Genomic DNA, 57,671 nt, shown 5'->3' with positions numbered 1-57,671 from the left:
GTTGGTACGCAAGTGACCGCGAATACCACCGTCTGGGTTCATGTTTGGTACGACGTAAAGCACCGCTTTTTCAAGCAATGCACGCGCAACCGTGTCGTTTTCATCTAACAGACGTTGGATCATACCTTCCATGAACCATTCTGCCATCGTCTCACCTGGGTGCTGACGTGCAATCATCCAGATTTTCTTTTTACCTTCTTCTGGCTCACCGAAAGTAAGCAAGCTCATGTCGTTGCCGTCTAATGTGTGGCCTAGTGTTTCAAGTTGGCAGTGGTGCGCGCTTTGTGCCATGTGTAACAAGTCTAAATGACGATCGTACGTGTATGGCGCAAAGTACGCGAAGTAAATTGAGCTGCGCTCAGGGATTACAGTGAAAGTCAGCGTGTCGCCATCGAACTCTGCCGGTACTCGGAACCATTCTTCACGATCGTAAGACGCAACCACATCGTAACCTTGCCATCCTTCTGGATAAGCCGATTTAGCCAAATCAAGCAATTTGATGGTGTGTGATTGCTCGGCTTCTGTCTCAAGACGGAAGTGGAACCACTGGTAGAATTCCGACATATTGTCGTTAGGAATTTTGAGTTGGATGTCGTTTTTGTCGTCCGCTTTCACTACGTGAATGCTGCCGCTATCGAAGTTGCTGAATACTTTCATTTTATGACTCACCTTTTAAATCTGAGCTTGAAAGACAGAGGCTAACACAAGGCTTCATCGCGCCCCAATGACTTTCACTGCAAACTGTCTCGTTTGTGGCTAAAGTCTTCAGTTTAGTCAAGCTTATCCGCTTTGCCTGCTGGTCCCGCGAGTTTTGCTAGCCACTTATCCCAGATAAACGGCGTTTTCTCGTTATCTTCTGCTTCCTCTTTTCGACGTACCGCGTTGCGCACTATCATAGCCCCGGTCCAGCGAAGCGGTTCTGGTGGGAAATACCCCAACGGTCCTTTGGCTAAACCACTGTTCGTCCACTCGTTATCGATTCCCAATATCAATGAAGATAAGATCTTTCCGCCCATTCGAGTCTGCGCTACACCATTGCCTGAATAACCAAATCCGTAAAAGATATTGCTCTGTTTATCTAGCTCGCCGAAAAAAGGGAAACCAGTAGCAGAACGATCAGAGCCCCCCGTCCATGAATAAGCAAACTCCTCTCCTCTCAAATGAGGAAACAACTTATCGAACGACTTGCGCAGTAGACCTTGGTAGCGTGTTGGCTTGTTAAACATTGCGTCGACTTGGTTATTGAAAGAAAACTGATTGCCGCCTTTCCCCAACATCAAACGGCCATCTGGCGTATCTCGGTAATAGTGGACGAAGATACGTGAATCCAACACGCTAGAACCTGCCTGCCAACCAGATAGAGGTAGTGCGTCACCAAGCGGCTTGGTGATCACCATGTCGGAAGAGACCACCACGATACTGTTTTTGAACTGTTTAAACTGCTCCACCATCCATGCATTTAATGCCAATACCACCTGCTGCGCTTGAACATTTCCTTTAGGTGTACAGACAGTGGCAGGTTTTCCATAATCTAGACGCGTCATCGGCGTGTTCTCATAAACTTCTACACCCAGATCAATAGCAACACGGCGTAACCCCCTCACTAATAATGCAGGTTGAGCGCTGGCTGCAACTGGAGAGTGAAAGCCTTCTATATGTCGAGGTGAACCCGCATTGGCACGCAGTTCCTCCACCGAGCAACGACGCCAACTGTTCACTTCTAATCGCTTTAACTCGTCCACAACTGGCTGCATTCCCCCAGTTTGAGCCTGATTGGTTGCAGTGTAATAAACCCCTTTCAACGATAAGTGCGCATCAATGTTGTGCTGCTGACAAAAGTCGTCAATCTCTAGCACTGCTTGCTCCGACTCTTTTACTAACCAAGCAGCATGTTCTTCACCGAATAACCGTTTCAATGTCGGAAACTTGGTAGACCAAGTCAGCATACAACCGCCGTTTGCGCCCGATGCACCACTGCCACAAAGGCCTTTTTCAATCACGACTACCTTTTTTTCCGGAGATTGCTGCTTAATCATAATCGCGGTCCAAAGTCCGGTGTATCCGCCACCAACAATCGCAACGTCAGTATTAATGTTCTGCTGTAACGGTTGTGGCGTTTCTGGTTGCTCAGCTTCAATTGCCTGCTTGAACCAATATGAATGATGTGTCATCGGGTATCCTCGTTAGTGCGTTACATCCATTTCCGCAAACACTTTACAAACGATGATGACAATCAACGAGCAAGAAAATCTAACGCTGAGCGATAGAAAATGTTGCACTGAGAGTGTGCGAATTTTCGCTTCCAACAAAAACAAAATGGGGAGCTCGTGGCTCCCCAAAACAAACAGCAAAAATATTAGTGGTAAACAATTCGAGTCCGTCTTACTGGTTAATATTTACCGGTATCACGCATGCGGTACTCGTATTGAACATTGAGAATAGGCTGGTAAACAACTTGCCCGTCACTTTGCAAGAACTCATTTACCATGACTTTTGAGTCAGTGATAGAAAACGATTGGCGATCAACATACGTTGTAAGGCTCGTAAACTCATCACGGAGTTGTCCAGATGATTTATTTTGGTAGCTTTGGATCATGTCTCGGCCCATTTCATAAGCCGCTTGTTTGCTATCCATTACGTCGCCATGGATAGTTTCGGTATCGTTTGTCCACTGATAACCACCAGCAAGAGCCATAGAAGGTGCAGCAATCAGAGCAATCGTACTTGCTAAAGTTGTTAAGCGTTTCATAAACCTCTCCTTACTTACCTTTACATCGGGCCAAAATTGGCTCGATACTTATAAGGTACGTATAGAGACCTAAAACACGTCAAAACAATTTCAAATAATGTTCAATTTTCGTTCAACTTATTTCACATTAACTTAGCAACTCAACGTCATATTCAGCCTACATTCGCATTTTCTTTCTTTTGAACAATGGGTTTCAACCTGACACTTCCTTACCAAACCATACAATACCTAAGGTCAATTTTCTCTTAGAATTCCAGCAAAAGAACAGTGTTCAAAACCTTACACAAACGTCGGACACAGCAAAAACCACCTCTTTTCAGTCGTGCTTTGCATTCCTCCTTTTCGGGTTCTTCGCTGCTCGTCCGTCGGTTCTTAATTGTCGCTATTGAGCACAAGTTAATCTGGAGTGAAAATGACCGCGAACAAATCCATTTTTTACCATAGCAAATCGATTTACTCAGATGATTATGCTGATGTCTACAAGCCAATTTGGACCTACAGAGCTAAGTTCATCTTACGTGCGCTTTATTACAAACGTGCATTTAAGCACCTTTCAGACAATATTGAATCGTCATTGTTAGAGTTGCTTTGTACACGTACGCATCGGTTTTTAGAGAAACCGTTTCGTCCGTATATCATCAAAAACAACTCAGCGTTCGATCGTTCTAACTTGGTAGTTGATCACTATAAAACTATTTCAGAACTGTTTTCTAAACAAACAATCGAAGAAATCTACACAGACTCGAAAGGCCTAACATTAGCCTCTTTTGAAATTGACGAAATACTGTACTCGGTGAGATTAGTATACGAAGCACGTTATCAAAAAGAAGGCGACATGAGCCTAGTGCTGCACAGCGCTGAAGATGGCAACTTCTACACGCTCTCTTTTACGCTAGGTCACATCGAATCTGGACGCAGCATTATGATTGGCGGCTTACAAGGACCGCGAAGCAGTGAAGAAAACAACGCGAAAATTAAAAAGCTAACTCGTAAGCTTTACGGACAGAGACCAAAAAGCTTGATGGTGAGCTTGCTCACTTTGCTCGCACAAATTTGGGAAGTAAATACGATTCTAGCGGTGAAAACGCAGTCCCATACTTACGCAGCTAAACGTTACAGCAAAGGGCGAATAAAAACGGATTACGATGCACTCTGGCAAGAATTGGGCGGCACCGAATACAATCGTCATTTTTACTCAATTGATGTAAATGCACCCCGTCGAGATATCGAAGGCATGTCGCGCTCTAAGCGTTCGATGTATCGTCGCCGTTATGAATGGCTAGACAACACCAAGGTCACTTTCGAACAAATATTAAAAGGCGAGCAAGCTAAAAGCTAAGGAGAAGCGTTCATGCGTTATTCATTCATTACTGCTTTAGTGCTGTCGGCTTTTTCTTTGTCAACCAATGCAGAAACCAGTGTGCACATCATAGGTACAAACATTGGCTATGGCGATGTGAACTACGATGCTCCGACAAGCAAAGAATCAGGCGACATGTTCTTAGGTGAAATATATTACCGCTACATGCCAACACATAACTTTGGTATCGAAGCAGGTTATAAAGGCGCGTTTGACGGTATCGGCTCGATACTCGTGAGTCCGATTTCAGAAGTCACCGATACGAGCTTCTCCGGACCTCGCTTGAGTGGCTATGCTAGCTATCCTCTGGGTTCAGGTTTCGAACTGTACGGCAAGGCAGGTGTCACTCTCTACACTCTCGAATACACTTATAAAGTGAACGGTCAGAGCAAGAACATCGAACACTCAAGTGTCGGAGGTGAAGCGGTTGGCGGTATCGGCTGGAGCTATAAACACTTTGGTTTGAATGCAGAATATGTGTACTCAAAAAACAGCGATTTTGACTCTAGCGGCGTGATGTTTGGTGCGCAACTGCGTTTTTAAACAAGGCTTACACGTTAATACAAAAGGCAGCGAGAGGCTCATTCGCTGCCTTTTTTCGTGAATATAGGTCAATACGCAAGCGCGAGAATGATCCCCGCCACGATAGAAGTAACGCCAAGCCCTCGGGTGAGATACCATTTCTCAGACAGAAACCAAATCCCCATAAACAATCCAAACACAATGCTGATTTGCCTTAGTGCTACGACCAAGCTCACGTTGTCGGTCATGGTCATCGCAAACAGAACCAAACCGTAGGTGGATGCCATCATTACCCCCGCCATGCTGGCTGTTTTGCGGATCTGCCACGCAGTCTTAATCTCATCTGGCTTGCCTGTAACCAAGCACCACACAAGGGCAGGAATACCAATTGCCCAAAACTGCACGCCCAAATAGAAGATTGCACTGTACTGATCATTCAAGATCTCAGATGCTTGTCCTGTGAGTAAACTCAGCGCTTCTTTATCAACCACGGAGTAACCCGTTGTACCTATTGCGGCAATTAATGCCCAGAACACACCGACATTCAAATAAGAGCTCAGCGTCATCTGACGAAAGTTCGTCAGTGGTACCAGCATACAACCAAGGGTTATCAGCAAGAATCCAAGCCACTGCTGACTGGATAATTCATGCCCTAATGCCACACTGATTGCGCCGACCATCATCACAGGCAGTGCGCGAGCAATTGGATAAACCACCCCCACATCAGCGTGCTTATAAGCGACAATCAAACCGACCAAATAAACCATTTGTGAAATGCCGCTAATGAACAGCAATCCCCAAAATTCACTCGGTAATGATGTCCAGCCAATGGTCGCCAAATACCAAATCAAATAAGGGGTAAGAATGGCACAGGCAGAGAAGCTGGCCGCCATAGTAAACGCGAGTCCAGAGCCTGAGTTGCTTTTACCAAGGATATTCCAGCCCGCATGGAGAACAGCAGAAAAAACGACGAGACCAATCGCCAACAAATCCATTTCAATGTTCCTGTCTGAATAAAGTAAAGGCTCCGAGATGGAGCCTTAGATAATGAGAAAATCCACTTAACGATTGAGTTCCGCCAGAGATTCAATGCTGATGGCATCGTGTCGCCAATACTCGATATCGCAATCAATCAACTCACCGTGCTGGTTATAGTTGATGCGCTCCACCACCATCGCGGGAGTGCCAGCTGTCGCGCGCAGTGCCTGAGCCATTTCACCCAACAAAGTGCTCGTTGAAATGCGGTAGCGAATCTTTTGATACGTCACGCCATAATGCTCGCGGTAAATGTCCGTCAGTGAATTTGATAAATCGTAGTCCAACAGGTTCGGAAACAGCTCTGGACGAATGTAGTTTGTTACGAATACCACAGGTCTGTCTTCAAGGTATCGCACACGGTCGACTCGATACACATCCGAGAAAGGCTGCAAGTCTAGCAAACGCGCGGCTTGTTTGTTTGCCAACGTTCCTTTTGCTGCAACCAACTCCGTTTTTGGCACACGATTTTGCGCTTTCGCCATGTTCGGGAAGTTCAGCGTTTGCGTTGGGTCGTAACGCAATGGCTCAGGTGAGATAAACCAACCTCGGCGATCTTCGCGATAGATTCGACCTTCCGCTTCTAGCAGTGATAAAGCTTCACGCAGAGTGACGCGTGTAGTATCGAACGACTCCGCCAACTTACGCTCTGCTGGCAGTTTTTGACGCGGCGATAGCATGCCCGCTTCAATCTGTTCAACAATCGAATCTTTAATTTTTACGTATTGCACGAAGTGTCCTTATCTTTTGCGCCAAGCTTGTGTGCGATTTTCTAACAATTTACCCAAAGTCATCTGAACAATCTTCGCAATTGCGGCAGCCATCATAATCATCACGGCCATTGCCGCTGCAGCGCCAGTTTGACCTGCATCGTCCATATTCAGAATCGAGACCGAAGCCGGAATCGTATCGGTTGAGTAAAGGAATACTACCGCAGAAGTGGTGGTCAATGCATTAACAAACAAGTAAGTCGCAATGTCCAAAATCGCAGGTAAACACACAGGTAATGTCACTTTAAAGAACAACTTGTATTGAGGAAGCTTCACCGATGCCGCCGTGGCTTCAATCTCTGATGGCAACTGCTTTAGCGCTGTCAGGGCTGTCATGTGACCCACAGTGTAGTAATGCACTACCGTGTTAATCACCAAGAATGCCATGGTGCCATAAAGCACGTTCAGAGGATTATTCGCATCATTGAAGTAAAAGATGTAACCCAAGCCAAGCACCATACCCGGAACTGCCATTGGCACCACGCTAAGCATTTGCATCACCTGACGAATTGGACCAAACGCACGCCCTTTCTCAATGCAGTAAGCACCGACAAAGATGATGGCTGTACCAATAACTGCCGTCCAACTTGCCAGCGTTAGCGAGTTGAAGAATGGGCTCCAACCGTAAGTGCTCATTTCGGCAAAGTTGTAGTTATTTAGCGTCAGCGCTTTGTTCCAAGGCCAGAACGTAACTAACGAGCCATACACTGCCATGCCAAGCACAGCCAACACTGCGATAGAAATGATACTGCAGTAAACCAAACAAATGCTGTCGCGCGCTTTGTTGGGTTCTGGCTGATATGGCACCGAACGTGTGTCGAATAAGCTCTTTTGTTTTTTCTGTACCCAGCGGTCTGCACCGAACGCCATTACCGCAGGGAATAACAACATAATGCTGGTTACCGCACCCATGGCAAAGTTTTGCTGTCCCACAACTTGTTTGAAGATGTCAGTCGCCAGAACGTTATAGCTGCCACCAATCACTTTCGGCACACCAAAGTCCGTGATAACCAGTGTAAAGACGACGATAAGCGTACTGATCAAACCGTATTTCGCCGCAGGTAACGTCACCATAAAGAAAGTTTTGATTGGTGAGGTTTTAAGTGCGCGGGCTGCTTCATACAAACGGGCATCTGAAGTGCGCAGCGAAGTGGTTAAGATCATCAATGCATGAGGGAAGGTCCAGAAAATCAAACCCATCGAGATACCAATCACGCCGTAAATCGAGTTTCCTAACAGCATCTCTTTGGCAATGCCTTGATTACCGAAAAGGAAGATCAAACTGATCGCTGGTAACAACGAAGGCGCGAGAATCGGCGCAGTACCTAGGATTTGAAACAAACCTTTAAACGGCATACAGGAACGAGTCAGCGCGTAGGCATAACCAAACGCAAGCACACCCACGACCGAGGTCACAATCACGCCCAAAGTGAAGGTGTTGCCTACCGATACCCATAAGCTTGAAGAGGAAAAGTACGTCGCAAAGTTTGCCAATCCAACAAATTCGCCATTGGCATTTTGCACACTCTTGGTCAACATTGCCCAAAGCGGCATTAAGATGAACAGCACCATCATGGTCGACAAACCAGCGAGCAAACCGAACAACACAAGGTTGTCGCGGCTAACACGTCCGAGTAAGGATTTTGCTTTGTCTTGTGTGGTCAGGCTATTCATCGTCATTGTCTTCGCATCCATGTTTACACCTACGCCGCTAGCGCTTTATCAACCGAGGGCACGGCGTAACCATGCAGCCCTTCTTCAGCAAACTGGATGTAACGTACATCGCCCGCTTTGATATTGAGTTTTTGAACCGTTTCCACGGGCACATCCACGACGATGGTTTTCGTTGAGCTGTCGTTTTGCAATACGCAATCAATGCGGAAAAACGCCCCCAAAAACTCGGTAGCCGTCACTCGCACAGGTAAAGAATTGGTGTAGTTTTCAACGAACTTGATGCTTTCAGGACGCACCGCAAGGTCGAAGCGGTCACCACGTTGGATCTTACGATTGGTCAAGCTTGGCGCTGGCATCAGAGTTTCGGCAATGCGCACTTGGGAGTCCGTTGCGACTGAGGTTTCAATAAAGTTCATGCTGCCGACAAACTCAGCAACAAAGCGCGTCGCTGGTTGTTGGTAGATCTCTTGAGGTGTGCCGACTTGCTCAATCACACCATGGTTCATTACCACGATACGATCCGCCATCGACAGCGCTTCGTCCTGATCGTGCGTAACCATGATGGTGGTGATGCCCAGCTTGCGTTGCAGCTTACAAATCTCGTCACGTAAGTGAACACGTACTTTTGCATCCAGCGCTGACAGCGGCTCATCCAATAACAGTAGACCCGGAGATAGCGCCAATGCACGAGCCAAAGCAACACGCTGCTGCTGACCACCAGAAAGTTGGTTAGGGAATTTCTCGCCAGAGGTTGGAAGACCAATGGTTTCTAACCAGTAATCCACTTTCTCTAACGCTTCTTTGGTCGACATACCTTGGTTCTTCAAACCCACTGCAATGTTCTCTTGCACAGTTAGGTTCGGAAACAGCGCGTAAGATTGGAATACGATGCCAAAGTCGCGCTTCTCTGGTGGTAGGAATGTGGTCTCTTGACCGTTTTGAAAAATCGCACCAGACGTTGGCAAGTCTAAACCTGCAATGGCACGTAGCAGAGTGGTTTTACCGCAGCCAGAAGGACCAAGAAAACAAACGAACTCGCCCTTTTCAATCGCTAGCGAGATTTTCTTTAACGCAGTGAACTGTCCGAATTGCTTCACTACATTTTCGATATTTAGGTAATGTTGGTTAGTTGACATAACACACGCTCCAAATGGTATATACCAACTTTAGTTTTGGAGTGTTACGTTCCAATGACAAGTTTATAGCCAGAAGATGACAAATAGATGAAGGGTGATGAGGTTTGTTCAAGTGGTAATTCGAGATTCCCGACTCACTCCTTCGTCGCTCTCGAGAATGACGTTGTGAGTGTAGATAGAAGCTCCTACTTTCTTAAGTCCGTCATTCCAGCGAACCTAGGTGAGACTAGGAATCTACTTTCAGCAAACTCTGAAATAACAGAGAAAACAAAAAACCCACCTCAACCGAGGTGGATTTCAACATTCAAATCAAAGCAAATTCAATTAAGATTTTGGCTCTGATTTCGCGTCAAACTTCTCAGACCAAGCCGCTAAGATCTCTGCACGCTTGCTGCCCATTTGCGCGAAGTCCATCTTCGCCATGTTCTCTTGAACGTTAGGGAAGTTAGAAACGGTCGCTTTCACGTCTTTATGTGCAACCACTGGATACATTTCTACGTAAAGCTCGTTTGCTGCTTTAGAGATTGACCAGTCGACAACACGTTTCGCTGCATCAGACTCTTTTACTAGACCAACGGCTTCTGATTCCCAGCCGATGCCTTTTGGTGTGATAACCGCTAGTGGTGCGCCTTGTGTTTTCAGCTTCGCGCCGCGGCTCGCCATCGAAATACCGATAGCCACTTCACCCATACCAGCTTGAACACATGGCTTAGAGCCAGAGTGCGTGTAGTGTGCAATGTTCTTGTCTAAGTCACGCATGTAGTTCCATGCCTGATCTTCACCCATGTTTTGTAGCCAAGCAGAAACCTGCATGTAGCCAGTGCCTGAAGACGCAGGGTTAGGCATTGCAATGTGACCTTTGTAAACCGGCTTCGTTAGGTCTTCCCAAGACGTTGGTTTCGGTAGGTTAAGTTGTTTCGCTACCGCTTCGTTGAAACAAACTGCGTTAAAGAACGCATCGTTACCGAACCAAGCTTGGTTTGATTGAGGGTCGTTTAGGTTCGCGTGCAGCTCTTCCAAACCTTTTGGTGTGTAAGGCTTAAGAAGACCTTCATCTTTAAGCAGTGCCATTGACGAGCCAGCAAGACCCCAAACCACTTCCGCTTGAGGGTTGTTCTTTTCGGCCAGCAATTTCGCCGTCATGATACCGGTGGAATCGCGAACCCACTTAATCTTGATATCTGGGTTATCTTTCTCAAACGCAGACTTGTATTTCGCAAGAATGTCAGTTTCGAAAGCGGTGTAAACCGTGACTTCCTGTGCTGCCATTGCATTCGTAGCTAGCAGAGAGACAAGTGCAGCCAGCGATCCTTTCATCAAACGGTTTTTCATCATTTTCTCCAGTTAATTTGGCTAAGTTTCATTTGGTCTGTACCAGTTGACGATATACACCCTACTGAGCCTTTGTGACGAAATCATGACCATTAAATGGCAGTTTTACGAAAATTTGCGATGAATAATCGTTCAATTGATCCGCCATTTTCTGGATATTAAAGTTTTATGAAATTGGAGATTCGCCTATTTACTGCCCTTTTCTTCCTCGCTAGAGTGAACTCGAAATTTGGTGTAGACCAATTAGCCTATTCTGATGGAAATCGAGATGAAAAACGAATACCTACTACTGACTCCAGGTCCTCTATCTACTTCTGAAACAGTACGTGAAGCCATGCTAAAAGACTGGTGTACTTGGGATGATGAATACAACAAAGACATTGTAGAAGTGATCCGCACTAAGCTTGTAAAACTGGCGACGGAGCAAGACGGCTACACCAGCGTACTAATGCAAGGTAGCGGCACCGCATCAGTAGAAGCGACAATTGGCAGCGCCATTGGCAAAGATGGAAAGTTGTTGGTTGTCGACAACGGTGCGTACGGTGCACGTATCGCTCAGATCGCTGATTACCTAAATATTCCATGCCATGTAGTTTCCCCAGGCGAAACATCACAGCCACACTTGAACGAGGTGGAAACTGCATTGGCATCGGATCCTGCGATCACACACGTGGCGATTGTTCACTGCGAGACAACCACTGGCATGCTGAATCCAATTGAGGCATTTGCTTCTGCGGCAAAAGCACACGGTAAAGTCGTGATTCTCGATGCCATGTCGAGCTTTGGTGGCATTCCTATCGATATCGCAGAGCTAGGCATCGATTTTATGATCAGCTCTGCAAACAAATGTATTCAAGGCGTACCGGGTTTTGGCTTTGTGATTGCGAAACAAACTGAGCTAGAAAAGTGCCAAGGTCAGGCGCGTTCTTTGAGCCTTGATCTTTACGACCAGTGGCACTGTATGGAAGTGAACCACGGCAAATGGCGTTTCACGTCTCCAACGCACACAGTTCGCGCTTTCTACCAAGCATTGCTAGAACTGGAACAAGAAGGCGGCATTGAGGCTCGTCATAACCGCTACCAAACTAACCAGAAAACACTGGTTGCAGGTATGCGCTCTTTGGGTTTCGAACCGCTACTGAGTGATGACCTTCACTCGCCAATCATCACCTCTTTCTACTCTCCAACTCACAGTGATTACCAATTCAAAGCGTTCTACACGCGTTTGAAAGAGCAAGGCTTCGTGATTTATCCGGGTAAAGTATCGAACGCAGATTGCTTCCGCATCGGCAACATTGGCGAAGTTTACCCAGCAGATATCGAGCGCTTAATCGGTGCGATTGAAAAAGCAATGTACTGGCAAGTTGCTTAAAGCAGCCTTCTGATTGAGAGAGCGTTATGACTCAGAATATCAAACCGACCCATTTCCGCAGCGAAGGTGATGTCAACACGACACCAGCGCGCCAAGCTTGGAATGCATCGATGGACGACGAACGCACGCAAGCTTTGTTGAAGCGTGATTCGGAGGTCTTTCTTCATCAAGCCATGTCAACGCCTTGCTTAGATACCTTGGAAGCAGCAGAAGGCATCTACATCCAAAACGCCACCGGCAAAAAGTACATGGACTTCCATGGCAATAACGTCCATCAGTTGGGCTACGGTCATCCGCATGTGATTAAACGTGTGCAAGAGCAAATTGCCAAACTGCCGTTTTCACCACGTCGTTTTACCAACGAGACCGCGATTGAGTGTGCCGAAAAACTTACCCAAATATGTGGCGGCGAATTGAATCGCGTGCTGTTTGCGCCGGGTGGCACATCTGCAGTGGGCATGGCACTTAAACTAGCGCGCCATATCACGGGCAACTACAAGGTGGTGTCTCTGTGGGATTCCTTCCACGGCGCATCATTGGATGCCATCTCAGTGGGCGGCGAAGCGTGTTTTCGTCAAGGAATGGGACCATTAATGGCAGGTGTTGAACGCATTCCACCAGCAGTGTCTTACCGAGGCGCTTTTCCAGTCGCGGACGGCAGCGACGTACATTACGCCGACTACCTTGAGTACGTGATTGAGAAAGAAGGTGGCGTGGGCGCGTTTATCGCAGAAGCGGTTCGCAACACGGATGTACAAGTGCCGAGCAAAGCCTACTGGAAACGCATCCGTGAAATCTGTGACAAACACAATGTCATGTTGATCATCGACGACATCCCTAACGGCATGGGTCGCAGCGGTGAATGGTTTACCTACCAAGCCTATGACATCGAGCCAGATATGCTCTGCATCGGTAAAGGTTTGGGCGGAGGCTTAGTGCCTATCGCAGCCATGGTGACCAAAGACAAATACAACACTGCTGAGCAAATCTCCATGGGTCATTACACTCATGAGAAAAGCCCTATCGGTTGTGCTGCAGCATTGGCAACCATGGAAGCCATTGAGCAAGACGGCTTGCTAGATAAAGCCAAAGCCGACAGCCAGTTCATGCGTGAAAAGCTGCTAGAGATGAAAGCCAAGTACCCAGTGATTGGCGATGTGCGTGGCATCGGCATGTTGTGGGGTATTGAGTTGGTCACTGACCAAGAGAGCAAAGCGCGCGCCTATGACGAAGCAGAAGCCGTGCTGTACCAATGCCTCAATAACGGCGTGAGCTTCAAGGTATCGCAAGGCAATGTGATTCAACTCAGCCCACCGCTGATCATCACTCGCGAACAACTGACAGAAGCGTTGGCGATCTTCGAAGAAGCCATCGCCAAAGTGTGTAAAGACTTTAACTACATTTAGGGTCGATAGACCTCAACAAAAACCAATTTATCCAGAGCGCGGTTCCAACGTGTAGGCAGCGCTCTGGCAAGCAAGAAAAAGGATTGAACATGAGCAACTCACCAATTCAAGCAGTGATCTTTGACTGGGCTGGCACTATCGTCGATTTCGGCTCTTTTGCGCCAACCAGCATCTTTGTGGAAGCGCTCAAACAAGGCTTTGATTTTGATATCGATCTTGAAGAAGCGCGGGAACCAATGGGGCTTGGTAAGTGGGATCACATCCAAGCTGTGGGTCGCATCCCTGCAGTTGATAAGCGTTGGAATGAGAAGTTTGGTCGCTCAATGACCAGCGAAGACATCGACGCTATCTACGCAGCATTCATGCCTCTGCAAAAAGCAAAAGTGGCTGACCACGCAGAGCCAATCCTTAATGCGATTGAAGTTGTGAACGGTCTGAAAGACAAAGGCATCAAGATCGGTTCTTGTTCTGGTTACCCTCGCGAAGTGATGGATGTGCTGATTCCTGTGGCTGCGGATTACGGCTACAAACCGGATTACGTAGTAGCAACGGATGACCTGCCGCAAGGTGGTCGCCCAGCACCATTTATGGCACTGAAAAACGTGATTGAGCTGAATGTAACGGACGTTAATGCGTGTATCAAAGTGGATGACGCCGCACCGGGCATCGATGAAGGTCACAACGCCGGTATGTGGACCGTTGGTTTGCTGCTTTCTGGTAACGAAGCAGGTCTAACGTTTGAAGAATACCAAGCTGCGGACGAAGCAACGCTTAATGCTGCTCGTGAAAAAGCGCGTGCAAAATTGCTCAAGAGCTCGCCGCACTACCTTATCGACACCATTGCTGACTTCCCTGAAGTGGTTGCAGATATCGAACGTCGCCTAGCGGCAGGTGAGCGTCCTTAGTCGACAATCACTATTCTCACGCATAAAAAAACCTCTCAGCATCGAGAGGTTTTTTGTATCGCGTTTGTCGCTAACCAAATCAAATTAGTTGATCGCAGTACTTGCTCGGCGTTTTAGCTTAAAGCCCATGTCCGTTACGTGCTCTACAGGCTCACCTTTAATGGCTTGCAGTAACTTGTCTGCGGCTTTCGTCCCCATACGTTCGTAATCGAATTCCGCACAGGTCAAACTTGGGTAGGCGTGCTCACCCATGGAAGAGCCTTCCAAACAGATAATCGCAATGTCGGTCGGGACTTTCAGCACTCGGCGGTGACACTCAAACAACGCGCCAATCGCAATCTCTTCATGGCTACATACCAGAGCATTCAAACTTGAATCGCGCAGCAATAACTTTGCCAACCCTTCCGCACCTAATTGTGACGATGGTGCTTCGTGCGTGGTTAAAAAATGGTCCGGTGCAAGGTAGTTCTCAATCATCGCGCTTTGCCAGCCGTGTAGCTTACGTTGCAAAGTGGAGTGATCCCCACGTGCCCCAATGAAGCCCACGTTCTTGAAGCCTTGCTCAATCACATGCTTGGTACAGGCTTTACCCACCTCAAAATGGTCAACACCGATATTGAGATAACTGGCTTTCGAACTTAGCTCAGCAATTTCCAATACTGGTGTGTTCGAGGCTTCCAAAAGCTGATTAGTACGTTGGCTGTGTTCATTACCAAACAGCACCACTCCGGCTGGACGGCTCTCAAGAAATGTCGAAAGCAGTTTCTCTTCTTGCTCTACCGAGTAGTCACTGTAACCAAGCAGCAACTGATAACCCGCTTTGTTCAACGCTTGTTGAAAGCTCGGTAAGAAAAGCGCGCACGCTTTTTCAAACAGGGAAGGAATGATAAGAGCGATGGAGTAACTTTCAGCAGACGCCAAAGCCCCTGCCGCTTTATTCGGGATATAGCCGAGCTCATCAACCACTTGTTGAATCTTTTCTCTCAGCTTGTCAGATACTAGCTCGGGCGTTCGTAATGCTCTCGACACCGTCATGGTGCCTACGCCGGCTTTTTTAGCGACGTCCGCCAAGGTGACATTGCCAGTACTTCTTCGTTTGCGAGGTTCGCTCATTGTTCTTATTTAGTGTTCTCTATTTTCTGCCGCGACATCTTACCACAGCGTTTTATTGGTTTTGATATTAGCGCATTAGAAGTCGATCACAAGCATATGAAACTCGGATGACTGATAAAAATGGTAGCGCTATCACAATTTATGATAGCGCTATCAGATAGCGCTACCATTTGTGATCATTCTCAGGTTTTTCTGACAAATTGATCGATAAAGTACCCATCAACAAAACAACAAACCGGAAAAATCCAATGCTACGTGAACTGATTACCTCTGATGTGATTCGCATCCATTCTGATGCTACTGACTGGAAAGATGCGGTGAGCAAATCCTGTGAAGCACTGATTGAAAATGGCGCGATTGAGCCAAGCTACGTGGACGCTATTTACCGCTCACACGAAGAGCTCGGTCCTTACTACGTGGTAGGTCCTGGTATGGCAATGCCACACGCTCGCCCTGAAGATGGCGTTAACCGTTTGTCTCTTGCCATCACGGTGATTCAAAACGGCGTGAACTTCGATTCTGAAGGTAACGATCCAGTAAAAATGCTGGTTACGCTAGCCGCGACAGACAGTAACTCGCACGTGGATGCGATTTCTAAACTGGCTGAGTTGTTTATGAATGAAGAGCATGTAGAAGCCATCTGCACCGCTCAAAACACACAAGATGTTCTCGCGATCATCGAAAAATACTAACTCCTGATGTGCCCTTAAAAAATGGGCATACACCCCTATAAAAAGAAAAGGTCTGAATTATGAAAATTATGGTTGTTTGCGGTCACGGTCTTGGTACTAGCCTAATGATGGAAATGAGCATCAAAGGCATCGTGAAAGAATTGAATGTAAACGCAGAAGTGGATCATATCGATCTAGGCTCTGCAAAAGGTACGGATTGTGGCATCTTCATCGGTACTAACGACATCGTTGAACAATTGAACGCACTTGGCGTTGAACCTCGCATCGTTGCGCTTGATAACATGGTCGACAAAGTGGCAATGAAAGAGCGTCTATCTGTGGCACTTCAAGAGCTTGGCGCTCTATAAGGTGGCGTTATGGAATTCTTCAGTTTCTTAATGAACGATGTCCTATCAGAGCCGGCGGTTCTGGTAGGTCTCATCGCCCTAATCGGCTTAATTGCCCAGAAAAAACCGGTCACCGAGTGTATTAAAGGCACGGTAAAAACCATTCTAGGTTTCATCGTGCTTGGCGCGGGTGCTGGTCTGGTTGTGACTTCTCTGGGTGACTTTGCGACGATTTTCCAACACGCATTTGGCATCACTGGCGTGGTTCCAAACAACGAAGCTATCGTCTCTATCGCGCAAGAAGCGTTTGGTAAAGAGATGGCGATGATCATGTTCTTCGGTATGTTAGTGAACATTCTGATCGCTCGCTTCACTCCATGGAAATTCATCTTCCTAACAGGTCACCACACGCTATTTATGTCGATGATGGTAGCGGCGATCCTTGCTTCTAGCGGCATGAAAGGTGTTCCACTGATCGCGCTTGGCTCTCTGGTTGTGGGCTCTGTGATGGTGTTCTTCCCTGCGATTGCTCACAAGTACATGAAGCAAGTAACAGGTTCTGACGACGTTGCGATTGGTCACTTCTCTACCCTTTCTTACGTACTAGCGGGCTTTATTGGCAGCAAGTTCGGTAACAAAGAACACTCTACTGAAGAGATGAACGTACCTAAGAGCTTGTTGTTCCTACGTGATACGCCAGTAGCAATCTCATTCACCATGGGCATCATCTTTATGGTGACGTGTATCTTCGCTGGCGGTGACTTTGTACGCGAAGTCAGTGGTGGTAAGCACTGGTTCATGTTCGCGCTGATGCAATCCATCACATTCGCCGGTGGTGTGTACGTTATCCTTCAAGGTGTACGTATGGTTATCGCAGAAATCGTTCCAGCGTTTAAAGGCATCTCAGACAAACTAGTACCAAACGCAAAACCTGCGCTTGATTGTCCGGTTGTATTCCCATACGCACCAAACGCAGTATTAGTTGGCTTCCTATCGAGCTTCGCGGCGGGTCTTGTAGGCATGTTCCTACTTTACGTGATGGGTCTTACTGTGATTATCCCAGGCGTCGTTCCGCACTTCTTTGTGGGTGCTGCTGCAGGTGTATTTGGTAACGCTACAGGTGGTCGTCGCGGTGCAATCTTGGGTGCTTTTGCACAAGGTCTACTGATTACCTTCCTACCAGTATTCCTAATGCCAGTGCTTGGTGACCTAGGCTTTGCTAACACAACCTTTAGTGACGCAGACTTCGGCGCTGTTGGTATCTTACTGGGTCTGATTGTTCGCTAAGTGGTTAGCTTAATATGATTAGCTGAGAACTGGCTTGATTGATGCGGGAATAGGCTCATCGGCATCGATCCTAAAGAACCTTTAGTCATAGCAAGCGACTGGCTTTATAAGAACCGGATCATGAAAGAAAACAAACGCCCCTCACGTGAGGGGCGTTTTTCTTTTTGGCACTATCTTAAGGAGGTTTGGTTTATTGAAACGTAGTTCCGTTAGATAGCAGCTTTCTTGTCGGCTCTTGCTCGGTGTATTCGACCGCATCATGTTCCGCGAGTTTATCGACTTCCGCCTGTCCACCCACGACAACCAAGACGTGTTGTTTCACCAGAGCGTCGACCACTTCAATGTTGTGCTGACGAAGAAGCGCTCTCACTTCGCTCTCTTTCCCTTCATGATACTTAACAAAGTAACGTGCAGGTTGCTGCTCGGCTTGATCTTGGCGTTCATCCACGAGAGGAAATCCTTGATTGTTTGCCAAGCTGCTTGAGCTCAGTCCGATTGCCAATAGTGCGGTAGCGCCTACCGCAGACAAAGAAAGTAAGGTCAACTTCTTCATAGCCACTCCTTATTGAAAGGTCAGAGTCCAACTGTTGATGGTGCCTGTGTCTCTTCTGGCACTGTCCACCGCTTTTAGTTCCCATGTACCTTGCGATTCAAAACCAGAAAAATCCGCTTGGAACGTATTTTTTATATCGTTAGCGCTGCCGCCGGTATTATTGTGAAGTACAACTTCTCCACCAGTCGGTGACGTTAAAGTCACTCGTAGATCACCGATGTAAGTGTGGCTAATATCAACGTCAATACTTACTGTGCCTGAATCACCAGAGCGATCGACTTCTACTGCACTGATTGCGCCAGAAGATTTATTATCTGGAATCGCGACAGGGCTGGTATTTGAGAAGCTAGAATCCGAAGAGCTACCACCATCAGGTCCATTACAGCCAGCGTCCAAGAACAGCTTCGCCGCTTCAGCATTAACTAGGCCGTGGCCAGTACGGTTGTCTCGACCAGCAACATCAATATCTGTTGCAGTTTTCACTAGGGCATTACGCACTTGCGCTGCTGTACAGGTTGGGTGGTAACTCCACACCAAGCCAGCTACGCCCGTTACGTGCGGTGTCGCCATTGATGTACCATTGTAGTATTCGTAATCTTCACCAGAGGTTGTTGCAACAGTAATTTCCTGACCAACATACCCCAACAGCTCTTGACCAAATGCACGATCAACCGTTACCGAAACCATACGATAAGCGTTGTTTGTGTCTACCAAGAATGGGTTTTGTAAACCAGGTAGTTCAGAGTTGCTGTATACGATTGCAGCTCGCGCACCCGCATTGTAACAAGCCTGAACCGCATCCACTTCAGGGTAGTTTCCTGAAGACTGGTTGCCGATACGCTCAGTCAAACAAATTTTGCCCGACATATCACCACAGTTAACGTTACCGCCAGATACATCACAGCTATCTAGCGTTGCCGTTACTGAACCCGCGATTGGATCCGGAACATACGAAGAACCGTTATTGATCAAACGATTGTGAGGAACAATCCCACGATCAAACTGACTGACACCATTCAAGGTAATATCAGAAAGTTTACCTTCACCTACCGTAACCGTTGATAAGATCGCCACACCCGGGCCTGAGATCTCAACTTGATTAGTAGATTGTGAGAACGCTGCATGATCATTTTGATTATCAACAGCCGCAACAGACATCACTGAGTCATAAGAAGCTGGATAGCTGTGCGCTGTATTGCCATCATTACCTGCAGCGGCAATCAATAGAACGCCTTGATCGTAAATATTTTGCAGTGCATTTTGCTCAGTTCGGCTTGATTGACTACCACCAAGGCTCATGTTCACAACGTTAGCACCATTATCGGCACAGGTCTGGATTGCTTTAACAAGCCCAGATGAGTAACCCCAACCCGATTCGTTAAATACTTTCACGATGTGCAAATTAACATTCTGGTTTGGCATCACACCCTTTACACCTTCGGTGTTGGCAATCGCAGCAATCGTACCCGCGACGTGAGTACCGTGGGCATTGTTGTTACCCGGATCACTCCATGATCCCGTACCACTATCGTTAGTACCAGCAACGCGGTTACCGCTTAGGTCGTTGTGCGAAATGTCGTACCCTGAATCGATAATACATACAGTGCGATTACCCGCATTGAAGTCAGCTAGCAGTTGAGCATTAACCGCTTCATATCCCCATGGGGTCGTTTCGCTGAGCAAATAGCGAGGTGGATCGACTTCCACGTATTCCACATCACTACGGTTGCGAAGCGGCTCTAAGTCATCGCCATCCAATTCAACGCTGTAAATGGCGCGATTGCCCAGTTTTTCCACCTTACGTGCCTTCACCTGTTCTAGAACAGACTCCTGCGCGATTCGTGGCCCCCAGAATGAGTTACCACCCATTGAAGAACGGCTGACTGCATCTTCTTTGAATTTGACGATGTACTTCGTCGGTAACTTAGATTCATCAAATCCCATTGGTGGAGCCGCAAACGCTGACATCGAAGTGGTCAGTGCTATTGCTACGGCAGACAACGAAAATAAGCCTTGTTTTTTACTTGTTGTGTAGTGCATTTGCCCTATTCCTTATTTGAGCTAATTTTTATTCACTATATTCTCATGAAAAGTCATCATCATGATGTTTGCATGAGAGCTTCAGCTATAGTTTACAGAGCAAAAATGCCAAACAATTTGTTTCATGAATATACAAATTTGTACAAAAGATCATTCAATAAACACTTTAAGTTAACATTAAAAATCATCAACAAAACCTTATAAAGCAATTACTTAATTAACAAAAAGTGAATGTTAAATTAATGTTAGTGAGTAATTATTCTAAATATTACCCATTTAATCGATTGCTATGCTGAATGGATTTTTTGACCGTGGTGCCAAAACTGAAATATTGAATATTTAGTTGTTGACTGTCTTGAGCATTTACTCAGAATTAGAAGGTTTAGTGAGAAAAATTCTCATCTAAATACTGTTATAGCCGAGCGTATTCACGCATTCGGAACAATAACCATTACAAGAAGAGTGAATGATGAAAAAAACAATCACACTATTAACTGCATTACTTCCGCTTGCCTCCGCCATTGCAGAGGAGCCAACTTTATCACCGGCAATGGTTTCTGCGGCTGAAGTGGTTAGCGCGCAAGAAAATCAAACTTATACGTACGTTCGATGCTGGTATCGTACGAGCCACTCTAAGGACGATGCGGCTACCGATTGGAAATGGGCAAAAAACCAAGATGGTAGTGACTTCACTATCGATGGTTATTGGTGGAGCTCTGTTTCATTTAAAAACATGTTCTACACCAATACCTCACAAAACGTAATTCGTCAGCGTTGTGAAGAAACACTAGATCTAGCGAACGAGAACGCAGACATTACATTTTTTGCTGCCGACAATCGTTATTCTTATAACCACACGATCTGGAGCAATGATGCTGCAATGCAACCAGATCAGATAAACAAAGTAGTGGCTTTAGGCGATAGCTTGTCTGATACAGGCAACATCTTTAACGCGTCCCAATGGCGCTTCCCTAACCCTAATAGCTGGTTCTTGGGTCACTTCTCAAACGGTTTTGTTTGGACGGAATACGTTGCTAAAGCCAAAAACTTACCGCTATACAACTGGGCAGTTGGTGGCGCAGCAGGTGAAAACCAATACATCGCGCTAACTGGTGTCGGCGAACAAGTTTCTTCTTACTTAACCTACACAAAGCTGGCGAAGAACTACAACCCTGCTAACACATTGTTTACGTTAGAGTTTGGTTTAAATGATTTCATGAACTACAACCGTAGCGTGCCGGAAGTAAAAGCGGATTACGCTGAAGCTCTGATTCGTTTAACAGACGCTGGCGCGAAGAACTTCATGTTGATGACACTGCCAGATGCAACCAAAGCACCACAGTTCAAATACTCAACACAGGAAGAAATTGAAACGATTCGTGCGAAAGTATTGAAGATGAACGAGTTCATCAAAGCACAAGCGATGTACTACAAAGCCCAAGGCTACAACATCGCATTGTTTGATACACACGCACTGTTTGAGAAGTTAACCTCGGCACCAGAAGAACACGGTTTCGTAAATGCAAGCGACCCTTGCTTAGACATCAACCGTTCATCCTCTGTTGACTACATGTACACTCACTCATTACGTTCTGAATGTGCAGCATCTGGCGCAGATAAGTTCGTGTTCTGGGATGTGACTCACCCAACCACAGCAACGCATCGTTATGTGGCTGAAAAAATGTTAGAAAGCAGCAATAACTTAGAAGAGTTTCGCTTTTAATAAGCCGTTGTTGTTCATTGCAAGTTAATCTGCATAAAAATGACCACGATGCTTCGTGGTCATTTTTTATCGATATCGACCCCCGATAACGGGTTTATTTGAGCTCGCTTACTTCAAGCCGTTGATTTAGAGACGTTGACTTTGAGCAGTCTCATTCAGCGTTCTGTTTTGGTACGTTACCGCGGAAGCTGTTCACCATAATAGAGATCAACGTCTTTAAGGTTTCATCATCACTGCGGTATGAGTAGGCTCGTATACCCGTAAACTGAACCTGGAACAACTGAGCAAGAACCAATGTATCCTGAGCTTCAATTTCGCCATTCTCGATTGCTCGCTCAAACAGCTTTGCAAGAAAAGATTCAAATTGGTTTGCTAAGCTGTTTGTTTGATTGCGCAGCGCATTAAAATCCTCAGCAAATTCACTTGCTGATTTGACTAACATGCACACTTCACTGGGATTGGAGTCTCGCTGATTGATAACCACATCAATCGCGAAAGCTTCTATTGCATCTAGAACCGTTGTGTTCTGAGCTAAATGCAACTCAAACAGGGCTTGTAAGTTCGCAACGTACATTTTTAGCGCTTCACAATATAGCCCCTCTTTTGACCCAAACGTCGCATAAATACTTCCAGGACGCAGATTAACGCTATCTTGTAAATCACGTGTAGATGTTGCATGAAAACCTTTCTTCCAGAATAGATCCGAGGCGGCTTTCACCACTTCATCACGTTGGAATTTCTTTGTATTCGCCATGAGCAATTATCAATTTTGAACATATGCTCAATTTTATATTGAGCGACCGCTCAAAATCAACTATCCTGTTCTTGCCCAATTCGCTCATATCCAACTACAGGAGATTTAAACATGGCAGAATTTAAACTGTATACCGCAGAAAACGCACCCGAAGGATCAAAGCACCTGATTGAAAATTCAGTCAAAGCGTTTGGCATGCTACCAAATCTTCATGCTGTTATGGCTGAAGCGCCAACCTTGCTTGAGGGTTATCAAGTTGTGCATGAGCTCTTTCAACAAACATCATTTAACGCAGAAGAATTGACCGTCGTATGGCAAACCATCAACGTTGAACATGGTTGTCACTACTGCGTTCCTGCTCATAGTGCGATCGCGGCGTCAATGAAAGTGGATCAGGAGATTGTCGATGCTCTCGTCAACCAAACACCATTGGCAGACGAAAAACTTGAAACACTACGAGAGACAACGCTTCAAATGGTGCGCCAACGTGGTGTAGTTGAAGAGTCTCAGATAGAGAAATTCTTTGCGGCGGGTTACGGACAGCAGCAATTGCTTGAAATTGTTCTTGGTCTAGCGCAAAAAGTGATGAGTAACTACACCAATCACCTAGCTGACACCCCGGTTGATGCACCTTTCAAGAAGTTCGCCAAGTAACTTAAGCTTTTATTACTGGTCCCATTCATGGGACCAGTAATACCTTCAAAAAAAGCTTTGTTGCATGGCGCTTCGCTAGTGTGTGCTGACCCCTAATTACAACGGCGCAACGTCGGTTCCCCCTAAAGACTGGTAAAGCGTAACCTGAGTGAGAAACTGGTTGTAGCGGTTTTCCAACAAAGAAGCTTGCGCGTTTCTGGTGTCTTCTTGTGCATTCAAATAGTCCATGATCGACGTCGAGCCATACTGATACCGCGCAGCATAAATGGACTCAGCGGCACTTGCGGCATCATATTGCTCTTGTAAACGCGCCGCCTGATACTTCAATTTTTCGCGTGCTGACAAGGCATTTTCGACATCTTGGAATGCGGCGTACAACACTTGGCGATAACTCACAATAGCCGATTGATAGTCTAAATCGGCAATGGCTTGGCTATTTTTCATCTCATTCCACTGCAAAAACGGCAACGTCATATCCGCACCTAAACTGCCAATCGGGTTGGAAAGCAGGTCTTTGAGCGCTTGTGACGATCCACCCAAAGCCCCAGTGAGCGTCAGCTTGGGCAAGTAGTCCAAATCTGCTGCGTCTTTATTTGCTAGCGCGGCTTTGACTTCATAAATCGCTGCTTTAATGTCGGGTCTGCGGATCAATAAATCAGACGGAGCACCAACACTCAACGATGGCATATCGCCTTCAGGCAGCATTTGGATGTTTGCACTGATGCTCTTCGGCGGTTGATTGAACAAAATCGCAAAGGCGTTGTTTGCCTCAAGTAAACTCTGTTCAAACTCACTTTGCTGCGCTTGTAAGCTTGCCAGCGTACGTTTGGCTTCAAGCACATCTAACTGATCCACAGCGCCAAGTTGGTACTGTTTTTCAATCAATTGTAGCGTTTGAGCTGCGTCTTCCACATTACGCTGACTGAGGTTTAAGCGCTGTTTTAGATAGCCGATTTGCCAATATAACGATGCCGTCGTTGCCACCAAACTTTGTGCGGTCGCCTCGCGATCTTGTTGACTTGCCATCGCCGTCCACTTGGCTTGGTCAACGTCTGCCGAGATTTTTCCCCACAAATCCAACTCGTAATTGACGGACAAGTTAGTGCTGTAGCTATCTGCCGATTCCCCGCTATCAAGAGATTTTTGAACTTGTCCTGATGTGGAAGAACTCAACGTAGGGAAAAGGTCATCTTGCGCTAAACCCAGCTGTAAACGCGCTTTCTTTAGCGTTAGCGTTGCCAGCGTCAAATCGTTGTTTTGAGCCAACACCTGAGTAATGTATTGATTAAGCGTTGGGTCGTTAAACGCCAACCACCAAGGATCCATACTGACATCATCCGCAACATGCATCTGTTGCCAATTTGCAGGCACTTGCACCTCAGGAGCTTGATAGTCGCTACGCATAAGCGAACCACAACCTGACAACCACACTGCGCTTAAGGCAGCCGCGACCAATCGAGTCTAGAATTTCATTGTGTTACTCATTTTTAGTCTCTCGCTAGCGCTTCTATCGGATCGAGTTTGGCGGCATTGCGAGCGGGTAAAAAGCCGAAGGCGATGCCAATCAACGTTGAGCAAATAAACGCCCAGATGATCGAGTTCATCGAGTAAATCATTTGGAAGCTGCTACCAGATGTACTGAATGCAAAACCCATCAAAAACGCCAAGCCAATACCAGCAATGCCACCACACAAACACACTAGTACCGCTTCAATCAAAAACTGACGCAAAATATCCGCTTGCCGCGCACCCACAGCCATTCGCACACCGATCTCTTTCGTGCGCTCTGTCACCGACACCAACATGATGTTCATTACGCCAATTCCGCCGACAATTAGGGAGATCACCGCAATCGCTGAGATCAGTAACGTCATGGTGGCGGTGGTTTTCTCGATGCTCTGACGAATGGTGTCAGTGTTAATTGTGAAGAAATCTTCTGTACCGTGGCGCATTTTTAACAAGTTGATGATGCTCTGTTCTACCGCTGCGCTTGGGGCGTGCTCATCAATCCGTACAGTAATGCCGTTGAGGTAGCGTTGTCCCATCATTCGTCCCGACATGGTGGTGTATGGCACCCAAATTTTCAGCGCGTCGCTGTTGCCAAACGCGTCTTCTTTTTTCTGCGTGACACCCACAATACGCACTGGCAATGAACCAAGAAAAATCACTTCACCAATCGGATTTCTATCCGCAAACATTTCCTTTCTGGTGTTGTCATCAATCACTGCTTCTTGGGCGAGTGAGTTCACGCTCTCTTCATCCCAAAACTGACCTTTGGCGATCTCATAACCGCGCACACGAAAATAATCTTCCCCAACCCCTTCCACAGACGCGGTTGCATCCTGATTGGCGTAACGCACGGTTAAGCTGTTGGATAAAGACGGCGTGACACTGTCGACAAAAGGTAGACTCTCCAACGATTTAGCATCGTCGGCGGTTAGCGTTTTCACTCGTCCGGAGCGGCGGTCACCAAACCCTTTGCCCGGCCTGACATCAATGGTGTTTGTTCCCATGGATGAAATATTCGACAAAATTTGCTGTTGTGAACCATTACCTAGTGCCACCACGGAAACCACCGAAGCTATACCAATAATGATGCCGAGCATGGTCAAAAACGTGCGCATTCTGTTGCTAGACATCGCCAGCAGCGCCATTTTGAGCGCGTCAATAAAACTGTCCCACTTCCACCACTTACTGGCGGCTTGCGCTGGGCGATGAAAAGATGCGCTCGGTGTCTTTTCTGCTTGCTCATTAATTACAACTTGTGCATTTGGCGTATCTGCAATGATTTCACCATCTTTGATTTCAATGATGCGATCCGCAAAGTTCGCCACGTTCATATCATGAGTCACTAAGATGATCGTATGCCCAAGTTGATGCAACTCTTTAAGCAGTGCCATCATCTCTTGCCCACTGTGACTGTCTAATGCGCCAGTGGGCTCATCAGCAAGAATCACCTCACCACCGTTCATCAGTGCACGAGCAACACTCACGCGCTGTTGCTGGCCACCACTCAGTTGGCTGGGCTTGTGAGTCAAACGATCTTCCAGCCCCAAGCGAGCCAATAACGACTGCGCTCGCTCCGTTCTTTGACGATGAGGAACTCCCGCGTAAACCGCAGGTACTTCCACGTTTGCCACCGCGGTTAAGTCCCCCAGCAAATGGTAACGCTGGAATATAAAGCCAAAATACTCGCGGCGCAGTTCCGCCAGTTGGTCGGATTCCAACGTCGAGACATCTTGCCCATTAATGAAGTATCGACCACTGGACGGTTTATCCAAGCAGCCGAGCACATTCATCAGCGTCGATTTACCTGAGCCTGATGCACCCACGATCGCGACCATTTCACCGCGTTTTATCTCTAAATTAATGTGGTTCAACACAGTAAGCGACTCGTCGCCAGAGACAAAACGTCGAGTTAAATCCTCAACTTTTAAAAGCACGTCACTCATCTTAGAACCTCATTGGAGGTCGACGACGATCACCTCGGCTTGATGATTCTCCATCCATAGCATTGCCAAGAACAACTTGGTCGTCCTCCTTCAAACCTGAGAGAATTTCTGCGTTCACTTTGTTGTTAATACCCACTGTCACGGGCTTTTTCACCACTTGGCCCTGTTCAAGCACTGGCACGGTATAGTTGCCTTTGCCGCCAGATTTTTGCAGCACTTGTGAAGGGACAATCAAGGTATTTTCCGATTGCTCAAGGACAATCGAAACTTGCGCAGTCATGCCGATGCGCAAAATACCTTGCGGGTTCTTCACATCAAATACAGCGTTGTAGTAAATGGCGTCGCTATCTGAAATGCTCAGATCGCTATCATCGCCATCCATGATGGTTGGCCCCGGCTCAATGGCGCGCAACGAGCCTTTAAACTGCTGATTCGGTTTGCCTAAAATGGTGAACAGCGCCGTTTGGCCTGGGTGAACAAAAATCACATCGGCTTCCGAAATTTCGGCTTTCACCGTCATCGTATCTAACTTGGCTAACTCGATAATAGTTGGCGTGGTTTGATTGGCGTTTACGGTTTGTCCTTCTTCCACCGCGGTGTAAACCACCGTGCCATCCATCGGTGCGTTGATGGTGGTGTAACCGAGATCTAACTGCGCATTGTCGACGTTGATTTTGGCTTTCTCGATTTCGGCATCCAGTTGCGCTAACTCGGCTTTGTAGATGGCGAGCGTCGCTTCGGCATTCTCGTAATCAGCTCGTGAGCTCGCTTTCGCTGCCAACATGCCTTTTTGACGCACGTATTCATAGTTTGCTTGTTTAATCTGCGCTTGCTTAGCCTGGTACTGAGCGTTGAGACTATTAAGAGATGCTTGGGCTTCTTTGAGGCTGTTTTGCTGAGTCAGGCTGTCAATCTGTGCAATCAAATCTCCCTGTTTGACCTCATCCCCTAAGTTCACAGCGAGGCGTTGAATTTGCCCAGATACTTGCGCACCTACATTCACCAATTTGGACGCTTGCAACATGCCGTTGGCTAATACCGCCTTTTCGATATTGCCTTTGCGAACGACTTCTGTCGCGTAAGGAGAAATGGGTTCTGGACGTTGCAGATAATGATAACCACCAGCACCAATAGCAAGTAGGCCACACAAAACGAGCCATTTTTTATTGAGTTTCATAGCAGGAGTGAAGTAAATAATCGTTTTGATTTTATACTGCTATTTGTCTTAGCCGTACAGGGTACGAGACGTAAAGATAGGTAAATTAACGTCAAGATACTGAAGGAATAACTTCACTAACGTGAAAAATCCGAAATATTATAGTCACTTCAAAACTTTATCATTCAATAAATATAACAAAGATCATTTTTAATATAGAAATTCAAGTTATAAGTATTATAAACAAAACTTTTAAATACCAACAAACCAGTAAAATCTAAGCTTATTCAATATGCCATCCATTTAAATTTCATTATGGTCATTTTGATGATTGAATTTAAAGAGGAGTTAAGTGGCAAGTTAAATAAAAAATACCCACATAACACAGGTAAGACCGAGAGGAGTGTGTCATGTGGTTTTAAACGATAGTTCTCTTGCTGATTCGAACTACCAACGTTGGGATGCAATGGAAATACAAATGACTCAGAGTTTCCATCACGGACACTTTATCGCTGGATTTCCCTCTATTTGTTAGGGAACAGTCAGTACAATAAAAATAGAGAAGTAATACCGCAAAAATAAAAATAGAGGTTCAGGATTTAATTTACACATAAAATAATCACCACATTCACGACATGAACCATTAATAAATTCATCAATAAATATTTATTAAGTTAAATTTATTTGTTGTCAACATACTGTTAGTTTTACTCCTAAATATACTGGTCAGATTTGTTTATTTCACTGATTTTCGTTGCAATACAACCTCTAATTAATTCATGAGAAAAAACATGCAGCGACAATTCACTCTTTCACCGATTTATTTATTAATCGGTTTAGCCTCATCGACGGCGTATGCCGGTGGTTTTCAAATTAACGAACATTCGGCGACGGGTCTTGGTCGTGCTTTTGCTGGTGATGCCGTCATTGGTGATAATGCGTCTGTAGTCAGCCGCAACGCCGCAGCGATGACGCTGTTTAAACAAAATGCCTTATCGTTCGGTGTCACTTACGTCAAACCTGACGTTACCGTTAAAAATGCGCAATATCATCGAGCTAATATTAATGCGGATGTCAATGTTGGTATGGGTGGTTTTCCTCCGTCCCCTCAAGCTGACATTACCCCGTCCTTCTCTCAAACCGTGACCGACATTGATGACGTCGATGGCGTTGGTCAACCAGCCGTTGTACCCAATTTTTACTTTATTCACCCTATCAACGACGACTGGTATCTAGGCTTATCGGCATATTCCAACTTCGGAACCGACATGGAGTTTAAACCAAACTATGGCGCACCTGTTTTTGGCGGTGTCACCAGCGTAGCGAGTGTCAACCTTGGCGCAAGCTTGGCATACAAGGTGAACGACCGTTTTAGTATCGGTGGTGGTATTGATGTGATTTACGGCTCTGGTGAGCTGTACCGCGATATGGACGTGGGTGTTTGCGTTGGTGGGAACATACTTGGAAACGAACTAGAACAACGCTGTGGATCCGTAAAAGGCAACGCACTTGATGTGGAAGCTGGCGGCATTGGGCTTGGCGCGAACATTGGCATGATGTACGAGTTTAACGAACGTCATCGCTTAGGTTTAAGCTACAAGCACAGCCCTAACATAGATGCCAAGGGCGACATCCACTTTGCTGGCGAATCGTACGACTCGCTTGCTATGCCGCTACCGGATATTGCGGAGTTTTCCGGTTATCACCGCGTCTTACCTAAATTTGCCCTGCACTATTCTGTGCAGTGGATTGGTTGGTCAGCATTTGACAGCTTGAAAGCTGATGATCAGTTGCTAAAAGATTTTCAGTGGCAAGACTCCGCGCACTACTCCATCGGTGCGACTTGGTACGCCAATGAACGTTGGACACTTCGCACGGGTTACATGTTCGACAAAACACCTGTCGATGAGCTGACTTCGCTTTCTATCCCAGATTCGAACCGTCACTGGTTATCTGCGGGTGCCTCTTACCAATGGTCATCAGATACCACGGTTGACATCGGTATGACGTACTTGATTGGTGAAGATGTCAACGTAGAAGAATACGCGTATGAAGGTGTTCCTGCACCGATGGTGACGGGCGTGACCCATTCAAATGCGTTCCTAATTGGTGCCCAACTCAGCCACCGTTTCTAATTTGTCAGGCAGTGATCAAACCTCTAGGTCATTGCCTTGTAACAACGCTTATCGAAGCGACCGAACAGAGACATTATTATGAACAAAACACTACTTGCTTTTTCACTCTCACTTCTCACTCTAGGCGCGGCTCAGGCTTCAGAATGGGGCTATGGTAATGACAAACACGGGCCAGAGCACTGGGGAGAAATCGCCAAAGACTGCGCAACCACGAAAAACCAAAGCCCAATCAACATCGACAACCCAGCCGATGCAAAACTGGAAGCACTGAACCTTTCGTACACTGGTCAGGTCATTGGTTTAACCAACAATGGTCATACGCTGCAAGCGCAAGTGAACGGACGTAATAGCTTCACCATCGATGGCGAGACGTTCGAGCTGCAACAGTTCCATTTCCACACACCTTCAGAAAACCAAATCAAAGGCCGCCAATATCCACTTGAAGCGCACTTTGTACACGCCAACGCATACGGCGAGTTGGCGGTAATTTCGGTGATGTTTAATGCTGGCGATCAAAACGCAGCGCTGTCTAAACTGATCAACGCAATCCCACAAGAGAATCAAACCACGTTCTTTAAAGATACGTTTGAGATTAACGACTTACTGCCAAAAACTGCAAACTACTATCGATTTAACGGCTCTTTAACCACACCACCATGTTCAGAAGGTGTGCGCTGGTTTGTGCTTAAAGACACTCAAACCTTATCCAAAGATCAAGCCGCGAAACTGATGGAAGTCATGGGACAAAACAATCGTCCGCTGCAACCGCTAAATGCGCGCGTTGTACTTTCTAACTAAACGCCACATCCGATAAGGGGCATCGTATCTGCCCCTTATTTTGATTCGCTCTAACCTCATTTCGTTACAGGAACCCCCAATGAAAACTCCATCTATTCTGTCACTCTTACTCGCACTCGCCCCGACACTCGCCTTCTCTCATAACCTTTCTGTCGGTCAAACCACCCCTTCCGTCAGCATTGATACCTATGGCGAAATGACGCTGCAAGGAGACGATGTGGCTTATCAACCTTGGGCAACTCAGCAGATGTTAGGCAAAGTCCGTGTGATACAAGCCATTGCAGGTCGTAGTAAAGCTAAAGAGATGAACGCGCCGCTGATGTCAGCAATCACTGCCGCTCACTTTCCTGAAGATCAGTATCAGACCACAACCGTAATCAACCAAGAAGACGCCATTTGGGGAACCGGTACATTTGTAAAATCGTCGGCAGAGGACAGCAAAAAGACATTCTCTTGGTCTTCCATGGTGTTAGACAAAAATGGCGTATTAGCAACAACTTGGGATCTGCAGCAAGAAAGTTCTGCGATTATCGTACAAAATAAACAAGGCGAAATTTTATTCGTGAAAGAAGGGGCTTTAACTCAAGACGAAGTCACACACGTCATCGAACTGATTAAACAGAATATCTAAACCTAAGGTAAGGAAAAGCTATGAAACTGTTCAACACCATCGCACTCTGTCTTTTAGCGGCTGTAGCCTCTTTCCAATCGGTTGCAGGAGACAACGATTGGGATAAGATTGCAGATAAGACCGTCAGTTTTAAATCGGAAACCGACACAGTCAATCCACTGTCCCCATTTGCTAACGCTCGTTTTAGCCACATCAAAATCAAATGTACGCAAGGTACGGTCGATCTGAAAAGCGTTAAAGTAATCATGAAAGATGGTCAGGAAAAGACGTTCGACAGTTTAGGTGTTCTGACTAAAGGCATGTCATCAAGAAGTTTAAGCCTACCAACAAAAGATAACGCGAAATTAGACAAGATCGAGTTGAACTATGAATCGGTTGGCAGCACTGCGCTGCAAGTCGCGGGGGTGACCAAAAAAGCGCAAGTGGAAATCTTAGGTAAGAAAATCGACGAGTAAGCGATGGCTCAACGAGCTCACCCAAACTAAAAACAGCGGCACTAGGCCGCTGTTTTCATTAAAAAATCGTCATGGATAACTAAATGAATTTCTTCAGCTTCGCCAAACCATAAACGGCGATGGTGACACAATCTTTGATCGTGCCGTCGATCATCATCTGTTCGAACTCCTCAACAGAAAAAGCGCGAGTGATCAAATCCTCTTCTTCACTGTCGAGTTGATTGCCCACGTCCGTTAAATCACTGGCGAAGTAGACGTGACATGTCTGATTCAAAAAGCCGTATGCGATAAACTGCGCGCCGACATACGCCATGGCGCTCGCCTGCATGCCCGTTTCTTCACGCAGCTCGCCTTTGGCAAGCTCAAGATGATCCGCATCTGGGTTTGATTCCCACGCCCCTTGTGGGATCTCCCAACAACGTTGACCTACGGTGTAACGGTACTGCTGAACCAAGTGAATCATCCCGTTATCGATAGCCAGAATCGCAGCACAATCAGGTTTGTCGACCACACCATAGATGCCCTCTGCGCCGCTCGGACGTAAAATTTTGTCCTCACGCACCGTCATCCACTTATTCTGGTAAACGACTTTGCTGTCTAGCTGTTTGATGTCTGACATGGTTATTCCTTGATTTTTCCGAGGGTTACTGCGGAATAATACCCGATTCAGTTACGCCACCAAAATGTTCTTTAGTTCACTCAAAGACTCAACGGTATAATTTGGTGCGATACGCTCATCGACGCTTGCGCCTGTGGTATTTAACCAGCAAGTTTCAATACCAAAATTATTACCACCCAGAATATCGGAATGCAGGTTGTCACCCACCATCAGTACGCGCGTTTTGCATGGGTTGCCCATTTGCTGCATCGCGTATTCAAAAATACCTAAGTCCGGTTTTGCTACGCCCACTTGTTCAGAGATCACCACTTTATCGAAGTACTCAGTCATCCCTGTGCGCTCAAGGCGAATTGCTTGCAACTCTGTAAAACCGTTGGTGATAATGCCCATTTTAGCTTTGCCTTGCAGCGCTTCCATCAGCTCTTTTGCACCTGGCAACAAGCTGCAAATATCGGCCATTGCTTCTAAAAATGCACTGTTGAGATCTGCTGTTGTGGTATTCAACTTCTCAGCCCACTCGGTAAAACGCTTATGTTTTAGCTCATCTGCCGTTACTTTGCCGTCTTGGTAATCCACCCAAAGCGGTTTGTTTACGGTTTGGTAATGAGCAAAATCTTGTTCAGTAAAATCTACGCCTTTGCGAGAAAACATAAGCTGCAAACCTTTGAAAGCATCAAAGTGGAATAAGGTTTCGTCAGCGTCAAACAGGATCCAATCGTACTTCATTTTCTTCTTCCCAAAATCAAGGTCGTAATACTGGTGCATAGTCTAGATTGTTTTCTTCTTGAAGATAATCTCTATAATTGGAAATTAATTGTATCCTTGTGCTCAACAATAAATGCTTCACGATAATAGGAGATTGATGTGAACGCGATTGCCTCCCTGCCCGTTTTTGTTGCTGTTGTCGAATGCGGCAGCTTTTCCCTTGCGGCCAAACAGCTGAATCTGACGAAATCGGCGATCAGCAAACGCATCAACCAACTAGAAGACGATTTGGGCATTCGTCTCCTTAATCGAACTACGCGTAAGCTGAGCCTGACCGAAGCAGGAGAACGCTATTTTGAGTACGCTTCTCAAGCGCTCAATCTGGCCCAGCAAGGCGTGGACGCGGTATCGGAGCTGCAAGGATCTCCACAAGGTCGGCTCAAAATTACCGTGCCGATGTCTTTCGGTGTGCTGCATATCGCGCCTTTGATCAGCGAGTTTCTCGCTCGTTACCCGAAAATTGAAGTGGATTTAAACCTCGAAGACAAAATGGTCGATTTGGTTAAAGACGGTTTTGATTTGGGTATCCGTATTGGTGAACTCACCTCTTCCAATCTAATCGCAAAACGTCTCGCCCCTTGTAAAAGTGTGCTTTGTGCCTCACCAGATTACTTAGCGGAGTTTGGAACACCACAAAAACCAAGTGATTTAGTCGGTCACAACTGCCTGCGCTACTCCTATTTCCGTGGCGGCGTCGAATGGATGTTCATCAACAATGGCAGCGAATACAAGGTGCTTCCAAAAGGAAACTTTATCGTCAATAACAGCGAAGCCATTCGCCAGTTGCTGTTAAGAGGTTCGGGCATTGCGCAACTGCCGACGTTTATTGCAGGAAGAGACTTTGCCGCAGGAAATCTAAAACCGGTGATGGAAGAGTATTCTCTACCAGAACACGCCATTTATGCGGTGTTCCCTGAGCGCAAGCACATGCCGTTGAAAGTAAGAGCCTTTATCGATTTTATCAGCGAAAAACTCGGCACAGATTTACCTTACTGGGATCGTTACAACAGCCCAGAAAAATAACCATATTGATGATAAGTGAGTGAGATTTCACTACTGACATGTTCTGACATTCCATCCGCGTAACCTTATTTGGAACTCAACAGGCAATCCGCCAAAACCAATAAGGAATCACAATATGGAAACCGTTATCGAAACTGTGCAATTTCGTCTAACCACAGGCACAACAGAGCAAGACGTGATCGCCGCTGCCAGACAGTCACAAACGTTTGTGAAGAATCTGCCAGGCTTTTTGTATCGCTCACTCAGTCACGAAGCGACGGACGATGTGTGGACAGACATCATTTACTGGCGTTCAATGGACGATGCAAAACAGGCGGGAAAACAGCTTAAGCAAGCCGCTGAATTTCAGCCTCTGTTATCAATGATTGACTGCGAAAGCTTCGAGCTTAAACATCACAACTTAAAAATGTGCAGTGAGCTAGAGAAGTAATCAGCCGCACTACCACTAACAACCAGTAGGTCTAGATAAGGAACATCATGAGCAAATCAGAACGACTGTTTGAGCTACTGACGCTTTTGCGCGCAAAGCGTTACGCCGTGACAGCGAAAGAGCTCGCAGAAAGAATGGAAGTCAGCGAACGTACGATTTATCGCGATATTCAGTCGTTGCTTAGTTCTGGTGTTCCTATTCAAGGTGAAGCAGGTGTTGGCTACCTGTTGCAAGCTGGCTCTCATCTGCCGCCTTTGATGTTCTCAGAAAAAGAGATGATGGCGCTTGAACTGGGTATGCGGATGGTTCGAGCCTGGTCGGATGTTGAACTCGCCGAAGCGTCTCACTCTGCGTCCACCAAAATACTTTCGGTATTGCCCGATAAGCTCAAACAACAAGTGGAAGATTGTCCGCTGATTGTGCCCGATTATCACACCCAATCCGAGACTGCCAAACGAGGGCAGCTTCTGCGCCACGCGATTGATCATCAGTTTAAGGTCAGTTTGGATTACCAAGATGAAAGCGGACAGGTGACCGAAAGAAAAATCCAACCGTTAGGCCAGTTCTTTTGGGGCAAAGTCTGGACGCTGGTCGCCTGGTGCGAATTGCGCGATGACTACCGCCAGTTCCGCCTCGACCGTATCCAAGCACTGCGTATGCACGATGAAGAGTTTCAGAGTGCGGAAACCAAATCTCTCAAACATTATATTGCGCAGTATGAATCGAAAGATTGAGTGTTCTTCATCCTTCCATCACAAGGATTCTAAATTGCTCTGCTCAATGCGAGATATTTGGAAAGGCACATTTAGTTAAACTAATGTTTCATTTTTAACAGATGCGCAACCAACCTAAGATCGTTAACTTAAGTAGCACGTCAACCACACCAGAGCGTGAAGCTATGAAAGTACTGATTCAATACACCCAAGCAGGGAAATATCGAGATCAAGCGTGGGAGTCTTTAACTCTTCGATCTAAAGGTGATATGCAGGCAGTTACCCCTTCTTATGCTGCCCAACTTATCGAACAAAGCAAAGCGACACTTGTGATGACAGAGGAGCAACAAATCGTTATTCATCCATAACCGATTATTAGCCTTGTTTAACCAACCTTTGTTAGTTGTGCAAGGCTTACATCTCGCCATTACACGTTATCAATTTTATACACGACCAACTATATTTACATAAAAACCAATAAAATAGTTCTTATTTTCGTTCTCGACACTCCTTCAAAACGGCCTTACATTCATAGCTAAGATATACGTTATCTGTTAGTCTCTTTATTTCTTCATGATAAAAATTAGGATAAAACCTTTGAAAAAGCATCGGTTTATTATAAGGATAGGTGCAATATGCAATTGATCTGGAACATTATTGGATACCTAATGTTCTCTGGTGTATTAGTTATTTTTTTTCAAACATTCTTTATAGGTATCATGCACCTTTTAATGCCAAAAGACATTGTCAATAGCTACTTTAAAGAACCTTATTTTAACACTTTCGAACTAGCTCTATTTACAGGTTGGCCTTACGCATTTTTCCGAACATTGATGTTTGTTCGTTTAATCGTTCAACCTAACTCAGGTAAAAAACGAAAGTTACCCGATGTATCCCAAGAGGTGCCTAGGTGGTACCGTCTATTATCCTTCATTTTAATATGGGTAATTATCATAAACTCTACAATGTTAGCACTTGTATTTTTTATCGCAGGTTTTTTATCATTAGCAAATCATGTATGACCTTTACCTATCCAATTAAGTCTAATGTCACACTTTAAATGTAAATAAAATTAATAATTTCACACAAATAATAAATACATCAGCTAATTTATGGCTTTTTAAAATGAAAGTCTAGAATGCAAAAAAAATAAAATTTTTAAATATAGTTTCTTGTTAATATCTATACAAATAAATTATTAGCTAGAGGTGCTCTGTGTCGGGATTATTTGAGTATAAAATAAAAACTCATGATAACTTATCATCAATTATATTAAACATGTATGGTGCTCCATATGGTAGCAAGGACTATCAGATGGTACTGACTCATATAATGACATTAAACAAGCATATTTCAGATCCTAACCGCATTAGAGCTGGCGATATCATTTGGTTATCAGCTCTACCCAAATCAAGCTCTCAACTTAAAACTCAAAGTAACAATGCGTTACCTCCTAAAAGTATCGCGAAGCTAGGGACCTACCCAGCGTCTAAGCCTCAAATGCCCAGCTCTCCTCCCCATAAAGTTTTGCCTCCCAATCTTCTCAGCTACAATCAACCTCCAAAATCAATCTCAAATCAAGTTCCACCGCAACATGCTGACATGTTTTGGGCGTTGGCATGGTTAGAAAACAACGCCAATATGATTACTATTCCAGGAGGTACCTTGATGGGTGCTACAGGGAACTTGATGAGTAAAGGAAATATTAAGCTCATTGAGAACATCAACGACCTTTACGCAAACTATAAAAACGGAGTAATAAGTAAAGGACAATATGATGGTCGACGTAAAAAACATTTAGACCTACTAAAGAAAAATGTTGGCCCTATGGAAAAGCTGTTATTTGGCAACAAAACGACTCACCAGTCTATTCGCATAGCTCGAAGTGGAGGGTTACCTGCGAATGCTCATATAGTTAAACAAGCCGAAAAACTGAATAAAATAGCTCAAGCATCTAAAGTGGGCGGACATGTTTTAGTCGGTGTTGGTCTGACGGCTTCCTGCATTCAGATTGCGAATACACAAGACCAACATGAGAAGAATGAAATTTTTGTTGAGTCAATAACTAGCACAGCTGTAGGAATGGGTACCAGCGCGTTAGTCGGTCTATTTTTAGTATCAAACCCTATTGGCTGGGGGACTGCCATTGTACTCGCTGCCGGTTCAACGGCTGTAGGTTATGCATCCGGTAAAGTGGCAAAAAGCTTTTATAATTCAATTGAAAGCAAGCCAAACTTAGTCGCTAGTACTGGAATAGAGTCTATATGCAGCAAGTAATCACATTTCTTTTTTACACTTTAATGACTGGTGTGATTATTATTTTCTTACAAACCATTTTTATCGGTGTCATGCACTTTCTGATGCCGAAGGAGATTGTTGGGAACTATTTTAAAAAACCATATTTTAATGAATTTGAGCTTTCTTTATTCACAGGGTGGCCTTACGCATTTTTCCGAACATTGATGTTTGTTCGTTTAATCGTTCAACCTAGCTCAGGTGAAAAGCGAAAATTACCTAATATTTCTAGAGAAGTACCAAAATGGTATCGTTATTTGTCGATTCTATTACTGGGTATTATCATTGTTAACTCTGTTGTCGTTGCCCTGACTTTATCAATTGGTGCCGTTCTTTTAGCAATTGAGTGAGGAATTAACATTAAAATATAACGATGTACTCGACGAAGAGAGCTCAGTCTGAACTCTCTAATCGCCAGAGTTATTGCATACTAACCTCTACTCTTCTTCGTTGAGACGACGAATCAACTTAGCTGGCGTGCCTCCGTATAGACAATCTGGCGGCACATCATGGTTGACTACCGAGTTCGCCGCAATAACCGAACGAGCGCCAACTGTTACACCTTGGTTAATGACGGAGTTACCGCCAATCCACACATCATCTTCAATCGTGATGGGTTTACAAAACGTTTCCCAACGTCGGCGACTGCGGTAATCAACAGAATGAGAAGCGGTATAAAATTGCACGCTCGGTCCAATGAGCACGTGGTTCCCGATGGTAATTTTGGCACCATCGAGCATGACCACGTTCATGTTGATAAAGGTTTCTTCACCTATTTCGATGGTCTTACCAAATTCACAATGAAAAGGGGACTGGACAATACAACGGCCTACCTTGCCAAATAGCTGCTTTTGCAATTCGTCGCGCTGACTTTCGTCGGTGTTATTATTAAGTGCTCTAAGTGCTTGAAGAGCATGGCTTCTAATGGCGTCAATTTCTTTGTCCATGCCATCAAAGACCTGGCCAGACATCATTTTTTCTAGTTCTGTCACTGGAAGACTCCTACAACCTGCAATTACTGCTTTCAGATTCTTCACAAGGTACGTGAACTGCGAAATAAAAAAAGAGAAAAGCCCGGACTTTTCTCTTTCCTGTTTTTATATTTTGTGGAGTCTGTCAACTTACACAATTTCCCAACTGTGGGTCATCTCAACACCTTCGCCTAACATTAAGCAAACCGAGCAGTATTTTTCTAGCGAGTCAGCCGCCACTTTTGCTACGACTTCTGGGTCAAGCTCGTCACCTGACACTTCAAAGTGGATATTCACTTGCGTAAAGATACGCGGTGCGGTTTCACGACGCTCTGTGGTTAGCTTGGCATTAACTGACGAAACCTTTTGGCCTGCTGTTTTCAAACCATCAACAACATCGACAGAGCTACAGCCACCAGCAGCCATTAGTACCATTTCCATTGGGCTTGGTGCGGTTGCACCACCATTGCCATCCATCACTACGGAGTGGCCCGACTGAGATTGCCCAAGGAATTTAAAATCTTCTATCCATTTAACTTCAGCTTGCATGATTTACCTCATTTAGCATCGCTTATTCAAGGCATCGTTGCCCTTACTAGCGGTGTGTTTCTTGTCGATACTTTAGCTCTATCGCATAAAAGGGCAACGGAATTTTCAACATTACTGTAATTTTTTCGCTCGGTTACCTTTCTCTATACGTAACACTTTTTATTCAAGTAACACTTTCTACAAAAATAACGATGAGGTAGCTATGAAGAATATGTCTAAGTTATTGGCCGGTTTCTCCTTCGCACTTCCAGTCTTGTTTCTACTATTGAGTAAAACAGGTACCGCCGATACGATGGATAAACTGAAGGCTTCAGAGAATACAAGAATCGCAACGCTAGCTGGCGGTTGTTTCTGGTGTACAGAATCGGATTTAGAGCAACTGCCCGGCGTAATCGATGTTGTATCAGGTTATTCAGGTGGCCATATTGAAAACCCGACTTACCGCCAAGTCTCTTCTGGTAAATCTGGTCATATTGAAGTGATTGAGGTGAAGTACGATCCTGCTGTCGTGAACTACGAACAAGTACTGGACTACTTCTTCCGTCATATCGACCCTACCGACGATAAAGGGTCATTTGTTGACCGTGGTCCTCAATACCGTCCAGCGATCTTCTACCATAATGCGGAGCAAAAACAGATTGCTAAGCAGTTTATGATGGAAATCGACAAGGCGATGATCTATCCAAAGCCGTTGAAAACAGAGCTGATCGAGTTTGAAAAGTTTTACCCTGCGGAGTCGTACCATCAGGATTACTACAAGAAGAGTAGCCTAAAGTACAAATACTACCGCTACGCATCAGGTCGCGATAAATACCTCGACGAAGTGTTTGGTGAAGATCGAAAAGAAAGTCCTAAAACACTTCGACAGTTGATTGAAGAAAAAAAGCTGCTTTCGAAAGTGAAAGCGTACAGTAAGCCTGCTCAGTCTGAAATCAAATCAAACTTAACAGAGCTACAGTATTACGTGACGCAAGAAGAAGGCACGGAGCGTCCGTTTGATAATGAATACTGGGACAACAAAGAAGCGGGAATTTATGTTGATATTGTGACCGGTGAACCGCTATTTTCTTCTACTGATAAATACAAATCTGGCACAGGTTGGCCAAGCTTTACTCGACCAATTAACCCGGGTTACATCGTGGAGAAAACCGATTATAAACTACTCTACCCTAGAACGGAGATCCGCAGTAAGTTTGGTGATTCACACCTAGGTCATGTGTTTAAAGATGGTCCGAAGCCGACGGGATTACGCTATTGCATGAACTCTGCTGCGATGAAATTTGTACCTGTGAACAAGATGGCGAGTTTAGGCTACGGCGATTACCTGTACCTATTTGATAAGTAGTTTTAACCAAATTAGGAGTGAACATTCAGCGCGATGAAAGGTTTTAAATCCAACCTTCCCATGAAAGTCTGTCCGGTCTGTCAGCGCCCATTTTCTTGGAGAAAGAAGTGGGCGCGAAATTGGGAGGAAATCGTTTATTGTTCTGAGCGTTGCCGAAGAAATAAATCAACGAAAACGTAGGTCACTCCGACCCTCTCTGGAGTATGTTATTTCATTTGTATTAACGTTTGTACGCGTTCTCTTACCAAGGTAATAACGTCCCATCATAAGCCCAAAACGCCCCGCTATCTTGCGGGGTTGCTTTTTCTATCAAGCCTAATAAATCCTTAGCGACTCGCTCTGGCGTGAACAACTTTCCCTCTGGCACATTGGTTTGAAAAGGTGCCGACAAAGCGGTATCTGTGGTGCCAGGGTGAAGTGACAGCACCGTGCCATGTTTGACCATTCTTTGCCATTCGATCGACATGGTTTTAAGGAACATGTTTAATGCGGCTTTCGATGCTCGATAGCTGTACCAACCACCTAACTGATTATCGCTAATGCTGCCAACTTTGGCCGAAATGGTCGCAAACTTAGGTGCAGTACTGCGTTTTAGTTTGGGCGTGAAGTATTTCGCCAACAGCAAACTTGGCAAAGTATTAACCGTGATGGTTTGCTGAAAAAAGTCTGCGTCGAGCGAGCTAAGATTCTTCTCAGGGCCTTTTTCTTGGGTGTGCAACATACCGACGCTGTTCACCAACCAATCGACGTGTTCAATCTGCTCACTGAACACTTGTACCTCCCCTTCTTGCGATACATCCACTTTGTGCCAAACGACATTTGGATGTTGCCAATCTGGTTGCTGCTTACGATAAGTGGCATGCACGTGCGCTTGAGGGAACCGAGCTGCGGCTTCTTGAACCATCGCCAAACCAATTCCACCATTGCCACCGACGATGAGTATTTCCATCACAAGTTCTCCACGTTTTCTATGTAGCGCTCTGCGGTATCGAGTATCGCTTGGCGTTGCTGTTCTTCCATGTTGTCCCAAGAGCGGAAAATCATCCCGATTCGTGGATTGGCTGCGAGGCGCTTGTCGTGCTTGTTCATAAAGCGCCAATAAAGGCTGTTAAACGGACACGAACCTTCCCCACTCCTCGCCTTATTGTCGTAATGGCAACCCTTACAGTAGTCGCTCATTTTGTTGATGTAAGAACCACTCGCCGCGTAAGGTTTGGTGCCAACAATGCCGCCATCCGCAAACAATGCCATGCCACGTGTGTTCGGCATTTCGACCCATTCAATCGCATCAACATAGATACCGAGATACCACTCATCCACTTGGTCTGGGTCGATCTCGGTTAGCAAGCAAAAGTTACCAGTGACCATCAAACGTTGGATGTGGTGTGCGTAGGCATAATCGAGGGACTGCTCAATCGCATTGCGCATACAGGCCATTTTAGTTTCACCATTCCAGAAGAAATCTGGCAGCTTTCTTTCTGCGCCCAATTCGTTGTTTTTCGGGTAATGAGGCATGTTCGCCCAATAGACCCCTCGAATGTACTCTCGCCATCCTAAGATTTGGCGAATAAACCCTTCAACTTGAGAAATGTCGATGTCCGCGTTGGAATGAAATGCCTTGAGTGAAGCATCAATGACTTCTCTCGGGTGCAGTAATTTGCTGTTAAGCGAGAATGAAATTCGGCTGTGATACAAGCTCCACTTAGCGTCGTGCTGGCCTGTCATGGCATCTTGAAAACGTCCGAATAACGGCAGACAGACTTGGCAGAAATGCGCGAGTAAAGAGAGGCTTTGCGCGCGATTAATCGGCCACAACAAGTCCCCTTCGAGATTTCCGATGGTTTTGATGTCATGTCGTGCCAGCCGCTCAATAATGCCGTGGATGTCAGTACTGAACATCAAAGGTTGTGGCAGTTGTTCAATGTCTTTGGCTTTGAGCTTGTTACGATTATTGGCATCGTAATTCCATTTTCCGCCGACGGGCTTTCCGTCTTGCATCAAGATGTCGAAGCGCTTGCGCATACGGCGGTAAAAGTGCTCCATCATGATGTGTTTACCTTGAGGAAACTGCGATTCTATTTCCTCAAACGGCAACAAAAAATGTTCCGAGTCGACACAACGCGTCACGACCCCATCAAGCTTTAGTTTGGCTAACTGCTCCAGAAGACGGTATTCATCCGGGCGTTGATATTCAAACTTACTTGCACCAACTTCACTCGCGTAGTGTTGCAAGACTTGCTCAAGATCGTCGAAGGATTGTGTGTCATCCAACGTGAGGTGCAGAACTTGGTGACCTTCACTCTGACGCTCTTTCGCAAACTGTTCCATTGCGGAAAAGAACGCACACACTTTCTGAATATGATGCGTGACGTAAGTATTCTCTTGCTTGAGCTCCGCAATCAGGTAAAGCACTTGCTCATCCGGTTGCTGAAACCAAGAGTGCTCACTGTTAAGTTGATCGCCCAAGATCAATCGTACGGTTTCAAATTGCATTACGGTTTCTCCGATGACGAAGCTTTGTCACTGCTGCCCATCACAATCGGCCAATCGACCATGTCTACACTATCCAAATGCGCGCCAGGACAACGACCTTGCCACCTATCGATGAACTCCATGTGCGGATCGTACATTTCGGTTTTCTTTTCGAGGTTGAATTGTCGTGAACCACGCGGATCAGCACCAACGCCCGCTAGGTATTGCCAATTTCCCCAGTTTGATGCCACATCGTAATCAACCAGTTGTGACTCAAAGTACGCCGCGCCATAACGCCAATCGAGGCCAAGTTCATGCACCAAACAACTGGCGACTAACTGTCTGCCACGATTCGACATATAACCAGTTTCATTAAGTTGGTGCATACACGCATTGACGATAGGAAATGGCGTTTCACCTTTCTTCCATTGTTGGAAACGGTGCGCGTAAAAGCTGGTGAGTGGTGCTTGATTTTGGATGCCACCGAATCGGAAGAGCTGTCGCTTGTGTCGACGGGCATACCAATAAAAGTATTCACGCCAAAGCAGTTCGAAGTAAATCCAGTAGGTTGAATCATTTGCACCATTCTCCGCTTCATAACGTTTCAACATGGCATAAATAGTTTTCGGAGAAACGCACCCATGAGCTAGCCAAGGAGAGAACTTGGTGGAGTAATCCATGCCATCTAAACCATTGCGTGTTTGTTTGTATTCACTGGCTAGTGTGGAAGCAAAATACTGGCGACAATGTTCAAGCCCGCGGCTTTCTCCACCATGAAACGCAGCTTTTGTGTCAAAGTAATATGCAGTAACGGAAGGAAGATTCACACCTAAAGGAATTGGAGGTAACGAACGTATACTCTCGTGGGGCCGAGAGATGTCTAAACCTTCAACTTGCTTTCTAAACTGCGTGAAAGTCGTAGGCAGTTTGCTCAAGTCAAATGGCAGTTGCTCTTCCCTTAACAGGGTCCGGATTGCGTGCTGTTTTATTTTTACATGGGATGCGCCTTCAACTGCGCGATCTAACGCTTGTTGCTCATCCGAACCGGGAAAGGCGTCAGCATATATATGTGTGACGCCGAAGCGATTAACAGCATACTTGATTGCTTGATCGGGCGTCAGTTCAACTGCCCACAATCGCTGACCAAGGTGATTCAAAGATTGATTGAGTTCACTAAGCGATGAATCGAGAAACTGCAATTTCGCGCGCCCGAAAGAGGCTTCCTGCGCAAAGTGATGCAAGTAAGGCGTCATTGAAGGGTAGCAATACAAGCAAATTAACTCGTCCATTTCTACACTGGCGCTTTTCAACAGTGGGTTGTCGTGCAATCGCAAGTCGTTCGTGAACCAATAAAGTCCTATTTTCTTTTTCAATTCGCACCCTCAGATATTAATTCTTCGTCTACGAGTTCTTTTCACGGAGACCCTGACGTTAAGCCTTTTGATTTACTTGCTTTTATACGAAAACGAGAGTTTGACGATCATTAGGTTACTAACGTTTACACGGAATCCATTTGCTATATATCTCAAAACACGCAATACCACCAAATGCCTGTACATGTTTCATACTGATATTTTATAAAATTCGAATCCAACGGTATTGATCACGATCTTAATCACTCATTTTCTATATAAACCATGCAAAAGTGATAAAAATTAAAGCGACATTAGTTAATATCCGTTAATCTAAGCCCAATCCCATTTTGCTAGTACCATCGCAGAAATGACCGACGAGTTTAAGAAATCAACCGCTAATTTAAAAAAAGCGGTCCCACTGATGATCAAAAACCATGTTGCTGCCACGCCAGCCAACTACGCGCTTTGGTATACCTACGTTGACAAGACCATTCCAGAACTCAACTTTGAGTTAGACACGGTGTTAGAAAACTACGGTATTTGCCCGCCAGCAACCAATAAACAGCTTTACAACAACTATGTGGCCAGCAAAGCAGAAACCAGCCTTGAAGATCTTAGAACCAATGTAGAAGTTCTGCTACATGAAGTATCCAGTTCAATGAGCGATACGATTTCAGATACTTCCTCCTTTTCTGAGATGGTAGACAAAAGCTTTAATAAACTGGAAAAAGTTGAGGACAATAGCCTAAGCATTGAAGAAGTGATGGTAGTGATTCGTCAACTGGTCGCAGAGTCACACGAAATTCGTCACTCAACAAAGTTTTTGAATAGCCAATTGACTAACGCGAGTGAAGAAATTTCTCGCCTCAAAAACCAACTGGCTGAAGTACAGCAAGATGCGTTGTTCGATGGTTTGTCAAACCTATACAACCGCCGAGCATTTGACAAAGATCTCTCTTCACTTATTGCATCAAATCAGGCAATGACCTTGATCATGCTTGATATCGATCATTTCAAATCATTTAACGACAATTACGGGCACCTTTTTGGCGATACAGTATTAAAAGCCATTGCCCGCCGGCTACAACAAAGTTGTCGAGATGGGATATGTGCGTACCGTTTTGGTGGTGAAGAATTCGCGTTAATTGTACCTAACAAATCTCTGCGAATTGCTCGCCAATATGCAGACACACTACGCCGCATGATAGAAAAACTGCGTATCAGAGATAAGCGCTCAGGCACACAAGTTCACAGCATTACCGCTTCTTTTGGGGTAGCAGAGTTTGAGCCGGGTGATACGCCTGAAGCCTTAATCAATAAAGCCGATAAACAGCTTTATGAAGCAAAACAACTCGGTCGTAACCGCGTGATGCCAATTTAAATAAACTGGCTAAGCGAAAACGACTTTTATGATGAAAAAGAAAACCCCGCGCTGTAAAGTGCGGGGGTTTTGTATCCAATCATGAGTATCTTAATCGACGCTGTAACAGTAACTTAGAATGTAGTCGTCACCATTTTTTGCGGTATATTCTTTATCTTCACTGCATGCCATCGGCTTACCTTTTTTGTCGCCTTTGATTAGACTTATCCAATGGCGCATCGCGGTTGGTGCATTGCCAGTTAGTTCAGGATGAAACGTCGTGCGAGTTTCCAATTGAATATCATCAATGTCCACTAATTCCACGCAACCAGTGCCTTTATGACAGCCGAACAGCACTTCTACATGATTGCCCGAATCATCTTTGAACAAAATAGACTTTGGATCTTCCTTTTCACCAGTGTACGCCACGAAGTGTTTTGGGCTTTTCAGGCCGCTGTGTGTACCGTCTTTGAAATAAGCCAAAACATGGCGGTAATCAATCACGTAACTTGATACGTCTTGGTGTGACCCGTTCTCCAATGGGAACATGCGGTCAAGCAGTTGCTTCGCTTTTACTTGTTTCTCACTCTGCTGCTCAGCACTTACCGCTTCGACGGCAAATACGGCTTCAGCGATAAATGGGCGTTGTTGTTGTTGCATCTCTTTTTTATCGAAGTTCAGCATATTCATCGTCATATCCTCGCACTTAAAAACTCGTCCTAGAGTAAAAACTTAAATCCTTTATTTAAGTTTCAGGCAATTCTGTGAAGTGGATGGTTAATTTCCTTGCCTGCTCATTATGTAGACTAGCGAAATATTGACTACAATTTCACAACAAAAATTTTACAATGTGAATTTTACAAAATGTCTGTGTCAAAAAGCCTTATTCGTCAGTCTCATTTTCTTGGTACGAAAATTCGTAACCTAAGAAAAAACAACCATTTAACGATGGAAGATTTGTCTGCCCGTTGTGTAAGAATTAATCCAGAGTACGCTCCGTCGGTTTCTTACCTTTCAATGATTGAGCGCGGAAAACGCGTACCGAGTATCGATATGCTCGAAGTGATCGCGGAAGTTTTTCAAAAAGATCCTGCATGGTTTTTAGATGATGAACCCGAATTAGAAGCCATCACACCCAACAAAGGAAATCGTGGCGGGATTAGTGGCATGGCGTTGGAGCCGAGCTTTCTGTTCTCCAATGATATTCTTCAAATCGCGATACCAGAAATGCTCTCCCAAACAGGTATCACGGGGCGTCAGTTTGCTCATCTCTTGATTCGAGCACACCAAGAAAACCATCAAAACCATTTTCCAGACTTAGAACGGGCAGCGGAAGAAGTGGGCTTAAAGCGACTTAATCTGTCAGTGGAAGATCTGATCGACATTGCAAAGAGTATGGGATTGGATATCCGCTGGGTAGATCGAGCGCCACAAGATGTGATTGATGAACTGGGCGTCAGCGCCAAACAGTTGATTACGTCTTTCATGGAGCCACCTGGGACTATTTATCTCAATAAACGAATGCGTGACTATCCAACCCGATTGAAGTATGACTTGGCGGTATATATCGGCCATCGAGTGCTCCATAGCAGCGATGCAATGAATAACGTTTTATCTATCGGGCATCAAAACAATTGGGAGCAAATGGACAGCCCTGTGTCGAACTCTGAACTCAATTCGCAAGATATCCTGCAAGCTTGGCGTGATTTTGAGTCTAGCTTCTTCGCCGGTGCCCTACTCTGCCCCAAAGTACCCTTTCGTCAGTTGCTTGACCGTTCTGGTTACGAGATTGATGTTCACAAAAAGGCGGGGGTTTCTCCTTCCGTTGCAATGCGTCGCATGACGGTGGTCTCGCCTTACCCTCATTGGCACTATTTTGATGCCTATGGCCCTGGCAAGTTAAAAGCCGTGTATCGCGGAAATGGTATTCCATTGCCTTGGGGCAACATGCGCAAAGTGAACGACCCTTGCCAGCACTGGGCGGTATTCCGACGCCTTTCCCAGCCTTTGGATACCAGTTCAGCGCAAATTTCGATTTTAAATGTTGGCGACGAGCCACGTATCTACTGCTGCGAATCGGTCAACGTATTTGACCCTGCGGGGAATAATCGCGTGCTATGTGCCGGTATTGATCTTAACCCTGCCATTTCTGCACAAGGTGGCGATGCCGTTTCCATAGCGGAAGAACTTAAGTCCCTTTGTGTCGCTTCCGGCGGAAGTAGTGTTATTCCTCCCCACATCAAAAAAGACTTAACGACTATCGCTAAGATATTAAACATCAACTGGATAGAGCGCGGGATTCAAACCCAAGCAAGGTTGATCTGCTCCAGAGGGGCGGTTTGTCCAAGACAACCTAGTTGTTACAGCAAGTGCGGAGAAGCTGATGAGACGGGCAGCGACGTGAATATCATCGGGCTTTAGAAAGAAAAAACGCCAATCACAATAAACGTGATTGGCGGTATATACTTGTGAACAATTTGTATTCACTAACAACGTCAGTTGGCTAGGTGACCCTCGGCTTAATAAGGGTCACTCTAAGTAAAGCACGATGCGTGCCAACTTTAAAAAAGCCGTTTTTTAGTAGATCCAGATGCATATCGTTGCTTTATTAACCATTAATTTCGCAAACTGCATTTGCAAAATGCAACATTATGCAAATATGCCACTGAATGCACTGCTAATAACGACTCTCTCAGCAAAGTGTCTGTGAACATATGAAGTCACATATTCTTGCACCTCAATGATGATGAGATTTCGGGCTCCCAACTTTACCATTCTTCTAACCCCTTATTGAAACTGGGTTCAGGCTTATCCGCCATGCTTTTGTTGATACATTCTCTCATCGGCTATTTTCATCATTTGCTCAGGAGATGACATTTTCGGGTCAAATATCGCGTACCCAATACTGGCTTTCAAATAGATAAGCGTTTCATCGTAAATGACGGGCGTCGAGCATAGCGCTAATCGAAGTTTTTGTAGAAGGGACTGAACATTTTCTTCCGTTCCTGGGTGATGAACTACAACTAAGAACTCATCCCCGCCCATTCTGGCCACGATGTCTGATTTACGCAGAGAACTTTTTACCCTTTCAGCCGTAGCGATTAAAACTTTGTCACCTGCGTCGTGACCATAGGTGTCGTTAATGTGTTTAAACCTATCTAGGTCAATATTAATTAAGGCGAAGCTATAACGCTTTTTATAACGTTTCGCTATTTCGAACTGCTGCTTGTAAAACTTCATAAAATAGCGACGGTTTGGTAAATTCGTGAGTTCATCGTGTAAAGCTCTGTCATCTGCAATGGTATACAGTCGATAAATGGCGAACAGCGCGAGGCTAAGTGCGAATATAATGGGATAGCCGATTACTCTAGCTAAATGCAACTGATGCCAAGAGATTTGGCGATCAGCTTTGCCTCCAGAGAAAACCACCATACTCCACCCACCATAAGGAAAATGAACCATCTCTTTTGCATATACCATGCTATTTACACTTTGCGCGCCAAAGAAAGCATCACCAAATGAGCCACCGCTATCGTAACCACGGATCATTAAAGGGTAACGATACGAGAAATCAATTACGCCGGTTTCTCTCATCAGAGCATCGAAATCAATCACCGCACTGATCACTCCCCAGTAGTCCTGATTCATTGGAGGATCAAGAAAAACAGGCACACGCACGATCAAACCTCGGCCACCTTGGATCAATGTAACGGGCCCTGCGATGAAAATTTCTTGTACATCCTTGGCTTTTTGCACCTGTACCCACTGCTGTGGCACTGCGCGGTAATCAAGGCCGATTAGGCGCTCATTACCTTGGCGTGGAAATACGTGACTAATTACATCATTTTTCGCGATACCGATTATTGTAATATGTTTACTTTTATTTAGGATTCGGTGAGCGGCGATACTCAATTCTTCTTCTTGGTTTTTAGGAAGTAAAGTAATGAGTGTCGCTAAAGTACTGGCTTTGTAGATATCCGCCATAAGTACCGCTTCCAAATTGGAACGGAGAATGGAAAGTTGTTCTTTGGCCTCAACTTGAACTCGCTCTTTGTGAAGCTCTTGCTGGTTTCGATTTAACAGCTCAATAACCCCAATACACAAAGCGAAAAAGGTGAGGAAGAACAATGCAAAATAGCATCGCTTTCTGGGTAAATAACGCATTTTCTCCCCACAACTCGTATACAACTACGAGATTTTTTATTTATTGTTAAAATTCTTATTATCACAAGAATAACCAATCATAATCAGAAAGGTAACAGTGATTGACAACTTTTATGTTTTAGGTGTGAGATGATGCATCAACAAGGCGATTTATTTGGCGGCGATCTATGGCAAAAAGTAGAAAGAGGAGAACTTTATTATGATCCTCATTTTCTTAACCATCTTGAGGCGGATAATTACTTTGACCAACTTCGAAAGACACTGCCATGGCACCAAGAACACATTACTATGTTCGGCAAGTCAGTACTTCAACCTCGCTTACAAGCGTGGCACGGTGATGCAGCATATACTTACTCAGGCTTAACCATGCAGCCTCACCCTTGGACTCCTGAGTTAACTCAGCTGAAAGTGCGTTGTGAATCAGTTGCTGATGTCACTTTTAATTCTGTTCTCGCTAACTTATATCGACACGGCCAAGACTCAATGGGCTGGCACCAAGATAATGAACCAGAGTTAGGTAGAAACCCTGTTATCGCATCTTTGAACTTAGGTGAAACACGTCGATTTTTGCTTAGAAATTTACATTGTAAAACTGAGATTGAATACGAGCTTTCTCATGGCTCCTTACTGATTATGGCTGGCGAGCTTCAGCATCACTGGAAGCACTGCGTACCAAAAACCGCGAAAACCAAAGATGAACGTATCAACCTGACTTTTAGGCAAATTTTCAACTATTGACTCAGCTTTTACATTCTCAATTAATATTGATGGTAGGTTTAGGTTCAGGACTTCATAGGGAATGGATTTATGCGTATTAAACCTCTTAGCTTAGCGGTCTTACTCTCTTGCTCACTTACCTTTGCTGCTCAGGCATCACAGGAAGACGTACCGCTTCTCGATAATACTCAATCAGCGCAGTTGATTCGTAGTACCTACGAACAAGAACTGTTCACTCTCCCGGCGTTTAAAGAGGGCCATTTTGGCTTACGCATGTACCGCCAAACATTAGATGAGAAATATCACGCTGCCATTTGGACCGACATGGCACAAGTAGCCAGCCGGTTAAACCAATTTGCTAATGAAGTTGTTGAACCAGAAGACATCATTCTCTATTCATCTCAAAGGCTGACCACGTATCAAGAGAAAGAAACCGAACGAGGGCAGCGACGCTATACCGTGACTAAACACCATCCTGAGTACCTTTATCTTGGTGTGGATTTGCTTGGCGCAATGGCAAGAGCAAACGAATACGGCCTAAAGCATAAACAAGACAAAACGCTGAGAAAAATTATTAGGCGCTACGATTTCTCGCGTTACGTTACGGACAAAGAGATGATAGAAGCATGGGCAGCTCAGCTTGCAAACCAAGTCTACTGGCTTCGTCAGTTAGGAGAGCAAGATGTGGTCGAGGAATTCACTCAAACCTTCCGTGACACCTACCCCGACGATAAAGATAAGATGCTTTCAGCTCAGCAGTATTGGAACAAACTCTATGGTATGACGCACATCATCTTTGCCGATTCACAGTATTATCAGGAGCGAGTAAGCGAGAAGAAACACCAATGGATTTATGATTACTTTCGCAACAATATCGACACTATCCTACTGCGCGCCAAAGAAGACGTGATTGCGGAAGTCGGCATTTCGTTTTTGTTAGCAGGCTTGGACCATGATCCGGTCGTAAAGAAAACCCGCCAAGCCATTCGTCACGCAATCAACGCAGAAAAAGGGATGATTCCGTCGGTCGACGGTAACTTTGATCTCAAGTACGGCGAACACCGTAACGTACTAGCCATCATGCTGCTCGATTGGAAAGGGGTACATAAAGCGCCAACTTATCAAGAGCACCCAGAGGCTTTTAAATCGATACCTTACGGCTTAATGCCCAAGCCTTAGAAATAACAAAACCCGCCATTTAGGCGGGTTTTTAGTGTGTATCTTCAATCTAAATTAGAGAGAGATAAAAATGCCCGCTAAGCACGCACTCATCAGGTTAGCGAGTGTACCAGCAGCAACCGCTTTTAGGCCTAGACTTGCAACATCTTTGCGGCGCTCAGGTGCCATCACGCCGATAGAACCCAACTGAATCGCAATTGAGCCAATGTTCGCAAAACCACACAACGCAAAAGTGATAATAATTTGAGTATGCTCAGACAGTGTCGCTTTGTGCTGCACAAAATCGATAAACGCAACAAACTCATTCATCACCACTTTCTGACCAATGTATGAACCCGCAGCTAGAATTTCGTGGCTTGGCACACCAATCAACCACGCTAGAGGTGCAAACAAATAACCAAAAATCGCTTGTAGCGTTACGCCAGAGAAACCAAGTATCTCGCCCAAGTTTTCTAGCCCCGTGTTCACCATCGCGATAACACTCACGAAAGCGATAAGCATGGTACCAACAGCAACGGCAACTTTCATACCGCCCATGGCACCGCTTGCTAGCGCATCAATAACGTTACTTTCTTCTGATTTATCTAGCTCAATATTGTTGTAATCGCTTGGCGTTTGACGCTCAGGAACGATGATTTTTGCCATCATCAAACTACCTGGTGCTGCCATAAAGCTTGCCGCGATCAAGTATTTGAGGTCGACACCCAAACCAGCATAACCACCAAGCACACTGCCCGCCACTGAAGCCATACCACCAGCCATCACGGCAAACAGTTCAGAGCGAGTCATGTTAGAAAGAAATGGACGAATAAGAAGTGGTGACTCGCCTTGAGATAAGAAAATGTTCCCTGTTGCAACCAAAGACTCTGCTTTACTCGTACCCAAGAACTTCTGGATAGCGCCGCCAATAAATTGAATCACTTTTTGCATAATGCCCAAATAGTAAAGGGCGGAGATAAGAGCACTGAAGAAGATGATGATAGGAAGGACACGGATAGCGAAGATAAAGCCAGAAGAAGCGAGGTCACCAAAGAGGAATTTAATCCCTTCATCAGCAAAGCTGAGTAGCCCCGCGACACCATTACTTAAACTCGCCAGCGCCGCTTGACCCAACGGGAAATAGAGCACCAAAGCAGCAAACCCCATTTGTAGCATCAAGGCGCGAGATACAGTTTTCCAATTAATGGAAGAACGACCCTCAGAAAGTAGGAAAGCACAACCTAGCAGTGCAACAATACCAAATAGACTAAATAGAACACTCATGAGCTGGACCTACTAAACGTTGAAAAAGAAAAAAGAGCCAAAGGAATTGGCAGAAGAAAAGGACAACGCAGCGAGTGATAACTCACTTTTAGATCCAGAATGTAGACAGAACGAATAGTTCGACATCTTATTTTTACCTTATACAAGCAATTGAACGTAGCTGGTCCGGTCCGTGGGGTCATTCACTGCTGGCGAGCATGTTGCTTGGCCTGCTCCATGTGACGGCTTGTATGGGTAAGGGTCCTGAACAACTAAACCCTAATTCCCGCTTAAACGGGACGCAAGTATAGCCAACAAAAAGAGATATTCATCACATTTATTTACGCAAACGTTCAAGCGTTCAAAATTTAGGCAAAAGCACTCTTTTATCGTCATACCATTAGTAAAAGTAAGGAAATGAGGATAGGCGTTGATGGTAAAAAACATAAAAGTGACCAATAAATATGCAATCAAACTCGAAAGAGCCAAAATTCGTCATTTTGCTCTCGCCAACAGGTGGATTTTGGTTATAATTCGCGTTGCTTCTTTCGAGGCCTCTGAGTATTCAGAGCATCATGATGCCGAGATGGTGAAATTGGTAGACACGCTAGCATGAGGTGCTAGTGCCTTTGGTGTGAGGGTTCGAGTCCCTCTCTCGGCACCATTATCCTTCTTCCCTAATTTTGTTCGAGTGTAATGCAAAGTTCTAAGCAGGCAAGACAGTCTACAGATGCTAATCAACTTCTGAGTGAGCTTGCGGTTCACGCTTTATTACACCTGCACTTTAAAATTCACGCGTCCTCGCATGGCCTCTCCCTTAAAGAACGTAATGACTTACTTCAGAAATGGCTGAAACCAAAACTGAAGAGTAATCGCTATAAGCTGATTAAAAAGCCGTTAAAGTCTTTGACTCAGCAGGCAAAAGGTGAGAACGGAAATCTGGAAGTATTACTCGAGCGCTGCGTCGGTGCAGACAAACCCAGCAACCCTCAACCCGATCTAGATAGCTACTTGCTGCTGATCAACGAGATTGAGAAGAAACTGGGGACTACCGTGTTATTATCGCGACCGGAAGACGTCGACTTATCTCACGACCAACACGGCTGTTTGCTGTGTGTGCTTTCTGAGAACTTAAATCAGCACTTCGATGATAATAACGCCCTAATCGCTCCTATTTCGATGCTGTTCCGCGGACCAATGAGTCAACGCTCACTTTTCCTTGGCAGCATTTACGCCAGTGGTACCTTCAATTATGAAGTGCAGTATCAAGACGACCAGTTCGTTCGCATCACATTAGAGTTAGCGTAACTGTAACGCTAAGAAATAAACGAATCGAAAAAGGCCGCGAAACTCGCGGCCTTTTGCTTATCTAGATTTAAACTTGAGTTAATCGATCTCTTTAAATCGAGCAGTAAAGTGGCGCAGCACTGGTGGCTCGTACTCGAAAGTGAGCCCTTTTAACTCATGTGCACGATTTTTCAGTTCGATAATCGCATCCGCAATGTAATCCATATGATCGTTTGTGTAGACACGACGTGGAATGGTCAAACGCATCAACTCAAGCTCTGACGCTTTTTGTTTACCCGTTTCCGGATCTCGACCAAGCAGCAACGATCCTATCTCTACTGCTCGAATACCCGCTTCCAAGTACAAAGCATTACACAATACCTGCGCAGGAAACTGATCCGCTGGAATATGTGGCAAAATCTTAGCGGCATCCACAAACACCGCATGACCACCCGTTGGGTATTGAATCGGAATACCGCCTTCACGTAAGCGCTCACCTAAGTATTGAACTTGGCTAATTCTATAGTGAAGAAAATCCTCGTCCGCGGCTTCATACAAACCGCGAGCGAGCGCTTCCATATCACGCCCAGCCATGCCGCCGTATGTCACAAATCCTTCCATGGGTACGCAGCGCGTCTGCACCGCCTGGAACAACTCCTTATGATCACGAATACAACACATGCCACCAATGTTTACCATCGGGTCTTTCTTAGCTGACATGGTGAGCATATCACCGTACTGGTACATCTCACGGATGATTTCCAGAATCGATTTATTCTCGTAACCCGCTTCACGCTGCTTGATAAAGTAGGCGTTCTCACAGTAACGAGCCGAGTCAATCACCACTGGAATATCGTACTTGGTTGCAATCTCGTACACACTGCGCATGTTTTCCATCGACACAGGCTGACCACCGGAGCTATTACAAGTAATCGTGGTGATAATTGCACAAATGTTATGCGAACCGTGCGCTTCAATTGTTGCCATCAGCTTATCGATATCAAAATTGCCCTTCCAATCATAAGGCGTAGTGGTGTCGAATGCTTCTTCCGTTACCACGTTAATCGCTTTACCGCCATTGAGTTCAATGTGACCCGCTGTGGTATCAAAATGGTAGTTCGAGATAAATACTGGCGTTTCGCCACCACGCACCTGACGCATACGCTCAATCAAAGCTGGGAACAAAATTTGCTCGGCACCACGCCCTTGGTGTGCAGGCACGGTGAGCTTATAACCGAAGAAGTGCTCCACTGCATCACACAGGTTGTAGTAATTTCGACTCCCCGCATAGGATTCATCCCCCATCATGATGCCAGCCCACTGATTATCACTCATGGCACCAGTGCCAGAGTCAGTCAGCAAATCGATATAAACATCATCACTACGAAGAAGAAATGGATTATAGCCCGCTTCTTTTAACGCGACTTCACGGTCTGCCAAAGTCGTCATTTTGATTGGCTCAACCATTTTGATACGGAAAGGTTCTGGAATACGTTTCATTGTTAATTTCCTTATACGCATTGCCCTACGCAGTTTCACGTAAGACTAAAAAACAAATAGATAGAATGCTTTTCAATGCGATTGCATTGAGGAAATCAACGAGAAGAGATTTTACTAAGAAGAGACAAGCAGTAGTCTAGGTTATACCAGAACGACAGCACCAAACGGCTATCGAGAATATCCTTTATTCTCATCGTCTTCGTCCTCCTGATAAAAATAAAAAGTCAGAAACCCCATGTCTCTGACCTTTTCAATATAGTGCAGTTTTCAATCAATTTTCAGTGAGGTCACCCTCATTTTAAGAAGGTCTCGCCCTTTTCATTCTGCGTTTGATATTACTTTCTTTGACTAGGTAATCGAAAAGTGGCGCGAATAAGTTAGCAAATAGAATCGCTAACATGATGCCTTCTGGATAAGCCGGGTTCAGCACTCGGATAAAAATCGTCATCACGCCGATTAATAGTCCGTATGCCCATTTCCCGTTATTGGTAAAAGCTGCCGAGACAGGGTCTGTCGCCATAAAGAAGGTACCAAACGCAACCCCACCAATCACGAAGTGCCAGTAGAACGGCATGGAGAACATGGGGTTAGAGTCTGAACCGATCGCATTCAATAGTAGTGAAGCTCCGATTAAACCGACCAACACGCCCGCAACAATTCTCCACGATGCAATCTTCATAAAGATGAGAACCAAGCCTGTTAGTGCGATCAACAACGTGGAGACTTCACCCATCGAGCCTGGTAAATTACCAACAAAAGCATCTCCCCATGAAATTGTTTGTCCTGTCATATTATTTATCAAAGCACTTTGCCCGCCTTCATACCATTGACTAAGTGGAGTAGCGCCAGAGTAACCATCAGCCGCGACCCACACAGCACCACCGGACATGTTGGCAGGATAGGCAAAGTATAAGAACGCTCGCCCTGCTAAAGCTGGATTTAGGAAGTTTCGTCCAGTACCACCGAAAATCTCCTTCGCCACAACAATACCGAAAGTGATACCTAAAGCCGCTTGCCATAGTGGAATTGTCGGAGGAAGAATCAGCGCAAAGAGTATAGAGCTGACAAAAAAACCTTCATTTACCTCATGCTTTCGCACAATAGCAAACAGAACTTCCCAGAAACCACCAACGATAAACACCGTCGCATAAACCGGGAGAAAGTAAGTAGCACCAAGCCACATTTTACTTCCCCACCCCGCTTGTGAAACCGCATCTAACGAGCCCCATACCCAACTCAGTTGCCATGAAGAAACAAGCGCTTGCTGAGCTGAGGCTTGATCCATTCCATACAACAAGGCATCACTCGCTTGCTGGCCTATGTTGTACATACCCCAGAACATGGCAGGGAAGACCGCCAACCACACCATGATCATAATACGTTTTAAATCGATGCTATCTCGAACGTGAGTCATGCCCTGGTTTACCTTACCAGGCGTGTAAAAAATGGTTTCGACAGCTTCGAAAAGTGGGTAGAACTTGTGATACTTCCCACCTGGACCAAACTTAGGTGTCGCTTTCTCAAAGTAATGTTTAAGGCTCATAACGCTCCTCCTTTATCTAAAAGATGGTACGCACATGTGTAAAAAGCGATCGTTTTTTAATCTCTTCGTCTTCCTTCTTCGTATTTCACCTTGTTCGCCACTCTTCTGTCTC

54 protein-coding genes and 1 tRNA gene (1 of these 55 only partly in view) are annotated in these 57,671 nt (G+C 45.4%); 28 read left to right on the top strand and 27 right to left on the bottom strand.

Annotated elements, in window-relative coordinates:
* The 3 genes from R7O13_RS00535 to R7O13_RS00525 form a co-directional block, all read right to left on the bottom strand.
* Positions 1 to 657, bottom strand: the 5' portion of a protein-coding gene (locus R7O13_RS00535) for a M14-type cytosolic carboxypeptidase (RefSeq protein ID WP_017819760.1). Its footprint begins 468 nt before the window's first position; the window shows 657 of its 1,125 coding nt (coding positions 1-657); its start codon is at positions 655 to 657; the stop codon falls past the left edge of the window.
* A 113-nt stretch (positions 658 to 770) separates the two neighbouring features.
* The gene (locus tag R7O13_RS00530) at positions 771 to 2,171 is read right to left on the bottom strand and encodes an FAD-dependent oxidoreductase (RefSeq protein ID WP_253657293.1); all 1,401 of its coding nucleotides are present in this window, start codon (positions 2,169 to 2,171) and stop codon (positions 771 to 773) included.
* A gap of 218 nt (positions 2,172 to 2,389) precedes the next feature.
* Entirely contained in the window at positions 2,390 to 2,749 is a 360-nt protein-coding gene (locus R7O13_RS00525; protein WP_017819758.1) for a DUF3316 domain-containing protein, read from the bottom strand.
* 412 nt (positions 2,750 to 3,161) lie between these two features.
* Here R7O13_RS00525 and R7O13_RS00520 point away from each other — a divergent pair, with 412 nt between their 5' ends.
* Both R7O13_RS00520 and R7O13_RS00515 read left to right on the top strand, forming a co-directional pair.
* A complete protein-coding gene (locus R7O13_RS00520; protein WP_005374042.1) occupies positions 3,162 to 4,088 on the top strand; it encodes a VirK/YbjX family protein in 927 nt (308 codons plus the stop codon).
* 12 nt (positions 4,089 to 4,100) lie between these two features.
* Positions 4,101 to 4,652 carry an outer membrane beta-barrel protein gene (locus tag R7O13_RS00515; protein ID WP_213891560.1) on the top strand — a complete coding sequence of 184 codons (552 nt, stop codon included), beginning with the start codon at positions 4,101 to 4,103 and terminating at the stop codon, positions 4,650 to 4,652.
* A gap of 68 nt (positions 4,653 to 4,720) precedes the next feature.
* Here R7O13_RS00515 and R7O13_RS00510 read toward each other — a convergent pair whose 3' ends face one another.
* The 5 genes from R7O13_RS00510 to R7O13_RS00490 all read right to left on the bottom strand — a co-directional run bounded on the left by R7O13_RS00510 (position 4,721) and on the right by R7O13_RS00490 (position 10,581).
* A complete protein-coding gene (locus R7O13_RS00510) occupies positions 4,721 to 5,626 on the bottom strand; it encodes an EamA family transporter (protein ID WP_253657294.1) in 906 nt (301 codons plus the stop codon).
* Between the two features lie 66 nt (positions 5,627 to 5,692).
* Positions 5,693 to 6,397 (bottom strand): phosphonate utilization transcriptional regulator PhnR, encoded by a 705-nt coding sequence (gene phnR / locus R7O13_RS00505; protein WP_005374048.1) that lies wholly within the window; start codon positions 6,395 to 6,397, stop codon positions 5,693 to 5,695.
* A 9-nt stretch (positions 6,398 to 6,406) separates the two neighbouring features.
* Positions 6,407 to 8,131, bottom strand: coding sequence for a putative 2-aminoethylphosphonate ABC transporter permease subunit (locus tag R7O13_RS00500; protein ID WP_318302704.1), 1,725 nt, complete (start codon positions 8,129 to 8,131; stop codon positions 6,407 to 6,409).
* An 8-nt stretch (positions 8,132 to 8,139) separates the two neighbouring features.
* The gene (locus R7O13_RS00495; RefSeq protein WP_005432488.1) at positions 8,140 to 9,246 is read right to left on the bottom strand and encodes a putative 2-aminoethylphosphonate ABC transporter ATP-binding protein; all 1,107 of its coding nucleotides are present in this window, start codon (positions 9,244 to 9,246) and stop codon (positions 8,140 to 8,142) included.
* A 324-nt stretch (positions 9,247 to 9,570) separates the two neighbouring features.
* Positions 9,571 to 10,581 carry a putative 2-aminoethylphosphonate ABC transporter substrate-binding protein gene (locus tag R7O13_RS00490; RefSeq protein WP_029830462.1) on the bottom strand — a complete coding sequence of 337 codons (1,011 nt, stop codon included), beginning with the start codon at positions 10,579 to 10,581 and terminating at the stop codon, positions 9,571 to 9,573.
* A 265-nt stretch (positions 10,582 to 10,846) separates the two neighbouring features.
* Here R7O13_RS00490 and phnW point away from each other — a divergent pair, with 265 nt between their 5' ends.
* The 3 genes from phnW (at position 10,847) to phnX (ending at position 14,261) form a co-directional block, all read left to right on the top strand.
* Positions 10,847 to 11,950, top strand: a complete 1,104-nt coding sequence (gene phnW, locus R7O13_RS00485) for a 2-aminoethylphosphonate--pyruvate transaminase (RefSeq protein WP_005432490.1) — start codon at positions 10,847 to 10,849, stop codon at positions 11,948 to 11,950.
* A 26-nt stretch (positions 11,951 to 11,976) separates the two neighbouring features.
* Complete coding sequence (locus R7O13_RS00480) at positions 11,977 to 13,356, top strand: aspartate aminotransferase family protein (RefSeq protein ID WP_025768031.1); 1,380 nt, start codon at positions 11,977 to 11,979, stop codon at positions 13,354 to 13,356.
* An 89-nt stretch (positions 13,357 to 13,445) separates the two neighbouring features.
* Positions 13,446 to 14,261, top strand: a complete 816-nt coding sequence (gene phnX, locus R7O13_RS00475; RefSeq protein ID WP_318302701.1) for a phosphonoacetaldehyde hydrolase — start codon at positions 13,446 to 13,448, stop codon at positions 14,259 to 14,261.
* Positions 14,262 to 14,345: 84 nt separating this feature from the next.
* Here phnX and R7O13_RS00470 read toward each other — a convergent pair whose 3' ends face one another.
* Positions 14,346 to 15,374: a LacI family DNA-binding transcriptional regulator gene (locus tag R7O13_RS00470; RefSeq protein ID WP_025768033.1), complete on the bottom strand. Its 1,029-nt coding sequence runs from the start codon at positions 15,372 to 15,374 to the stop codon at positions 14,346 to 14,348.
* Between the two features lie 248 nt (positions 15,375 to 15,622).
* Between R7O13_RS00470 and R7O13_RS00465 the strand changes: the two genes are divergently transcribed.
* The 3 genes from R7O13_RS00465 to R7O13_RS00455 are packed head-to-tail and all read left to right on the top strand — an operon-like array spanning position 15,623 to position 17,679.
* Positions 15,623 to 16,066 carry a PTS sugar transporter subunit IIA gene (locus R7O13_RS00465; RefSeq protein WP_005384357.1) on the top strand — a complete coding sequence of 148 codons (444 nt, stop codon included), beginning with the start codon at positions 15,623 to 15,625 and terminating at the stop codon, positions 16,064 to 16,066.
* A 59-nt stretch (positions 16,067 to 16,125) separates the two neighbouring features.
* Entirely contained in the window at positions 16,126 to 16,413 is a 288-nt protein-coding gene (locus R7O13_RS00460; RefSeq protein WP_318302698.1) for a PTS sugar transporter subunit IIB, read from the top strand.
* A gap of 9 nt (positions 16,414 to 16,422) precedes the next feature.
* Positions 16,423 to 17,679: a PTS ascorbate transporter subunit IIC gene (locus R7O13_RS00455; RefSeq protein ID WP_010450752.1), complete on the top strand. Its 1,257-nt coding sequence runs from the start codon at positions 16,423 to 16,425 to the stop codon at positions 17,677 to 17,679.
* Between the two features lie 190 nt (positions 17,680 to 17,869).
* Here the strand turns inward: R7O13_RS00455 and R7O13_RS00450 are convergent, their stop codons facing one another.
* Both R7O13_RS00450 and R7O13_RS00445 read right to left on the bottom strand, forming a co-directional pair.
* Entirely contained in the window at positions 17,870 to 18,232 is a 363-nt protein-coding gene (locus tag R7O13_RS00450) for an ATPase (protein WP_172563705.1), read from the bottom strand.
* Positions 18,233 to 18,241: 9 nt separating this feature from the next.
* Positions 18,242 to 20,272, bottom strand: a complete 2,031-nt coding sequence (locus tag R7O13_RS00445; RefSeq protein WP_053307150.1) for a S8 family serine peptidase — start codon at positions 20,270 to 20,272, stop codon at positions 18,242 to 18,244.
* 466 nt (positions 20,273 to 20,738) lie between these two features.
* Here R7O13_RS00445 and R7O13_RS00440 point away from each other — a divergent pair, with 466 nt between their 5' ends.
* On the top strand, positions 20,739 to 21,995 hold the full coding sequence (locus R7O13_RS00440; protein WP_017819748.1) for a type 2 secretion system lipase: 1,257 nt from the start codon (positions 20,739 to 20,741) through the stop codon (positions 21,993 to 21,995).
* A gap of 151 nt (positions 21,996 to 22,146) precedes the next feature.
* On the opposite strand, the gene R7O13_RS00435 is transcribed toward R7O13_RS00440, so the two are convergent.
* Positions 22,147 to 22,749 (bottom strand): TetR/AcrR family transcriptional regulator, encoded by a 603-nt coding sequence (locus R7O13_RS00435; RefSeq protein WP_318302693.1) that lies wholly within the window; start codon positions 22,747 to 22,749, stop codon positions 22,147 to 22,149.
* A gap of 111 nt (positions 22,750 to 22,860) precedes the next feature.
* Between R7O13_RS00435 and R7O13_RS00430 the strand changes: the two genes are divergently transcribed.
* Entirely contained in the window at positions 22,861 to 23,403 is a 543-nt protein-coding gene (locus R7O13_RS00430; RefSeq protein ID WP_005374097.1) for a carboxymuconolactone decarboxylase family protein, read from the top strand.
* A gap of 96 nt (positions 23,404 to 23,499) precedes the next feature.
* Here the strand turns inward: R7O13_RS00430 and R7O13_RS00425 are convergent, their stop codons facing one another.
* From R7O13_RS00425 to R7O13_RS00415, 3 genes are read right to left on the bottom strand one after another with little or no spacing between them, the layout of a single operon-like run.
* Positions 23,500 to 24,858: an efflux transporter outer membrane subunit gene (locus tag R7O13_RS00425; RefSeq protein WP_318302691.1), complete on the bottom strand. Its 1,359-nt coding sequence runs from the start codon at positions 24,856 to 24,858 to the stop codon at positions 23,500 to 23,502.
* A 32-nt stretch (positions 24,859 to 24,890) separates the two neighbouring features.
* The gene (locus tag R7O13_RS00420) at positions 24,891 to 26,855 is read right to left on the bottom strand and encodes a MacB family efflux pump subunit (protein ID WP_318302690.1); all 1,965 of its coding nucleotides are present in this window, start codon (positions 26,853 to 26,855) and stop codon (positions 24,891 to 24,893) included.
* 1 nt (position 26,856) lies between these two features.
* Positions 26,857 to 28,032, bottom strand: a complete 1,176-nt coding sequence (locus tag R7O13_RS00415) for an efflux RND transporter periplasmic adaptor subunit (RefSeq protein WP_318302688.1) — start codon at positions 28,030 to 28,032, stop codon at positions 26,857 to 26,859.
* 770 nt (positions 28,033 to 28,802) lie between these two features.
* Between R7O13_RS00415 and R7O13_RS00410 the strand changes: the two genes are divergently transcribed.
* From R7O13_RS00410 to R7O13_RS00395, 4 genes are all read left to right on the top strand, one after another.
* Entirely contained in the window at positions 28,803 to 30,146 is a 1,344-nt protein-coding gene (locus R7O13_RS00410) for an OmpP1/FadL family transporter (protein WP_318302686.1), read from the top strand.
* A 78-nt stretch (positions 30,147 to 30,224) separates the two neighbouring features.
* The gene (locus tag R7O13_RS00405; RefSeq protein WP_213963613.1) at positions 30,225 to 30,944 is read left to right on the top strand and encodes a carbonic anhydrase; all 720 of its coding nucleotides are present in this window, start codon (positions 30,225 to 30,227) and stop codon (positions 30,942 to 30,944) included.
* A gap of 79 nt (positions 30,945 to 31,023) precedes the next feature.
* Positions 31,024 to 31,575 (top strand): YtfJ family protein, encoded by a 552-nt coding sequence (locus tag R7O13_RS00400; protein ID WP_086587199.1) that lies wholly within the window; start codon positions 31,024 to 31,026, stop codon positions 31,573 to 31,575.
* A gap of 20 nt (positions 31,576 to 31,595) precedes the next feature.
* Positions 31,596 to 32,030: a hypothetical protein gene (locus R7O13_RS00395; protein WP_005480927.1), complete on the top strand. Its 435-nt coding sequence runs from the start codon at positions 31,596 to 31,598 to the stop codon at positions 32,028 to 32,030.
* Between the two features lie 79 nt (positions 32,031 to 32,109).
* On the opposite strand, the gene R7O13_RS00390 is transcribed toward R7O13_RS00395, so the two are convergent.
* On the bottom strand, positions 32,110 to 32,649 hold the full coding sequence (locus tag R7O13_RS00390; RefSeq protein ID WP_318302681.1) for an NUDIX hydrolase: 540 nt from the start codon (positions 32,647 to 32,649) through the stop codon (positions 32,110 to 32,112).
* Between the two features lie 51 nt (positions 32,650 to 32,700).
* Positions 32,701 to 33,375 (bottom strand): pyrimidine 5'-nucleotidase, encoded by a 675-nt coding sequence (gene yjjG, locus R7O13_RS00385; protein ID WP_005374109.1) that lies wholly within the window; start codon positions 33,373 to 33,375, stop codon positions 32,701 to 32,703.
* 138 nt (positions 33,376 to 33,513) lie between these two features.
* Between yjjG and R7O13_RS00380 the strand changes: the two genes are divergently transcribed.
* The 6 genes from R7O13_RS00380 (at position 33,514) to R7O13_RS00355 (ending at position 38,225) form a co-directional block, all read left to right on the top strand.
* Complete coding sequence (locus R7O13_RS00380; RefSeq protein WP_053307145.1) at positions 33,514 to 34,437, top strand: LysR family transcriptional regulator; 924 nt, start codon at positions 33,514 to 33,516, stop codon at positions 34,435 to 34,437.
* A 115-nt stretch (positions 34,438 to 34,552) separates the two neighbouring features.
* Positions 34,553 to 34,867 carry a hypothetical protein gene (locus R7O13_RS00375; protein WP_054574511.1) on the top strand — a complete coding sequence of 105 codons (315 nt, stop codon included), beginning with the start codon at positions 34,553 to 34,555 and terminating at the stop codon, positions 34,865 to 34,867.
* Positions 34,868 to 34,914: 47 nt separating this feature from the next.
* Positions 34,915 to 35,601 carry a helix-turn-helix transcriptional regulator gene (locus R7O13_RS00370; RefSeq protein WP_005374113.1) on the top strand — a complete coding sequence of 229 codons (687 nt, stop codon included), beginning with the start codon at positions 34,915 to 34,917 and terminating at the stop codon, positions 35,599 to 35,601.
* Positions 35,602 to 35,765: 164 nt separating this feature from the next.
* Positions 35,766 to 35,948 (top strand): hypothetical protein, encoded by a 183-nt coding sequence (locus R7O13_RS00365; RefSeq protein ID WP_021035913.1) that lies wholly within the window; start codon positions 35,766 to 35,768, stop codon positions 35,946 to 35,948.
* An 847-nt stretch (positions 35,949 to 36,795) separates the two neighbouring features.
* On the top strand, positions 36,796 to 37,857 hold the full coding sequence (locus R7O13_RS00360; protein WP_241669997.1) for a glycine zipper family protein: 1,062 nt from the start codon (positions 36,796 to 36,798) through the stop codon (positions 37,855 to 37,857).
* Positions 37,845 to 38,225 (top strand): hypothetical protein, encoded by a 381-nt coding sequence (locus tag R7O13_RS00355; protein ID WP_005374128.1) that lies wholly within the window; start codon positions 37,845 to 37,847, stop codon positions 38,223 to 38,225. The genes R7O13_RS00360 and R7O13_RS00355 overlap by 13 nt, the downstream gene beginning before the upstream one ends.
* 87 nt (positions 38,226 to 38,312) lie before the next feature.
* Here R7O13_RS00355 and R7O13_RS00350 read toward each other — a convergent pair whose 3' ends face one another.
* Both R7O13_RS00350 and R7O13_RS00345 read right to left on the bottom strand, forming a co-directional pair.
* Positions 38,313 to 38,867 carry a sugar O-acetyltransferase gene (locus tag R7O13_RS00350; RefSeq protein WP_031780875.1) on the bottom strand — a complete coding sequence of 185 codons (555 nt, stop codon included), beginning with the start codon at positions 38,865 to 38,867 and terminating at the stop codon, positions 38,313 to 38,315.
* 129 nt (positions 38,868 to 38,996) lie between these two features.
* Positions 38,997 to 39,395 carry an OsmC family protein gene (locus R7O13_RS00345; RefSeq protein WP_005374132.1) on the bottom strand — a complete coding sequence of 133 codons (399 nt, stop codon included), beginning with the start codon at positions 39,393 to 39,395 and terminating at the stop codon, positions 38,997 to 38,999.
* 202 nt (positions 39,396 to 39,597) lie between these two features.
* On the opposite strand from R7O13_RS00345, the gene msrB reads away from it, so the two are divergent.
* On the top strand, positions 39,598 to 40,740 hold the full coding sequence (gene msrB / locus R7O13_RS00340) for a peptide-methionine (R)-S-oxide reductase MsrB (protein WP_005374134.1): 1,143 nt from the start codon (positions 39,598 to 39,600) through the stop codon (positions 40,738 to 40,740).
* 33 nt (positions 40,741 to 40,773) lie between these two features.
* Positions 40,774 to 40,920, top strand: coding sequence for a DUF2256 domain-containing protein (locus tag R7O13_RS00335; protein ID WP_005374142.1), 147 nt, complete (start codon positions 40,774 to 40,776; stop codon positions 40,918 to 40,920).
* Between the two features lie 61 nt (positions 40,921 to 40,981).
* Here R7O13_RS00335 and R7O13_RS00330 read toward each other — a convergent pair whose 3' ends face one another.
* The 3 genes from R7O13_RS00330 to R7O13_RS00320 are packed head-to-tail and all read right to left on the bottom strand — an operon-like array spanning position 40,982 to position 44,585.
* Complete coding sequence (locus R7O13_RS00330) at positions 40,982 to 41,689, bottom strand: SDR family oxidoreductase (protein ID WP_213886219.1); 708 nt, start codon at positions 41,687 to 41,689, stop codon at positions 40,982 to 40,984.
* Positions 41,689 to 43,233 carry a cryptochrome/photolyase family protein gene (locus R7O13_RS00325; protein WP_318302674.1) on the bottom strand — a complete coding sequence of 515 codons (1,545 nt, stop codon included), beginning with the start codon at positions 43,231 to 43,233 and terminating at the stop codon, positions 41,689 to 41,691. Before R7O13_RS00325 ends, R7O13_RS00330 begins: the two co-directional genes overlap by 1 nt.
* Positions 43,233 to 44,585: a DASH family cryptochrome gene (locus R7O13_RS00320; protein ID WP_318302672.1), complete on the bottom strand. Its 1,353-nt coding sequence runs from the start codon at positions 44,583 to 44,585 to the stop codon at positions 43,233 to 43,235. Before R7O13_RS00320 ends, R7O13_RS00325 begins: the two co-directional genes overlap by 1 nt.
* Positions 44,586 to 44,934: 349 nt before the next feature.
* Between R7O13_RS00320 and R7O13_RS00315 the strand changes: the two genes are divergently transcribed.
* Complete coding sequence (locus tag R7O13_RS00315; RefSeq protein ID WP_005374150.1) at positions 44,935 to 45,948, top strand: GGDEF domain-containing protein; 1,014 nt, start codon at positions 44,935 to 44,937, stop codon at positions 45,946 to 45,948.
* Positions 45,949 to 46,038: 90 nt separating this feature from the next.
* Here the strand turns inward: R7O13_RS00315 and R7O13_RS00310 are convergent, their stop codons facing one another.
* Positions 46,039 to 46,617, bottom strand: a complete 579-nt coding sequence (locus tag R7O13_RS00310) for a malate synthase (RefSeq protein ID WP_005374156.1) — start codon at positions 46,615 to 46,617, stop codon at positions 46,039 to 46,041.
* 174 nt (positions 46,618 to 46,791) lie between these two features.
* Here R7O13_RS00310 and R7O13_RS00305 point away from each other — a divergent pair, with 174 nt between their 5' ends.
* Positions 46,792 to 48,348 carry a DUF3612 domain-containing protein gene (locus R7O13_RS00305; RefSeq protein WP_213866844.1) on the top strand — a complete coding sequence of 519 codons (1,557 nt, stop codon included), beginning with the start codon at positions 46,792 to 46,794 and terminating at the stop codon, positions 48,346 to 48,348.
* Positions 48,349 to 48,735: 387 nt separating this feature from the next.
* Here R7O13_RS00305 and R7O13_RS00300 read toward each other — a convergent pair whose 3' ends face one another.
* Positions 48,736 to 50,091, bottom strand: coding sequence for a diguanylate cyclase (locus tag R7O13_RS00300; RefSeq protein WP_021035911.1), 1,356 nt, complete (start codon positions 50,089 to 50,091; stop codon positions 48,736 to 48,738).
* Positions 50,092 to 50,223: 132 nt separating this feature from the next.
* Between R7O13_RS00300 and R7O13_RS00295 the strand changes: the two genes are divergently transcribed.
* Positions 50,224 to 50,829: an alpha-ketoglutarate-dependent dioxygenase AlkB family protein gene (locus tag R7O13_RS00295; protein WP_167416179.1), complete on the top strand. Its 606-nt coding sequence runs from the start codon at positions 50,224 to 50,226 to the stop codon at positions 50,827 to 50,829.
* 69 nt (positions 50,830 to 50,898) lie between these two features.
* Positions 50,899 to 51,987, top strand: coding sequence for a DUF3541 domain-containing protein (locus R7O13_RS00290; protein WP_085569244.1), 1,089 nt, complete (start codon positions 50,899 to 50,901; stop codon positions 51,985 to 51,987).
* Positions 51,988 to 52,041: 54 nt separating this feature from the next.
* Here R7O13_RS00290 and R7O13_RS00285 read toward each other — a convergent pair whose 3' ends face one another.
* Positions 52,042 to 53,250 carry a NupC/NupG family nucleoside CNT transporter gene (locus tag R7O13_RS00285; RefSeq protein ID WP_017635515.1) on the bottom strand — a complete coding sequence of 403 codons (1,209 nt, stop codon included), beginning with the start codon at positions 53,248 to 53,250 and terminating at the stop codon, positions 52,042 to 52,044.
* Positions 53,251 to 53,809: 559 nt separating this feature from the next.
* Between R7O13_RS00285 and R7O13_RS00280 the strand changes: the two genes are divergently transcribed.
* Positions 53,810 to 53,893 (top strand) — tRNA-Leu (locus tag R7O13_RS00280).
* Between the two features lie 32 nt (positions 53,894 to 53,925).
* Positions 53,926 to 54,537, top strand: coding sequence for a DUF2913 family protein (locus R7O13_RS00275; RefSeq protein WP_017819727.1), 612 nt, complete (start codon positions 53,926 to 53,928; stop codon positions 54,535 to 54,537).
* A 78-nt stretch (positions 54,538 to 54,615) separates the two neighbouring features.
* On the opposite strand, the gene R7O13_RS00270 is transcribed toward R7O13_RS00275, so the two are convergent.
* Both R7O13_RS00270 and R7O13_RS00265 read right to left on the bottom strand, forming a co-directional pair.
* Entirely contained in the window at positions 54,616 to 56,016 is a 1,401-nt protein-coding gene (locus tag R7O13_RS00270; RefSeq protein WP_318302670.1) for a tryptophanase, read from the bottom strand.
* A gap of 298 nt (positions 56,017 to 56,314) precedes the next feature.
* Positions 56,315 to 57,559 carry an NADH:ubiquinone reductase (Na(+)-transporting) subunit B gene (locus R7O13_RS00265; RefSeq protein ID WP_005374169.1) on the bottom strand — a complete coding sequence of 415 codons (1,245 nt, stop codon included), beginning with the start codon at positions 57,557 to 57,559 and terminating at the stop codon, positions 56,315 to 56,317.
* Between the last annotated feature and the right edge of the window lie 112 nt (positions 57,560 to 57,671).

This window comes from Vibrio sp. Y176 (genome assembly GCF_033438945.1).
Note: the sequence above shows the minus strand (reverse complement) of the source record. Positions and strands in the feature narration are given on the sequence as shown.

Bases quoted from the DNA above. Each gene is read 5' to 3' on its own strand.
- R7O13_RS00270 (WP_318302670.1), bottom strand. From the start codon at position 56,016: ATGAAACGTATTCCAGAACCTTTCCGTATCAAAATGGTTGAGCCAATC.
- R7O13_RS00300 (WP_021035911.1), bottom strand. From the start codon at position 50,091: ATGCGTTATTTACCCAGAAAGCGATGCTATTTTGCATTGTTCTTCCTC.
- R7O13_RS00415 (WP_318302688.1), bottom strand. From the start codon at position 28,032: ATGAAACTCAATAAAAAATGGCTCGTTTTGTGTGGCCTACTTGCTATT.
- R7O13_RS00325 (WP_318302674.1), bottom strand. From the start codon at position 43,233: ATGCAATTTGAAACCGTACGATTGATCTTGGGCGATCAACTTAACAGT.
- R7O13_RS00465 (WP_005384357.1), top strand. From the start codon at position 15,623: ATGCTACGTGAACTGATTACCTCTGATGTGATTCGCATCCATTCTGAT.
- yjjG (WP_005374109.1), bottom strand. From the start codon at position 33,375: ATGAAGTACGATTGGATCCTGTTTGACGCTGACGAAACCTTATTCCAC.
- R7O13_RS00480 (WP_025768031.1), top strand. From the start codon at position 11,977: ATGACTCAGAATATCAAACCGACCCATTTCCGCAGCGAAGGTGATGTC.
- R7O13_RS00510 (WP_253657294.1), bottom strand. From the start codon at position 5,626: ATGGATTTGTTGGCGATTGGTCTCGTCGTTTTTTCTGCTGTTCTCCAT.
- R7O13_RS00395 (WP_005480927.1), top strand. From the start codon at position 31,596: ATGAAACTGTTCAACACCATCGCACTCTGTCTTTTAGCGGCTGTAGCC.
- R7O13_RS00370 (WP_005374113.1), top strand. From the start codon at position 34,915: ATGAGCAAATCAGAACGACTGTTTGAGCTACTGACGCTTTTGCGCGCA.
- R7O13_RS00375 (WP_054574511.1), top strand. From the start codon at position 34,553: ATGGAAACCGTTATCGAAACTGTGCAATTTCGTCTAACCACAGGCACA.
- R7O13_RS00520 (WP_005374042.1), top strand. From the start codon at position 3,162: ATGACCGCGAACAAATCCATTTTTTACCATAGCAAATCGATTTACTCA.
- msrB (WP_005374134.1), top strand. From the start codon at position 39,598: ATGAAGAATATGTCTAAGTTATTGGCCGGTTTCTCCTTCGCACTTCCA.
- R7O13_RS00455 (WP_010450752.1), top strand. From the start codon at position 16,423: ATGGAATTCTTCAGTTTCTTAATGAACGATGTCCTATCAGAGCCGGCG.
- R7O13_RS00305 (WP_213866844.1), top strand. From the start codon at position 46,792: ATGTCTGTGTCAAAAAGCCTTATTCGTCAGTCTCATTTTCTTGGTACG.
- R7O13_RS00290 (WP_085569244.1), top strand. From the start codon at position 50,899: ATGCGTATTAAACCTCTTAGCTTAGCGGTCTTACTCTCTTGCTCACTT.
- R7O13_RS00400 (WP_086587199.1), top strand. From the start codon at position 31,024: ATGAAAACTCCATCTATTCTGTCACTCTTACTCGCACTCGCCCCGACA.
- phnW (WP_005432490.1), top strand. From the start codon at position 10,847: ATGAAAAACGAATACCTACTACTGACTCCAGGTCCTCTATCTACTTCT.
- phnX (WP_318302701.1), top strand. From the start codon at position 13,446: ATGAGCAACTCACCAATTCAAGCAGTGATCTTTGACTGGGCTGGCACT.
- R7O13_RS00310 (WP_005374156.1), bottom strand. From the start codon at position 46,617: ATGAATATGCTGAACTTCGATAAAAAAGAGATGCAACAACAACAACGC.
- R7O13_RS00500 (WP_318302704.1), bottom strand. From the start codon at position 8,131: ATGGATGCGAAGACAATGACGATGAATAGCCTGACCACACAAGACAAA.
- R7O13_RS00335 (WP_005374142.1), top strand. From the start codon at position 40,774: ATGAAAGGTTTTAAATCCAACCTTCCCATGAAAGTCTGTCCGGTCTGT.
- R7O13_RS00530 (WP_253657293.1), bottom strand. From the start codon at position 2,171: ATGACACATCATTCATATTGGTTCAAGCAGGCAATTGAAGCTGAGCAA.
- R7O13_RS00355 (WP_005374128.1), top strand. From the start codon at position 37,845: ATGCAGCAAGTAATCACATTTCTTTTTTACACTTTAATGACTGGTGTG.
- R7O13_RS00390 (WP_318302681.1), bottom strand. From the start codon at position 32,649: ATGTCAGACATCAAACAGCTAGACAGCAAAGTCGTTTACCAGAATAAG.
- R7O13_RS00365 (WP_021035913.1), top strand. From the start codon at position 35,766: ATGAAAGTACTGATTCAATACACCCAAGCAGGGAAATATCGAGATCAA.
- R7O13_RS00405 (WP_213963613.1), top strand. From the start codon at position 30,225: ATGAACAAAACACTACTTGCTTTTTCACTCTCACTTCTCACTCTAGGC.
- R7O13_RS00495 (WP_005432488.1), bottom strand. From the start codon at position 9,246: ATGTCAACTAACCAACATTACCTAAATATCGAAAATGTAGTGAAGCAA.
- R7O13_RS00435 (WP_318302693.1), bottom strand. From the start codon at position 22,749: ATGGCGAATACAAAGAAATTCCAACGTGATGAAGTGGTGAAAGCCGCC.
- R7O13_RS00440 (WP_017819748.1), top strand. From the start codon at position 20,739: ATGATGAAAAAAACAATCACACTATTAACTGCATTACTTCCGCTTGCC.
- R7O13_RS00295 (WP_167416179.1), top strand. From the start codon at position 50,224: ATGCATCAACAAGGCGATTTATTTGGCGGCGATCTATGGCAAAAAGTA.
- R7O13_RS00345 (WP_005374132.1), bottom strand. From the start codon at position 39,395: ATGCAAGCTGAAGTTAAATGGATAGAAGATTTTAAATTCCTTGGGCAA.
- R7O13_RS00265 (WP_005374169.1), bottom strand. From the start codon at position 57,559: ATGAGCCTTAAACATTACTTTGAGAAAGCGACACCTAAGTTTGGTCCA.
- R7O13_RS00410 (WP_318302686.1), top strand. From the start codon at position 28,803: ATGCAGCGACAATTCACTCTTTCACCGATTTATTTATTAATCGGTTTA.
- R7O13_RS00525 (WP_017819758.1), bottom strand. From the start codon at position 2,749: ATGAAACGCTTAACAACTTTAGCAAGTACGATTGCTCTGATTGCTGCA.
- R7O13_RS00275 (WP_017819727.1), top strand. From the start codon at position 53,926: ATGCAAAGTTCTAAGCAGGCAAGACAGTCTACAGATGCTAATCAACTT.
- R7O13_RS00420 (WP_318302690.1), bottom strand. From the start codon at position 26,855: ATGAGTGACGTGCTTTTAAAAGTTGAGGATTTAACTCGACGTTTTGTC.
- R7O13_RS00490 (WP_029830462.1), bottom strand. From the start codon at position 10,581: ATGATGAAAAACCGTTTGATGAAAGGATCGCTGGCTGCACTTGTCTCT.
- R7O13_RS00515 (WP_213891560.1), top strand. From the start codon at position 4,101: ATGCGTTATTCATTCATTACTGCTTTAGTGCTGTCGGCTTTTTCTTTG.
- R7O13_RS00460 (WP_318302698.1), top strand. From the start codon at position 16,126: ATGAAAATTATGGTTGTTTGCGGTCACGGTCTTGGTACTAGCCTAATG.
- R7O13_RS00285 (WP_017635515.1), bottom strand. From the start codon at position 53,250: ATGAGTGTTCTATTTAGTCTATTTGGTATTGTTGCACTGCTAGGTTGT.
- R7O13_RS00430 (WP_005374097.1), top strand. From the start codon at position 22,861: ATGGCAGAATTTAAACTGTATACCGCAGAAAACGCACCCGAAGGATCA.
- R7O13_RS00450 (WP_172563705.1), bottom strand. From the start codon at position 18,232: ATGAAGAAGTTGACCTTACTTTCTTTGTCTGCGGTAGGCGCTACCGCA.
- R7O13_RS00445 (WP_053307150.1), bottom strand. From the start codon at position 20,272: ATGCACTACACAACAAGTAAAAAACAAGGCTTATTTTCGTTGTCTGCC.
- R7O13_RS00315 (WP_005374150.1), top strand. From the start codon at position 44,935: ATGACCGACGAGTTTAAGAAATCAACCGCTAATTTAAAAAAAGCGGTC.
- R7O13_RS00470 (WP_025768033.1), bottom strand. From the start codon at position 15,374: ATGAGCGAACCTCGCAAACGAAGAAGTACTGGCAATGTCACCTTGGCG.
- R7O13_RS00330 (WP_213886219.1), bottom strand. From the start codon at position 41,689: ATGGAAATACTCATCGTCGGTGGCAATGGTGGAATTGGTTTGGCGATG.